General features: G+C 56.8%; 52 protein-coding genes and 5 pseudogenes (2 of these 57 cut by a window edge). 26 read left to right on the top strand and 31 right to left on the bottom strand.

Annotated features, from left to right (window positions below; all coding sequences use genetic code 11):
- Both CCGE531_RS30900 and CCGE531_RS30905 read left to right on the top strand, forming a co-directional pair.
- Window positions 1-351 carry the 3' portion of a helix-turn-helix transcriptional regulator gene (locus tag CCGE531_RS30900; RefSeq protein ID WP_120670785.1) on the top strand. It extends 195 nt beyond the left edge of the window, so only the last 351 of its 546 coding nucleotides appear in the window; the start codon falls outside the window, past its left edge; the stop codon is at window positions 349-351.
- A gap of 266 nt (window positions 352-617) precedes the next feature.
- A complete protein-coding gene (locus tag CCGE531_RS30905; RefSeq protein ID WP_004125950.1) occupies window positions 618-830 on the top strand; it encodes a hypothetical protein in 213 nt (70 codons plus the stop codon).
- A 429-nt stretch (window positions 831-1259) separates the two neighbouring features.
- Here the strand turns inward: CCGE531_RS30905 and CCGE531_RS30915 are convergent, their stop codons facing one another.
- A complete protein-coding gene (locus CCGE531_RS30915) occupies window positions 1260-2186 on the bottom strand; it encodes a LysR family transcriptional regulator (protein WP_004125953.1) in 927 nt (308 codons plus the stop codon).
- Between the two features lie 327 nt (window positions 2187-2513).
- Between CCGE531_RS30915 and CCGE531_RS30920 the strand changes: the two genes are divergently transcribed.
- The 12 genes and pseudogenes from CCGE531_RS30920 to CCGE531_RS30975 all read left to right on the top strand — a co-directional run bounded on the left by CCGE531_RS30920 (window position 2514) and on the right by CCGE531_RS30975 (window position 13819).
- Window positions 2514-3104 (top strand): NodA family N-acyltransferase, encoded by a 591-nt coding sequence (locus CCGE531_RS30920; protein ID WP_004125955.1) that lies wholly within the window; start codon window positions 2514-2516, stop codon window positions 3102-3104.
- Complete coding sequence (nodB, locus tag CCGE531_RS30925) at window positions 3101-3760, top strand: chitooligosaccharide deacetylase NodB (RefSeq protein WP_004125963.1); 660 nt, start codon at window positions 3101-3103, stop codon at window positions 3758-3760. Before CCGE531_RS30920 ends, nodB begins: the two co-directional genes overlap by 4 nt.
- An 11-nt stretch (window positions 3761-3771) precedes the next feature.
- Window positions 3772-5130 (top strand): chitooligosaccharide synthase NodC, encoded by a 1359-nt coding sequence (nodC, locus tag CCGE531_RS30930; RefSeq protein ID WP_120670787.1) that lies wholly within the window; start codon window positions 3772-3774, stop codon window positions 5128-5130.
- A complete protein-coding gene (gene nodS, locus CCGE531_RS30935; RefSeq protein WP_120670789.1) occupies window positions 5048-5764 on the top strand; it encodes a nodulation methyltransferase NodS in 717 nt (238 codons plus the stop codon). Before nodC ends, nodS begins: the two co-directional genes overlap by 83 nt.
- A 35-nt stretch (window positions 5765-5799) precedes the next feature.
- A complete protein-coding gene (gene nodU, locus CCGE531_RS30940) occupies window positions 5800-7527 on the top strand; it encodes a nodulation protein NodU (RefSeq protein WP_120670791.1) in 1728 nt (575 codons plus the stop codon).
- On the top strand, window positions 7515-8429 hold the full coding sequence (nodI, locus tag CCGE531_RS30945; protein ID WP_004125976.1) for a nodulation factor ABC transporter ATP-binding protein NodI: 915 nt from the start codon (window positions 7515-7517) through the stop codon (window positions 8427-8429). The genes nodU and nodI overlap by 13 nt, the downstream gene beginning before the upstream one ends.
- A 3-nt stretch (window positions 8430-8432) precedes the next feature.
- The gene (locus CCGE531_RS30950) at window positions 8433-9218 is read left to right on the top strand and encodes an ABC transporter permease (protein ID WP_004125979.1); all 786 of its coding nucleotides are present in this window, start codon (window positions 8433-8435) and stop codon (window positions 9216-9218) included.
- A gap of 32 nt (window positions 9219-9250) precedes the next feature.
- Window positions 9251-9684: pseudogene (locus CCGE531_RS30955) on the top strand (aldo/keto reductase); the annotation flags it as partial.
- A gap of 118 nt (window positions 9685-9802) precedes the next feature.
- A complete protein-coding gene (locus CCGE531_RS30960) occupies window positions 9803-10552 on the top strand; it encodes a sulfotransferase (protein ID WP_004125985.1) in 750 nt (249 codons plus the stop codon).
- Window positions 10553-10557: 5 nt separating this feature from the next.
- Window positions 10558-11457 (top strand): sulfate adenylyltransferase subunit CysD, encoded by a 900-nt coding sequence (gene cysD / locus CCGE531_RS30965; RefSeq protein ID WP_120670793.1) that lies wholly within the window; start codon window positions 10558-10560, stop codon window positions 11455-11457.
- Window positions 11457-13354 (top strand): annotated as a pseudogene (gene cysC / locus CCGE531_RS30970) (adenylyl-sulfate kinase). Before cysD ends, cysC begins: the two are co-directional and overlap by 1 nt.
- A 144-nt stretch (window positions 13355-13498) precedes the next feature.
- Window positions 13499-13819, top strand: coding sequence for a hypothetical protein (locus tag CCGE531_RS30975; RefSeq protein WP_004125998.1), 321 nt, complete (start codon window positions 13499-13501; stop codon window positions 13817-13819).
- Window positions 13820-13869: 50 nt separating this feature from the next.
- Here CCGE531_RS30975 and CCGE531_RS30980 read toward each other — a convergent pair whose 3' ends face one another.
- Window positions 13870-14124, bottom strand: a complete 255-nt coding sequence (locus tag CCGE531_RS30980) for a DUF982 domain-containing protein (protein ID WP_120670795.1) — start codon at window positions 14122-14124, stop codon at window positions 13870-13872.
- 481 nt (window positions 14125-14605) lie between these two features.
- Between CCGE531_RS30980 and CCGE531_RS30985 the strand changes: the two are divergent.
- Window positions 14606-15892: pseudogene (locus CCGE531_RS30985) on the top strand (IS701 family transposase); the annotation flags it as partial.
- Between the two features lie 246 nt (window positions 15893-16138).
- Here CCGE531_RS30985 and CCGE531_RS30990 read toward each other — a convergent pair.
- Window positions 16139-17476: an ISNCY-like element ISRtr6 family transposase gene (locus CCGE531_RS30990; RefSeq protein ID WP_004126005.1), complete on the bottom strand. Its 1338-nt coding sequence runs from the start codon at window positions 17474-17476 to the stop codon at window positions 16139-16141.
- A gap of 267 nt (window positions 17477-17743) precedes the next feature.
- On the opposite strand from CCGE531_RS30990, the gene CCGE531_RS34575 reads away from it, so the two are divergent.
- A complete protein-coding gene (locus CCGE531_RS34575) occupies window positions 17744-17917 on the top strand; it encodes a hypothetical protein (RefSeq protein ID WP_154660803.1) in 174 nt (57 codons plus the stop codon).
- Window positions 17918-18409: 492 nt separating this feature from the next.
- Here the strand turns inward: CCGE531_RS34575 and CCGE531_RS30995 are convergent.
- The 4 genes and pseudogenes from CCGE531_RS30995 to CCGE531_RS31010 all read right to left on the bottom strand — a co-directional run bounded on the left by CCGE531_RS30995 (window position 18410) and on the right by CCGE531_RS31010 (window position 20477).
- A pseudogene (locus tag CCGE531_RS30995) lies at window positions 18410-18620 on the bottom strand (CsbD family protein).
- Window positions 18621-18870: 250 nt separating this feature from the next.
- The gene (locus tag CCGE531_RS31000; RefSeq protein ID WP_240535518.1) at window positions 18871-19200 is read right to left on the bottom strand and encodes a hypothetical protein; all 330 of its coding nucleotides are present in this window, start codon (window positions 19198-19200) and stop codon (window positions 18871-18873) included.
- Between the two features lie 425 nt (window positions 19201-19625).
- The gene (locus tag CCGE531_RS31005; RefSeq protein ID WP_240535519.1) at window positions 19626-20126 is read right to left on the bottom strand and encodes a hypothetical protein; all 501 of its coding nucleotides are present in this window, start codon (window positions 20124-20126) and stop codon (window positions 19626-19628) included.
- Window positions 20127-20177: 51 nt separating this feature from the next.
- Entirely contained in the window at window positions 20178-20477 is a 300-nt protein-coding gene (locus tag CCGE531_RS31010) for a hypothetical protein (protein WP_037136675.1), read from the bottom strand.
- A 289-nt stretch (window positions 20478-20766) separates the two neighbouring features.
- Here CCGE531_RS31010 and CCGE531_RS35275 point away from each other — a divergent pair, with 289 nt between their 5' ends.
- On the top strand, window positions 20767-20895 hold the full coding sequence (locus CCGE531_RS35275) for a hypothetical protein (RefSeq protein WP_276307846.1): 129 nt from the start codon (window positions 20767-20769) through the stop codon (window positions 20893-20895).
- A 198-nt stretch (window positions 20896-21093) separates the two neighbouring features.
- Here the strand turns inward: CCGE531_RS35275 and CCGE531_RS31015 are convergent, their stop codons facing one another.
- From CCGE531_RS31015 to CCGE531_RS31080, 14 genes are all read right to left on the bottom strand, one after another.
- The gene (locus tag CCGE531_RS31015; RefSeq protein WP_004126018.1) at window positions 21094-21975 is read right to left on the bottom strand and encodes an SIR2 family protein; all 882 of its coding nucleotides are present in this window, start codon (window positions 21973-21975) and stop codon (window positions 21094-21096) included.
- 34 nt (window positions 21976-22009) lie between these two features.
- Window positions 22010-22222, bottom strand: coding sequence for a putative nitrogen fixation protein NifT (gene nifT / locus CCGE531_RS31020; RefSeq protein ID WP_004126022.1), 213 nt, complete (start codon window positions 22220-22222; stop codon window positions 22010-22012).
- Window positions 22219-22542, bottom strand: coding sequence for a nitrogen fixation protein NifZ (locus CCGE531_RS31025; protein WP_004126025.1), 324 nt, complete (start codon window positions 22540-22542; stop codon window positions 22219-22221). Before CCGE531_RS31025 ends, nifT begins: the two co-directional genes overlap by 4 nt.
- Window positions 22543-22635: 93 nt before the next feature.
- Complete coding sequence (locus tag CCGE531_RS31030; RefSeq protein WP_004126027.1) at window positions 22636-22830, bottom strand: 4Fe-4S binding protein; 195 nt, start codon at window positions 22828-22830, stop codon at window positions 22636-22638.
- A gap of 34 nt (window positions 22831-22864) precedes the next feature.
- Window positions 22865-24346, bottom strand: coding sequence for a nitrogenase cofactor biosynthesis protein NifB (gene nifB / locus CCGE531_RS31035; protein ID WP_120670799.1), 1482 nt, complete (start codon window positions 24344-24346; stop codon window positions 22865-22867).
- A gap of 232 nt (window positions 24347-24578) precedes the next feature.
- A complete protein-coding gene (nifA, locus tag CCGE531_RS31040; protein WP_004126033.1) occupies window positions 24579-26327 on the bottom strand; it encodes a nif-specific transcriptional activator NifA in 1749 nt (582 codons plus the stop codon).
- A 176-nt stretch (window positions 26328-26503) separates the two neighbouring features.
- Entirely contained in the window at window positions 26504-26803 is a 300-nt protein-coding gene (locus CCGE531_RS31045; RefSeq protein ID WP_004126035.1) for a ferredoxin family protein, read from the bottom strand.
- A gap of 12 nt (window positions 26804-26815) precedes the next feature.
- Window positions 26816-28120, bottom strand: a complete 1305-nt coding sequence (locus tag CCGE531_RS31050) for an FAD-dependent oxidoreductase (RefSeq protein ID WP_120670801.1) — start codon at window positions 28118-28120, stop codon at window positions 26816-26818.
- Window positions 28121-28132: 12 nt separating this feature from the next.
- Window positions 28133-29245 (bottom strand): electron transfer flavoprotein subunit alpha/FixB family protein, encoded by a 1113-nt coding sequence (locus CCGE531_RS31055; RefSeq protein WP_120670803.1) that lies wholly within the window; start codon window positions 29243-29245, stop codon window positions 28133-28135.
- Window positions 29246-29257: 12 nt separating this feature from the next.
- Window positions 29258-30109 (bottom strand): electron transfer flavoprotein subunit beta/FixA family protein, encoded by an 852-nt coding sequence (locus tag CCGE531_RS31060; protein WP_120670805.1) that lies wholly within the window; start codon window positions 30107-30109, stop codon window positions 29258-29260.
- Between the two features lie 182 nt (window positions 30110-30291).
- A complete protein-coding gene (gene nifW, locus CCGE531_RS31065) occupies window positions 30292-30675 on the bottom strand; it encodes a nitrogenase stabilizing/protective protein NifW (protein ID WP_120670807.1) in 384 nt (127 codons plus the stop codon).
- 194 nt (window positions 30676-30869) lie between these two features.
- Entirely contained in the window at window positions 30870-32096 is a 1227-nt protein-coding gene (gene nifS, locus CCGE531_RS31070) for a cysteine desulfurase NifS (protein ID WP_120670809.1), read from the bottom strand.
- A gap of 47 nt (window positions 32097-32143) precedes the next feature.
- Window positions 32144-32785: an iron-sulfur cluster assembly scaffold protein gene (locus CCGE531_RS31075; protein ID WP_120670811.1), complete on the bottom strand. Its 642-nt coding sequence runs from the start codon at window positions 32783-32785 to the stop codon at window positions 32144-32146.
- A 25-nt stretch (window positions 32786-32810) separates the two neighbouring features.
- Window positions 32811-33131, bottom strand: a complete 321-nt coding sequence (locus CCGE531_RS31080) for an iron-sulfur cluster assembly accessory protein (RefSeq protein WP_004126065.1) — start codon at window positions 33129-33131, stop codon at window positions 32811-32813.
- Between the two features lie 544 nt (window positions 33132-33675).
- Here CCGE531_RS31080 and CCGE531_RS31085 point away from each other — a divergent pair.
- Window positions 33676-34272 carry a nitrogen fixation protein NifQ gene (locus CCGE531_RS31085; RefSeq protein WP_205587003.1) on the top strand — a complete coding sequence of 199 codons (597 nt, stop codon included), beginning with the start codon at window positions 33676-33678 and terminating at the stop codon, window positions 34270-34272.
- Window positions 34273-34317: 45 nt separating this feature from the next.
- Here the strand turns inward: CCGE531_RS31085 and rpoN are convergent, their stop codons facing one another.
- Window positions 34318-35760: an RNA polymerase factor sigma-54 gene (rpoN, locus tag CCGE531_RS31090; RefSeq protein WP_120670815.1), complete on the bottom strand. Its 1443-nt coding sequence runs from the start codon at window positions 35758-35760 to the stop codon at window positions 34318-34320.
- A gap of 79 nt (window positions 35761-35839) precedes the next feature.
- Window positions 35840-36379 (bottom strand): peroxiredoxin, encoded by a 540-nt coding sequence (locus CCGE531_RS31095; protein WP_120670817.1) that lies wholly within the window; start codon window positions 36377-36379, stop codon window positions 35840-35842.
- Window positions 36380-37101: 722 nt separating this feature from the next.
- Here CCGE531_RS31095 and CCGE531_RS31100 point away from each other — a divergent pair.
- Together CCGE531_RS31100 and CCGE531_RS35070 are read left to right on the top strand one after the other, a co-directional pair.
- Window positions 37102-37965 carry an isocitrate lyase/phosphoenolpyruvate mutase family protein gene (locus tag CCGE531_RS31100; RefSeq protein ID WP_245459604.1) on the top strand — a complete coding sequence of 288 codons (864 nt, stop codon included), beginning with the start codon at window positions 37102-37104 and terminating at the stop codon, window positions 37963-37965.
- Between the two features lie 93 nt (window positions 37966-38058).
- Window positions 38059-38188, top strand: a pseudogene (locus CCGE531_RS35070) (SOS response-associated peptidase); the annotation flags it as partial.
- Window positions 38189-38265: 77 nt separating this feature from the next.
- Here the strand turns inward: CCGE531_RS35070 and CCGE531_RS31105 are convergent.
- Window positions 38266-38994: an aspartate kinase gene (locus tag CCGE531_RS31105; RefSeq protein ID WP_120670819.1), complete on the bottom strand. Its 729-nt coding sequence runs from the start codon at window positions 38992-38994 to the stop codon at window positions 38266-38268.
- A 997-nt stretch (window positions 38995-39991) separates the two neighbouring features.
- On the opposite strand from CCGE531_RS31105, the gene CCGE531_RS31110 reads away from it, so the two are divergent.
- The 3 genes from CCGE531_RS31110 to CCGE531_RS31120 all read left to right on the top strand — a co-directional run bounded on the left by CCGE531_RS31110 (window position 39992) and on the right by CCGE531_RS31120 (window position 43492).
- Complete coding sequence (locus tag CCGE531_RS31110; protein WP_120670821.1) at window positions 39992-40558, top strand: nuclear transport factor 2 family protein; 567 nt, start codon at window positions 39992-39994, stop codon at window positions 40556-40558.
- Between the two features lie 120 nt (window positions 40559-40678).
- Window positions 40679-42181, top strand: coding sequence for an SDR family oxidoreductase (locus tag CCGE531_RS31115; RefSeq protein ID WP_120670823.1), 1503 nt, complete (start codon window positions 40679-40681; stop codon window positions 42179-42181).
- Window positions 42182-42427: 246 nt separating this feature from the next.
- Window positions 42428-43492: an LLM class flavin-dependent oxidoreductase gene (locus CCGE531_RS31120; RefSeq protein WP_120670825.1), complete on the top strand. Its 1065-nt coding sequence runs from the start codon at window positions 42428-42430 to the stop codon at window positions 43490-43492.
- A 169-nt stretch (window positions 43493-43661) separates the two neighbouring features.
- Here CCGE531_RS31120 and CCGE531_RS31125 read toward each other — a convergent pair whose 3' ends face one another.
- The 6 genes from CCGE531_RS31125 to CCGE531_RS31155 all read right to left on the bottom strand — a co-directional run bounded on the left by CCGE531_RS31125 (window position 43662) and on the right by CCGE531_RS31155 (window position 49558).
- The gene (locus CCGE531_RS31125) at window positions 43662-44210 is read right to left on the bottom strand and encodes a hypothetical protein (protein ID WP_120671010.1); all 549 of its coding nucleotides are present in this window, start codon (window positions 44208-44210) and stop codon (window positions 43662-43664) included.
- Between the two features lie 333 nt (window positions 44211-44543).
- Window positions 44544-46109 (bottom strand): IS66 family transposase, encoded by a 1566-nt coding sequence (locus CCGE531_RS31130; protein ID WP_004118315.1) that lies wholly within the window; start codon window positions 46107-46109, stop codon window positions 44544-44546.
- Between the two features lie 54 nt (window positions 46110-46163).
- On the bottom strand, window positions 46164-46442 hold the full coding sequence (gene tnpB, locus CCGE531_RS31135; protein ID WP_120670827.1) for an IS66 family insertion sequence element accessory protein TnpB: 279 nt from the start codon (window positions 46440-46442) through the stop codon (window positions 46164-46166).
- Window positions 46396-48486, bottom strand: coding sequence for a recombinase family protein (locus CCGE531_RS31140; protein WP_120663868.1), 2091 nt, complete (start codon window positions 48484-48486; stop codon window positions 46396-46398). Before CCGE531_RS31140 ends, tnpB begins: the two co-directional genes overlap by 47 nt.
- Entirely contained in the window at window positions 48483-49022 is a 540-nt protein-coding gene (locus CCGE531_RS35075; RefSeq protein WP_245459606.1) for a hypothetical protein, read from the bottom strand. Before CCGE531_RS35075 ends, CCGE531_RS31140 begins: the two co-directional genes overlap by 4 nt.
- Before the next feature lie 86 nt (window positions 49023-49108).
- Window positions 49109-49558: a transposase gene (locus tag CCGE531_RS31155; protein ID WP_120671011.1), complete on the bottom strand. Its 450-nt coding sequence runs from the start codon at window positions 49556-49558 to the stop codon at window positions 49109-49111.
- 866 nt (window positions 49559-50424) lie between these two features.
- Between CCGE531_RS31155 and CCGE531_RS31160 the strand changes: the two genes are divergently transcribed.
- The gene (locus CCGE531_RS31160) at window positions 50425-52506 is read left to right on the top strand and encodes a prolyl oligopeptidase family serine peptidase (RefSeq protein WP_120670831.1); all 2082 of its coding nucleotides are present in this window, start codon (window positions 50425-50427) and stop codon (window positions 52504-52506) included.
- Between the two features lie 194 nt (window positions 52507-52700).
- On the opposite strand, the gene CCGE531_RS31165 is transcribed toward CCGE531_RS31160, so the two are convergent.
- Window positions 52701-53666, bottom strand: a complete 966-nt coding sequence (locus CCGE531_RS31165; RefSeq protein ID WP_120670833.1) for a hypothetical protein — start codon at window positions 53664-53666, stop codon at window positions 52701-52703.
- Window positions 53667-54664: 998 nt separating this feature from the next.
- Between CCGE531_RS31165 and CCGE531_RS31175 the strand changes: the two genes are divergently transcribed.
- Together CCGE531_RS31175 and nifH are read left to right on the top strand one after the other, a co-directional pair.
- On the top strand, window positions 54665-55639 hold the full coding sequence (locus tag CCGE531_RS31175; RefSeq protein ID WP_120670837.1) for a LysR family transcriptional regulator: 975 nt from the start codon (window positions 54665-54667) through the stop codon (window positions 55637-55639).
- A 609-nt stretch (window positions 55640-56248) separates the two neighbouring features.
- Window positions 56249-56961 carry the 5' portion of a nitrogenase iron protein gene (gene nifH, locus CCGE531_RS31180; RefSeq protein ID WP_004126102.1) on the top strand. Its footprint extends 181 nt past the window's final position, so only the first 713 of its 894 coding nucleotides appear in the window; its start codon is at window positions 56249-56251; the stop codon falls past the right edge of the window.

Raw genomic sequence — 56961 nt, forward strand, 5'->3', positions numbered from 1 at the left:
CCCCTGCTTGGGCTGAGCGAACAGGTTTACGGCCGCTACGAAAATAAGATCTCCCGCCTGACGGTATGCCGGCTAATTCATCTCTGTGAGGTTCTGGACGCCACTCCGGAGGAAATTATCGCGCCAGCAGCACCCCATCTCTGGGGTGGGACTGAAGCAAAAGCGGTTCTGCTATTGGCCTCAATCGAAAAGTTGCGGACCTTGGACGAAGAGACTCTGCGAGATGTTTTCAGCTTGTTAGGTCGCATAGGCGAGACCTGCGGCCAAAATGATGGCCAGACAGTAGGCGATCCTGAATGCCGCAATGGTGTCGAAATCGCAATTGGTAAGCAAATTGACGGCAGCAAATGACCGAAATGCGTTGCGCTAATTGAAGTAAATCCATCGTGACATTTCCCGGCCACTCCTCGAACATGTATTCTGCTGCTTTGTCCGCACTACCTATGGTAAGATATTGACCGACCCGACGCGTTTCGAGCGTCACTGGTAGCGTCCACCAGTGTAGCGTCATCTTCGTTTCTTCCGAACCGCGATGAACTGGGTTCCGACGGAACACAGGGAAGCGCTTCAGTGCGAGTGCCACTTCCCAGGGATGCCGATCTCAGGGAGAAACCAAAATGATATTCACTCAAGCCGACCTTGATATCGCAAATCGCCATATTGCCGAAAGTGAAGAACAGGTTTCACGGCAGGAGCGAAAGGTGACTGTCCTTCGTATGCAACACTTGGATACGGAATTGGCGGAAAACATTCTGACGGTTTTTTACGAAACGCTGCTGATCCATAACGCCAGTCGCGACATGATTGCTGCTCAGCTGAGACAGAAATGATCGCAATGCCTCTCCAGTGTGGTGAAGCATCCAACGGGCATCGGCATAGTTTTCGACGACGTCGGTCTATCAATTGGCGGTTTTCGCATGGCTGGTAACGGAGTGTGGAATGCCGCACCAGAAGTGTGGCTAAGCCGTACCGGTACTTTTCGATATGCGTGTATTCCACCCCTTTTGCACCACCAAGCACATTACCGCTGACCAGAATGTTTACCTGCTGGCGGTACAAGTTCACACACATTGTTATTTTAAACTGGCGTTCTATCGACGGCATCAAAGACATTCCTGCCAATCTGCCTTGCACCGTTCGCCGACATGCCAGATCCGTTGAAAGCCAGGTGCTTCGATGGCCTCTCTTCCCTATAAACTCTAAGCCGATCTTGCGAGTATCCGCATGAGATGGGCTCCAGCAACATTGCTGGCATCCACTCAATGCTCTGCCGACGGGAGGGCAAGGCGCGATGCTTCCTGTAATAAAATCCCGCGCATCCATAGGCTCGCCGGATCACTGTTTTGAAGCGCAGGCCATTGAACGGCCTCTGTGAATGGGGGAAGCGGCAGTGGAAGGTCCATGATCCGAAGGGGCAAAACTTCTGCGAAATGTTGCGCCAGTCGCAACGGCACGGTCGCTATGCGATTGGTATTGGACAGAACGGGCAGGATCATGCTGAAGCCCTGCACGACGACCTCGATACGTCTCTTAAAACCGTGTTCGAGCAAATACCATTCTTCGATTGATGGTCTTCGTGAATTCCCGAATTTGGCCGCGACGTGCCCCATGGACATGTATCTGTCGAATGTAAGCGGCTGTGATAGCTCTTGGTTCCTGCCACAGCCCACGCATACGAGCCTTTCCTCAAACAGTTTCGCTCGAGGATGTCCAGTTGGCATGAACACGTCCGGGAGAATGATAAAATCGACTTCGCCACGGCGCAAAAGCTCGTCGTAATCATCGGCGAGGGGCAGGAATTCGAAGCTCACGCCTGGGGCTTCCCGCGCAGCACGCTTCACGACCTTTTCCATAAACACGAGTGTGAGGAAATCGGAAAGAATGATCCTGAAACGGCGATCCGACTGAAAGGGATCAAACGGCTCCCAGGAAATGATCGAAAGCTGGATATGGAGTAAGGCTTCACGTACGGCCGAAACCAGGCCCTTCGCACGCGGCGTCAGGACAAGTTCGCGACCATTCATCGTAAACAGTTCATCCTCGAAATAGACACGCAATCGGCCCACAGCAGCGCTCATCGCAGGCTGGCTGAGATTGATGCTGCGTGCCGCGGCCGTCAGGTTACGCTCGGTCATCAATGCGTCGAGCGCGACGAGAAGATTTAAGTCCAGTCCTTTGAAGCGCATCTTTTCCTTCATTCAAGATGTGGATGGTTGCCATCCAAACAATCAATTTTACCGATTCGGCATGATGGTGCATGAGGAAAATGTCGATAACCTGACAAGTATGTCGATTAGCAGACGAGTACATCGGCGTAAGCTTACGAACGACCGACGACGGTCGGAAGTATTCAGAGAGTTGATCATCTCAGACGCGAGCGAAATAGAAAGGTTCTACTATAACGATTGTATGCCGTTGCGACCGCCTGGCGCGTATGACGTGGGTAGACGAGCAGTTGCTGCAATCACACGATGTTTCCCTCAGAACTACAGCAGGAAAAAGGAGGTCTTTGCATGCGCTCAAAGGTGCGGTGGAGACTGTGCTGGGAAAACGAGTTGGAACTCGCCGAGCATATCGAGCTCGCCGACTTCTTTCGGATGACCTATGGGCCAACCGGGCCCTTTAATGCAAAACCATTCGAGGGCAGTCGAAGCTGGGCGGGAGCAAGGCCCGAACTTCGTCTCATCGCCTATGATGCTAATGGTGTCGCGGCTCATCTGGGCTTGCTGCGCCGATTTATTAAAATTGGCGCAATTGATCAGTTGGTGGGTGAGCTCGGACTATATGGCGTACGTCCGGATCTCGAGGGATTGGGGATCGGGCATTCAGTTCACGCCATGCTTCCTGTATTGCGCGAACTCGCCGTTCCATTTGCTTTCGGCACCGTTCGGCCCGCATTGCAAAAGCATATCGAAAGGTTCGGCCGTTACGGTCCGGTAACGATCTTATCGGGGATTCGTGTGTCGTCCACTCTACCGGAGGCGCGCCTCGACAAGCCGCCCACACGCATTGACGACGCGCTTGTCATCGTCCTGCCGATTGGAAGATCCATCTCCGATTGGCCTGCCGGCACGGTAATCGATCGGAACGGGCCAGAGCTATGACGCAACTCGATTGCTTATACGAAATGCCCAATGCGTGCGATGACGCCACCGACCGGCCGAGCATCTATCTGACATTTGACGACGGACCTCATCCCTTCTGTACGCCTGAGATTCTAGACGTGCTGGCGCAACATCAGGCGCCCGCAACCTTCTTCGTTATCGGAACTTACGCAGCCGAGCGGCCGAAACTCATCCAACGAATGATCGCCGAAGGGCACAAGGTCGCCAATCACACGATGACCCATCCGGACCTGTCCAATTGCGGTCCCGGCGAAATAGAACATGAGATATCTGAGGCGAGCAGGGCTATCAAGACTGCATGCCCGCAGGCGTCGGTGCAATATATGCGCGCTCCCTACGGGAGCTGGACCCAAGACGTTCTTTCCGTGTCGGCGAGCGCAGGGCTGGCGGCCGTCCATTGGTCTGTGGACCCGCGAGACTGGTCTCGTCCTGGCGTCGATGCCATTGTCGATGCAGTGCTCGCCTCTATCCGTCCCGGGGCAATCGTTCTGTTGCACGACGGATGCCCTCCAAGCGAGGCGAAGCCGAGCGTAGATAGCAGTCTGCGCCGTCATACCATCATGGCACTCTCTCGCATCATCCCAGTCGTGCGCGACCGCGGATTTTTAATCCGCTCGCTTCCTCAACATCACTGAAAGCGATATTCATGAATCTGCTCGACGCAACCAGCACTGCCGCTATCTCGCTTTATGCGATGCTCTCGACGGCTTATAAAAGCATGCAGGTCGTTTATGCTCGGCCAATCGAGGAGCCATCGACCTCTGCAGAGCCCATCGCTTCGGCGCAATGGCCGAGCGTCGATGTCATCATACCCTCCTTCAATGAGGATCCGGGCACACTCTGGGACTGCCTGGAGTCCATCGCGCAGCAAGAATACGCTGGGGATTTGAATGTCTATGTGGTTGATGACGGTTCCAGCAATCGCGACGCCATCACGCCCGTCCACACGGCGTTTGCACGCGATCCAAGATTCACATTCATTCTGCTCAGGGAGAATGTTGGAAAGCGCAAGGCGCAGATAGCAGCGATACGCCGTTCCTCTGGGGATTTGGTCCTCAACGTCGACTCCGACACCATTCTCGCCCCAGACGTCGTCGTGAAACTTGCACTCAAGATGCAAGATCCGGCAGTTGGCGCGGCTATGGGCCAGCTTGCCGCCAGCAACCGCCACGAGACCTGGTTGACCCGTTTGATCGACATGGAATACTGGCTGGCCTGTAATGAGGAGCGCGCGGCACAGGCTCGTTTCGGTGCTGTCATGTGCTGCTGTGGCCCATGCGCCATGTACCGCCGGACTGCGCTTACCATGCTACTCGACCAGTACGAAACGCAAATGTTCCGGGGAAAGCGAAGCGATTTCGGCGAAGATCGTCATCTTACGATTCTCATGTTGAAGGCCGGATTTCGAACCGAATATGTTCCAACCGCCATCGCGGCAACTGTTGTTCCAAACAAGCTGCGCCCTTATCTGCGTCAACAACTTCGCTGGGCACGCAGCACTTTCCGTGACACGTTGCTTGCAATGAACCTTCTGCCTGGTCTTGACCGTTTTCTCACGTTGGACGTCATTGGTCAGAACCTCGGACCGCTCTTGCTCGCCCTATCGGTGCTAACCGGACTAGCGCAGTTCGCGCTCACCGGGACCGTGCCCTGGTGGACATGCCTGATGATCGCATCGATGACCATGATCCGCTGCAGCGTCGCAGCGGTTCGTGCTCGCCAATTTCGATTTATCGGCTTCTCCCTGCATACCTTCATCAACATCTTTTTCCTGCTGCCCTTGAAGGCCTACGCGCTCTGTACGTTGAGCAATAGCGATTGGCTGTCGCGCGGCTCTGCTGCCAAGGCAACAGGCAAGGGTGGAAAGCTGGACGCCATCCAAGACCCGGTTGCTGCATCAAGCCCGAGAGAATCGCAAGAAAATGAAGCTCCGCTTCGCCGGCACAATCTTGCGAGAGATGCTACCAGATCGATGGCATATGACGGCATTTGCACCGACCAGTAATGATCGCTCTATCAAGGTAGACGGCATGAAAACGCACGACAATTATCAACTTTTAAATCGCGAACTGGCTGCAGATGATCCGTGGCGCCTCGACGGAAATCCGTTCGAACGCAAGCGTCACGCGCAAATGCTCCTGCTGTCGCTTGCCCAGGGGCCCATCGCAAATGCACTCGAAGTCGGGTGTGCGGCCGGCGCCTTCACGGAAAAACTGGCGCCCCATTGCCAGCGCCTCACCGTTATCGATGTCGTGCCAGAAGCGATTGATCGAACACGCCGGCGCATGAACAAGCCGGCACATATCAGCTGGGTTGTCTCAGACGTACAACAGTTTTCCTCTGAAGAGCTTTTCGATCTGATCGTGGTTGCAGAAGTTCTTTATTACCTCGGAGACATTGCCGAGATGCGAATGGCAGTTGGGAACCTGCTTCGCATGCTTGCGCCGGGCGGGCATCTGGTCTTCGGCTCGGCTCGCGATGCGAACTGCCAGCGCTGGGGTCATGTTACCGGCGCTGAGACGGTCATTGCCATTCTCACCGAAATGTTGGTCGAGGTAGAGCGTCTTGAGTTACAGGGGGACTCGGACAACGAAGACTGCTTGCTCGTCCGTTTCCGCAATCCGGTTTCCTCTTCCTAATCAATTGAAGTTTCGAGCTTAGACATGGAGACACTATGCGCATCTGTGGTATAAAGCTGACCCATGACGGGGCGATCGCCCTTATCGAGGACGGACGGCTAGTCTTCTGCATTGAGCAGGAGAAGCAAGACAACAATCGCCGATACCAAACCATCGACAATCTCGACGCAATTGTCACCGCGTTGGCGGAACACGGTCTTAATCCAAGCGACGTCGATCAGTTCGTCATCGACGGATGGGATGGTGAGATCGAGTCGCGTTTCCAGGTCCTCAGCGGCGCGGCTCCCGTCACTCTCACGGGGGCGCCCTACGTTGAACGCCACCCCGACGGTCTTCTCGATTCGCTCGACGGCTCCGGCCTTATTCTCGACGACCGGGTTCTTTCTTATAAGAGCTATCCGCATGTTACCGGCCATGTGGCCTCCGCATACTGCACCAGTCCATTCGCCAAGGCTGGTGAAGCCGCGTTCTGCCTGGTATGGGGTGGCTGCATCTTCCCGCGCCTCTATCACGTCGATGGCCACGGAGCGCGGTTCCTTGAGTCCTTATTCCCGATGATAGGGCAAGCTTACGCTGCCGCGGGCCATTACTTCGGGCCATATAAGCAGCCAAGCCGCGCGGGCTGGGACCTCGGTGTCGCCGGCAAGCTGATGGCCTATATCGCGCTTGGCTCGATTGATGAAGACATCGTCGCGGTGTTCGAAGAGCTCTACGAGGAGCACTTTTCAGGCGATGCCGAGCGAGCCTGTCGCTATCGCGCAAACATCAACGACGCTGAATCTTCCCTTATAGCCGTACATGACTTCTTCGATGCCAGCGTGGTCCGATTGGAGGATAAGGCGCCCGAAAACGTGCTTGCATCATTCCATTCTTTCCTGGAGCTTCTCTTAGTCCGTGAAATGGCGCTTGCCATGCAGCGCCACTCACTGCCAGGGCCGCGTAATTTATGCATAGCCGGCGGCTGTGGTCTCAACATCAAATGGAACAGTGCACTGCGCGAGACGGGCCTGTTCGATGCCGTCTGGGTTCCGCCATTTCCGAACGACAGTGGTTCTGCAATCGGTGCCGCCTGCAGCGCCATGGCGGCGCATGAAGGCTTTGTGCCGCTGGAGTGGTCGGTCTACAGCGGCCCGGCTTTGAAAAACGGCGATGCGCCGCCCGGATGGGAGGCTGCCCCGTGCAGCATATTAGAACTCGCCACGATCCTCGCCAGCAATAAGCCCGTTGTCTTTCTTGCCGGGCGCGCCGAGCTCGGACCCCGGGCGCTCGGAGGCAGAAGCATTCTCGCAGCCGCGACGTCGCCGCAAATGAAAGACTATCTCAACGAAGTCAAATTTCGCGAACACTTCCGGCCGGTGGCGCCAATATGCCTGGAGGACCTCGCGCCGGATATATTCAGTCCCGGAACGCCCGATCCCTACATGCTGTTCGACCACCAGACGCGCCCGGAGTGGAAGGACAAGATTCCCGCTGTCGTCCATCTCGACGGATCTGCACGTTTGCAAACCATTTCCAGGAGCTCTGAACACGCAGTTACCGAACTCCTCATCGAGTATGAAAAACTCACAGGCATTCCGCTGCTTTGCAACACGAGTGCCAACCTCCATGGACGGGGCTTCTTCCCGGATGCTGCCGCAGCCTGCGAATGGGGACGCATCGACCATGTATGGTGCAACGGCGTGCTCTTCACCAAGGAGCGGGTCGCCGAATTGGCGCCAGTTGGCGTCGCAGACAACATGAAGATGAGCACATGTCCACGGTAGCAATCGAACTTGCCGGTGTCACGAAGTCTTACGGCGAAAGGACCGTCGTCGACGGGCTGTCGTTTTCCGTTGGAGCGGGAGAATGCTTTGGCCTGCTCGGGCCGAACGGCGCGGGAAAAAGCACAATCGCGCGAATGGTTCTCGGCATGACTCTTCCTGATTCCGGCAAGATCAGCGTGCTCGGTGTACCCGTGCCGGCGCGCGCCCGCTTGGCACGCAGGCGCATCGGCGTCGTCCCTCAGTTCGACAACCTCGACGCCGAATTCACTGTGCGCGAAAATCTTGTGGTGTTCGGACGCTATTTCGGCATGAGCACACGCGAGGTCGAAAAGGTTATCCCGTCACTGCTCGAGTTCGCGCGCCTTGAGAGCAAGGCGCATGCACGCGTTTCCGAGCTGTCCGGCGGCATGAAGCGGCGCCTGACACTGGCGCGTGCGCTGATCAACGACCCGCAGCTGCTTGTCATGGATGAGCCGACGACGGGCCTTGATCCGCATGCGCGCCACTTGATCTGGGAGCGCCTGCGGGCACTTCTGGCGCGCGGCAAGACAATTATCTTGACCACCCACTTCATGGAAGAAGCTGAGCGTTTGTGCGATCGCCTGTGCGTCATCGAGAAGGGACGCATCATCGCCGAGGGCCGCCCGCATGCGCTTGTCGACGAGCAGATCGGCTGCCAGGTGATCGAAATATACGGCGGCAATCCGCATGAACTGCATTCAGCGATCCGGCCATATGCGCAACGGTTCGAGGTGAGCGGCGAGACGCTCTTTTGTTACGCGTCCGATCCGGAGCCGGTCTTGGCGCAACTGCGCGGGCGAACGGGCCTGCGTCTTTTGCAGCGGCCACCGAATCTGGAGGATGTTTTTTTGCGGCTGACCGGGCGCGAGATGGAGAAATGAATGATGGGTGAAGGTTATGCGACAACGCTGCCGGCTAACGCTTGGAACTGGATTGCGGTTTGGCGCCGCAACTATCTGGCATGGAAGAAGGTTGCGCTTGCGTCGATACTCGGGAATCTCGCCGATCCCATGATCTACCTGTTCGGTCTCGGTTACGGCCTCGGCATAATGGTCGGTCGCGTGGACGGGGCTCCATATATCGCGTTTCTGACGGGCGGCATGGTTGCGGCAAGTTCCATGACATCTGCTACCTTCGAAACGATTTATGCGGCTTTCGCTCGCATGCAATCTCACCGCTGGGAAGCAATCCTATACACACAACTGACGCTCGGCGATGTCATTCTCGGCGAATTGGCATGGGCGGCCACCAAGGCGTTTCTGGCCGGGACGGGAATTTTGATCGTCGCCACTATGCTCGGCTATGCGGCGTGGACGTCGATCCCCTGCGTGCTGCCGGTTATTGCGCTAACAGGGTTTGCATTCGCGAGCGTGGCCATGGTCGTCGTGGCACTCGCACCCAGTTACGACTATTTCATTTTCTACCAGACGCTCGTCCTCACGCCGATGTTGTTCCTCTGCGGCGCGGTCTTTCCGGTCGCGCAACTGCCGGGCGGATTTCAGGAAATGGCGCAGTTGCTGCCGCTCGCACATGCGATCGACCTCATTCGTCCAGCAATGCTCGGCCGGCCGGCGGAAAGCGTCGGCCTGCATGTCGGTGCGCTCTGCCTTTACGCGGCATTGCCGTTCTTCCTTTCGGCAACGCTTCTGCGGCGCCGTCTGATGCCCTGAAGCCGTGACCGCTTACGAAACGGAGTGATGAAATGCAGTATCGCGGACTCGGCCGCAGCGGCCTGAAAGTAAGCGCGTTCGGCTTGGGTACGATGGGCTGGGGAGAGCAGAACACGGAAGCCGAGGCACGCGCGCAACTCGGGGCGGCTCTCGATGTAGGCGTAAACTTTGTCGACACGGCGGAGATGTATCCTGTACCACCGCGCGTCGGGACGACGGTCTCTCGGCGCGCTATATCGACAGTTGGCTGCGCAAAACCGGCCGCAGGCAGGATGTGGTGCTTTCGACCAAAGCGGTCGGTCCCGTCCGGCCAGCCAAAGCAAACCTGCCCTATATCCTGGACGGCCGCGTCAGCTACACGCGCGCAAACCTTTTCGAAGCAGTCGATGCCAGCCTTCAAAGGCTGCAGACGGATCATACCGATCTGTTTCAGCTGCACTGGCCAGACCGCAGTACGAACGTCTTTCAATAGCCTGGCGTAAAGAACCAGCCGGAGAGCCCTTACGCTCGTCGGCGCAACGGCGAAGTTCTTGTGCGGGCGCCATCCCCACCTTTGTGATCAATAACAGTTGGAAACATGCGCAATGATCCATTCCCTACCGTCGCCGGAGCCATTTGTAATCCTTGCGATGCCGCGAACTGGGACGCACTATCTCGAAGCGTTGCTGAACGATCATCCAAATATCTTGAGCAACGGTGAGTTGCTCAACAGCTATGATGAAAATTGGCCCGATAAGGATCGCCTGAGGCACAGCGATCGCGAGCTTCTCGAGCTCGCCTACATGCGCTATCCACCAGCCAAGAAGAAGGTGACGCATGTCGGCTGTAAAATTAACGAGCCTCAATTTTATGAGCGTCCAGGCTTTTTCGACGAATTGGCTCGCTGGCAAGGCCTCAAAGTCATTTTGCTTACTCGCAATACATTGGAATCCCTACGATCGCTGGTGCAGGCAAGGCAAACGGGTCAGTGGCTGAAATTCAGCCCGGACCGTAATGAGCCCCCAAGTGTCTCGCTGTCAGTGAACGAATGCGAAGCCTATTTCAAAGCTGCCGACGATTTCCATGCGCGGGTCAAGGATGCGTTTGATCCGAGCAAACTGCTGATGATCGAATACCAGGATCTTCTTCTTAAACCGAGCGCATGCCTGGCAGCCGTTTTGGCCTTCCTGGGAGCTCCCGCGCATCGGTTTTCCAATCGCGCCACCATTCAACGGCAGGAAACACGCTCGCTCGCTCGCTCGCTGCGGAATTTTGTAGAGCTACGGCGGCACTTTGCAGGCGGCCCCTACGCGAAGTTCTTCGAGCTTGACGACGCATCGGCTCCGCAAGGATAAATGAGATGTCTTTCGACAATCTGCGATACCTCGAATCCGAAGCCATCCATATCATTCGGGAGGTCGCTGCGACCTTTTCCAATCCGGTAGTGCTCTATTCCATCGGAAAGGACTCCTCCGTTTTATTGCATCTCGCAATGAAGGCGTTCTTCCCGGGAAAACCGCCCTTTCCCTTTCTTCATGTGGACACCCGGTGGAAGTTTCGGGAGATGATCGATTTCCGCGACCGCATGATGCGGGAAATGGACCTGAAATTGATTGTCCACGTCAATCAGGATGGCATCGATCAGGGTATCAGCCCGTTTCGAGACGGCTCCAACGTGCACACGCACATGATGAAGACCATGGCGCTGCGCCAGGCGTTGGACAAATTCAGTTTCGATGCTGCGCTCGCAGGCGCACGCCGCGACGAGGAAAAATCGCGAGCCAAAGAGCGGATCTTTTCCATTCGCAACGCACAGCATGCTTGGGATCCGAAACGCCAGCGTCCGGAGATGTGGAGAACCTACAATACGCGTGTCAGCGCAGGCGAAACGATGCGCGTCTTTCCGCTTTCCAACTGGACGGAACTCGACGTCTGGGAATACATCCAAAAGGAAAACATCCCGGTCGTGCCACTCTATTTCGCGGCGCCGCGGCCCGTCGTTCAGCGCGGTGCGGCGATGATCATGGTCGATGACGAGCGCATGCCGCTTGAGCCCGACGAAACGGTCACGCAGCGCATGATCCGTTTCCGTACGCTCGGCTGCTACCCTTTGACGGGCGCGATCGAATCCAGTGCGGAGACGGTGCCGGAAATCCTGCGCGAGATCGTGGAGGCACGCACCTCCGAAAGACAGAGCCGGCTGATCGATTTCGACGAGGCCGGCGCAATGGAGAAGAAGAAGCGGGAAGGGTACTTCTGATGCCATATCCTTTTTCGATATCGCCGCATGACATGGAAGAGCATCTGGTCCAAGAGGACAAAGGACCGGTTCTTCGATTCATTACCTGCGGTTCGGTCGATGACGGCAAATCGACCTTGATCGGGCGACTGCTCTGCGATGCGCAACTGGTCTTCGAAGACCAATTGGCAGACCTTCGCCACGGGGGCATCCGCGGCGGCAATGGCGAGGAAATCGATTTCTCTCTGGTGCTCGACGGCCTTGAGGCGGAGCGCGAACAGGGCATCACCATAGATGTTGCCTATCGCTATTTCTCCACGTCGAAGCGCAAGTTCATCGTTGCCGACACGCCAGGCCACTTCGAATATACGCGCAACATGGCGACGGGCGCATCAACTGCCGACCTTGCCGTCATCCTCGTCGACAGCCGCCAAGGCATACTCCAGCAAACACGCAGGCATTCCTATCTCGCCTCGCTTCTCGGCATTCGCCATGTCGTCCTGGCTGTGAACAAGATCGATCTCATCGATTTCAGCGAGCCGATATTTGATGCCATTGTGGCCGAATACGTGCGCTTCTCGGCGAAGCTGGGTTTTGCCAGCGTAATGGCCATTCCGATGTCCGCCCGCTTCGGAGACAATGTTGTTTCGAAATCGGGGAAATTACCCTGGTATCAAGGCTCCCCGCTTCTTGAATATCTGGAAACGGTGGAACTCGACGCACCTGACAGGCAAGAACCCTTTCGTTTTCCTGTTCAGCTCGTCATGCGGCCGAATGCGGATTTTCGAGCTACGCGGGCCGGATCGCATCCGGAAAAATTGCGGTCGGCGATCCGGTGATCGTTGCAAAATCAGGTCTGCGATCGTCGGTCAGGGCGATCATTGCCCCTGATGGCAACCAGATATCTGCCGCAGAAGGGGAACCGGTAACCTTGGTTCTTGCCGACGAGGTAGATGTCTCGAGGGGCGACATGCTGGTTGACCCCGCCTCAAGACCTTTTGTCTCGGACCAATTTCAGGCGCATCTTATTTGGTTCGATGCCAATCCGATGCTCCCCGGACGAAGCTATCTCTTGCGGACGGAGACGGACAGTGTCAGCGCCACGGTGACTGTGCTCAAGCACCAACTAAATGTCGACAGCTTCGTTCGCGAACCGGCCAAACTGCTTCAGATGAACGAGGTGGGCGTCTGCAACATCATGACGCAACGACCGATCGTCTTTGACGCCTACAAGGAAAATAGGTCAACCGGCAATTTCATCATCGTCGATAGGGTAAGCAGCGCGACCGTCGGCGCCGGCATGATTGATTTCCCGCTTCGTCGTGCCGACAACGTTCATTGGCAGGCGCTCGACGTCGACAAGGCCGCGCGGTCGGCTCTCAAGAACCAAAAGCCTGCTGTCCTTTGGCTCACCGGTCTGTCCGGTTCGGGCAAGTCGACGATCGCCAATGCACTCGAAGCGCTTCTGCATACTTGCGGCAAGCATACCTATCTATTGGACGGAGATAACGTACGCCACGGGCTTAATCGTGACCTTGGCTTTACCGCAGTTGATCGGGTCGAGAACATACGCCGCGTCGCTGAGGTCGCCAAGTTGATGGCGGACGCAGGGCTGATCGTAATTTGCTCCTTCATCTCGCCCTTCCGAGACGAGCGGCGTATGGCGCGCGAGCTCATGGGCGAAGGCGAGTTCATCGAAATCTTTGTTGACACGCCTTTAGACGAATGTGCGCGCCGAGATCCGAAAGGGCTTTATAAGAAGGCCTTTGCCGGAAACATTGCCAATTTCACCGGCGTCTCGTCTCCCTATGAGGCTCCGGAGAATCCGGAACTTCACCTCAAAACCATGGGCCAGGAGCCAGCGAGGTTAGCGCTTCAGATAGAAGAGTTCCTTCGAAGCCGAATGGAGGAGAAATAGCTCACTGGCCCAGTGCAGACAGGAATTTTAGCAACTGAGAGCCTGTCAACAGGGGAGGGCCGAAAATCTCCTGCAGCTGCTTCGCTGAGAAGAGTAGCCGGCCAGGCCAGCGGGTGCTGGCGTTTCACCAGCTTTACGGACCATATGACGGCAGCCTACCGAGAATACACCTTCAAATACTGGATGGACACTCATCGCAGCGAGGAAATCTTCTTCGTCCTGCAGGTCCAGAAGGTTATGCCAAAAACCTTCGTTGCATTTGGCTCCTGCCGGTACGTGGAGGAAGGGGAGAGGCTTCCCCGATCTCACATCATCGCTGATTGCAAGTCGGAAGCTGATGCGCTCGCCTTACGCGATCGGTTCTTCGCCATACGAGTCGATACGGGCAAGACTATCGAAAAGGAGATGTATCGGCGCGTTGATAAGTTCGCAGCGCGCGCAGAGGGGAAGACGCGAAGACGCTGAAGAAAAACCTATCGCTGCCTCCCACATATATTCGGGAGGCAGGCATGACCTCACCGGCCGTACACAAAGACCCCATCCTCTCGGGCCGCCTTAATGATCGCCTCTCGCACTTCTTCGGCAGTTATTCTGCCCTCATGGGCTGCAAGAACCGCTCTCTTGGCGTCTTCATAGGCTTCGCCGGTATTCTCTGCCGGCCATTCGTTGAGCAGGAAATCGGCAGCGCGCTCGGCGCTGTTGATCGCGACCGCTCTGCCGGCCTGTCTCGTTTCCAGCATCAGAGTTTTATCCCACCATTGTCTGGTCATGGCATTATTCCTCCGCAATCAAAACTGGCGATCAGATGCTTGGTTCCAAGGAGGGCGGCGTGATGCTCATCTTCGAAAGATCCTGTATTCGCATTCGGGTACCCCTCGCACATGCAGGGTTCGCTTATCGCCTACGTGTTTCCAGAATCTCTTTTTGTCCGCTACGCGACTATCTGCGAGGCCTTGGCGCCGACGTCAGGCTTTCAAGACTGATCGAGAGGCGGCTTTCATGCGCAACAGTTGATTGGCAGCCGCGTCAAGTTCCGTTCGCAGGGATCCGACATGGCGTCGACATTGTTCATGATCTAGAAGGCGGCAGTCGGTTCCGCAAGAACGACGAGCGCGGAAATTCATCATCCGCCCGCCATGCTCGGTCCGCCGCAAAGCGCCCAGGGCTCCCCGTAGCTAGCACTACTTTGGCAGATTAACCCGCAGTTAACGATGATTGGTCATCTTGAGCCCTTTAGCAGGGGTGTAGAGGATGGCGGAACTGGATGTTGCACTGGCGGATTGGCTGAAGCCGTTCGTTGAAAAGCTTGGTCATAAGAAGCGGCGGCAGATGTGCCCGGTTTATATTTCGGGCCTGATCGGTCCGGGCGATCGCAAGAGCATTGAACCGATGGCCGAACGCCTTGCACCCGAGCACTATGATCGCCTGCATCATTTCATCTCGGACGGCATTTGGGATGCCGGTCCACTTGAGGCGGAATTGGCAGTGCAGGCGGACAAGATTGTCGGGGCTTCAGATGCGTTTCTGGTGATCGACGACACAGGCCTGCCGAAGAAGGGCGACCATTCTGTTGGGGTCGCGCCACAGTATGCGTCGATGCTCGGCAAGCGCGCCAATTGCCAGACGCTGGTGTCGTTGACGCTGGCCCGCGACGAGGTTCCCGTCCCAGTGGGCTTACGGCTGTTCCTGCCCGAGAGTTGGACCAGCGATCAGGATCGGATGGCAAAGGCTGGGGTTCCCGAGCCGATGCGCCTATCTCGCACCAAACCCGAAATCGCGCTCAGAGAAATCGATCGACTGATTGCCGCGGGCGTGCGGTTTGGCACCGTGCTGGCCGACGCCGGCTACGGTCTGTCGGCTGCGTTTCGCCAAGGATTGAGCGCACGCGGCCTGACCTGGGCTGTCGGCATTCCCAAGCATCAGAAGGTTTATCCTCATGATGTTGCACTGATCTTTCCTGTCGCTGGCCATGGAAGGCCCCGCAAGCATTCGATCCCCGACACCCTATCGACAGCAGCCGAAACGATCCTGGAAGGAGCCGTCTGGAAGAAGATCAGTTGGCGACACGGCACGAAAGGTCGCCTGACCGCACGCTTTGCTGCCCTACGCATTCGCATTGCTGACGGCAACCCGCAACGCATCCTCGACAAGGGGCAGCAGCACATGCCGGGCGAGGAAGCATGGCTCGTTGGTGAATGGCGCTCAAACGACGAGCGCAAGTATTATCTCTCCAATCTGCCGGCAGATACGACCTTGAAAGCTCTCGCGGCTGCCATCAAAGCGCGATGGGTTTGCGAGCAGGCCCATCAGCAGATGAAGGAAGAACTCGGTCTCGACCACTTCGAGGGTCGATCATGGCAAGGTCTGCATCGACACGCACTGATGACAATGATCGCTTATGCCTTCCTGCAGCATCAGCGCCTACACAAGGCAAAGCGGGAAAAAAAGGAAGAAACATGGCCCGCCTAAACCGACACTGCCAGCCATCCGCCGCGCGGTCATAAACGCGCTTTTGCCACCAGCAGTTCCAGAGCGATGTCCACACTGTCGAATTCGCTTCCGAACGCCAAACGACGTTCTGCCAAAGTAGTGCTAGTTTCCGTCCACAAACAGGCGTGTTTAAGCGCGTTTACAAGGGTTTGTCCTTGGCGGTGAGAGTGGTTTTGGGGCGACGGACAGGATCATGAACGCTTGTGATTGGGCAGTATACAGTTGGCGGCGCTGAGGCGTACGCCACGAGGCCGGCATTGTAGCGACGGCGCAATTCTAAAAGCTGGTCGGAGTTCAGGTCGGTTTGAGGCGGATGAAGAGGACGAGGTTGTAAGCCACGACGGAGGACCAGACGTAGGTCTTGAAGTGGTCAAGGCCCCGCCAGGTGCAGCGTGCCAGGCCGTAGGCACGCTTGAGGCATGATATTCCGGCTTCGATACCGGCGCGGAAGTTGCGCAACTTGCGATAGACCCAATTGCTTCTGACCATGTCCTCGACCTTGAGGCCAGCTTTCTTGTGGAATGCCATGTCGCGAACGCCCCAGGTCTTGGCTGTGGCCAGGTTGCCGCGACTGGCAAAGCCGCCGTCGGCCGCCGCCTGCCGCGGCGCGTTTCCATAGACGGCGATGTGGCGCTCCAGCATCGGCAGCAGCCGCTCGCTGTCGGGCGGATTACCTGCCTCGATCACCAGATCGAGGATCATGCCGCTTCTGCCGGTGGTCAGGTTGAGCTTGTGGCCGTATTCGGTCTCGCGGCTACCTTTGACGATGATATCGGCATGGGGTTCGAACAGGCTTACCAGCTTCTCGCCCGCCGGCAGCTTCTCGCCCGCCAGTACTCGCCGCTCGCTCTGTTTGATGATGCGTTCGATCAGCGGTCGATAGCGGCAAACCTGGGCCTGCCAGAGTTGGACGAGCGGATTGCTCGCCGCTGCCAGTCGCTCGGTTGCCTGCTTCAGGTATGCCAAGGTCGCGCAGGCGATCGCGATCAGCTCACGGTAGAGCCGGACCCGATTGGGCTGACCGCGTGTGAACTGGATCTCGCGGGCACGCTTCTTGGCCGCGCGGCAATGATCGCGCCATGCCAGGCCGGCGCCGACCAAGGTATCTGCCTTCTTCAGCAGGCGCACCATGACCCGCACGGCATCCCACAGCAGGCTGCTGTCGCTCGGTTCGTGCATGAGTGCCGAGGTCACTGTACTGTCCAGCCGCACGACCGTGCCGTCTTCCAGCTTCGCCTGCCGAGCGCTCGACAGCAGCGCCCGATTGATCACTTCCCAGGTCTCGGGTCGGATCGCGCTGATCGTCTTTTGCAGCACTGACTTTTGCGGGCTCCATGACCACGGCAGGCGCGCAAAGGCCCGAAACGACGCGGAGTCCTCGAGATGGAACGCCAGTTCCTGGTAGCTCAGCTGCCGGTATTGCTTGAGCAATGCGCAACGCAGCACTGCCTCGGCCGGCAGCCCTTGCCGTCCGGTGGCCTTGACGCCGTGCCGACCCAGATCCCGCCCCACCAAGCCAAACAGATCGTGGTGCTCGTCCAGCCACTGCGACATCGACTTCAGTTCGTGGCCGATCTCGTGCGTGGCGAAAAGATCGAATATACTGGCTTGGACGGTGCGTTCCTGGCGCATTGTCGGCTCCGGCGGTTGCAGATTGTGCTTCGGAATCAGTGGCATGAGCCCAAAGTATACCTGAAACCGCCGGGCCTTGCTTGCGCAAAATTCAGATTCACTTAATAATATCAATAACTTGATGTTCGTGGACGGAAACTAGCTAGAGTCGCCAGGCAGAACTTAATAGCCCATTCGAATACCATTCGGCGTGATGGGGCCTGCGAACCGAATCCTGGAAGCGGCGGTTAGGTCGTCGTCTACAAGGACGGCCGGGAAATCGCTGCATTGTCCGCAGGCTTCGGTGAGACCGCGAACAATGTCATCGAGCTTACCGGCATGCTGCACGCTACCCAATGGATCATCGATTATTTCAAGAAGGACGAGCCGGCAACGATCTGGCGTGACGCCATGTACGTCGTGAACGGATGCAATGAATGGCGTAACTCCTGGGAGAGATGATTTTGGAGCGCCTGATCGAGGCGATGGAGACGGATATCGCGTAGCCCGTAAGGGTCGGGCCGAAGGCATTCGGAAGCAGCATGCCGCAATACCTCCATTCCGCCGCGGAAAACTTCGCCCGTCGGCGCGAGGACATCATCAAGACCGGTGGCGCCAGAACCCGCGAGGATGAAGCCGCCCAACGCAGGCAAACCGACAAGTCTTTAAGGTTTGTTGTCATAGACCGCAGAGTGGCAGGTCACCGCCGATCTACAATACGGTCGATTATACAAGGAAATTTGTCGAGGAGTGCCTCCTCAAAGGGCGTATATCATTGATGACATTACCATGTTCTAATTCAACAGTCGGCCGTGCCCACGACCGTAATTGAAACGAGCACTTGATGGAAACTCTGCCCCTATCCCTATTCGGATAGGGGCTTTTTGTGGGTGTGCTTGGGCATTGCTGTACGAAATACCGTTGTCATGCAGTCCGATGGTACAACGCGGCCTGTTACTCCCAGGTCTGTCGATTGTACCAATCGTCGATGTCGCGCCGCGCCCGATCTTTTTCCAAGCCGTAGCGTTGTTCTTGGATCTTGCCTTCGAGCTGATCTCGGCGTCCGTCGATTAGATCCAAGGTCGTCATCCGTGAGCTGTCCCCACTGCTCTTTCACCTTGCCCTTGATCTGCTTCCAATTTCCTTCAACTCTATTCCCATCCATGATGTTCTCATCGTAAGGGTTGTCCCTGCAGCGGTAATGTAGATCGGCTATCTTTGTTCGCCAAATAGTTGGAGGGGCCGCCGCGCGAAGCTGGGCAAAGCGAGCGCGCGGAAGCTGGGGTTAGGCCTCCGCTTTTTTTCAAGCATGCAGAAGTGGAATCAAGCCCTGAACGATAGATTCTGCCAATGCTTCCTATCGCTTCGCTATCTGGAAATTTCATAATCAAGGGCTTCTTGCCCCAATCGTCCGACTACGGATCAATGGCAAAGTATTTTACCAAGAAGGGGTTCGCTAAAAGTGGCCATGCACCAGCAAGTCTGGCGAGGTGGCGTTCGTCATGAATGCCTTGCTTATAAAGAGTGACAACGATTGGTGCCAGTCGCTGGGCTTCATTTACATCTTTCATTAGGTTCAATCTTGAGAAAATCTGCTCGAAAGCAAGCTGACAAATCTCTAGGTCACGCAGACCAAAGATTGCCTCATGGTTTCGAATATATTGGGAAAACGTCGAACCATCCTCATCATGCCGCTCCGCCGGGCTGGATACCGGTGACCCCATCTCGGGAGAATCCGAAACCATCCGCTGCTCTCCGATCGTGCATGAGTATACAACGCACGTTTACACTCCAGGCAACATTCTCGCAACCTGAGGCATCATTTCTTTGAGCATCTTCTCGGCGCCGCCACTTTACTGCTGAGCGGGCGTTGTCGCGGGCGGCGTTGTGGTGGTCGGCTGTGTCGTTGTCGTCTGGGCTGGGGCGTTGGGATTTGTCGTGCTGGTGTGGGGCCAGAAAGCCCAGGCGAGAGCTGCGACTACAATAATCCCGAGAATGACAACCCATGGCATCCAAGGTTGGCGACGTACCGGTGTCGTTCTGAGATCTGGGGCACGCTTGTTGATGTCGTTGCTCATCTGAGTACTCCTCTGGGACGTAACCTTTAGCTGCAGCAAAGGTTCCTGACCACGAGGCGTTGCGGTGAAGTTGCGCTAATATTGCGCGCAGTTCATTGGGTTGGTTGATGTCCGTGATCGGATTCATCTCGCAAGTATTTGGCATCGTATAAGAATGGAAGAAGCCGAGCCGTTCCGGGCACAATCTTGGACTCGTCGGCGTCGACCTCGAGGCGAGCTGTCCATCTAATCATGTGGTTGTTGTCGGTCGGGTCCAACGTCGGAAACTTGAGGCGACGGCTTTGATCAGTTGTGACCACATCAATGGTATAGCTATCGTCTTCAAGGTATCGATCTGAGATGATCTCCACATGGAACCGGCCACCTTCCGTCCTGGCATCGCCCTCGTAGCCACATCGCTGGATGCAACCTGGCAAATCACCCCTGACTGTGAATGAGATCAATGTGCCGTCCACCAGGTTGGTTATCCCGTTAAAAGACGGTGGATTTCCTTTGCTCATGGTTATCGCGAGCGTCAGATCGTTGTCGCTGGCCGCAAAGGCAGAAGGGACCATGATGAGCGACAGTGCGGCAACGACGACGGCGTGATGCATAGCAATCCCCCAATTACCGCAATGATTATCGGGAATGATCTAAGAGTCGAGTCAACTATGCGTGCGAGCGTGGCGCCCTGTGAACGGCTCAAATTCATCATCGCCGTGCAGATATTCCAGCTCATGGTCAATGTGGTCGATCGCCCAACAGAGCGCCTCGATCTCGCTTCTCAGGTGCTCGGCCAAGTCCCCGGTGATACTGGCGATATCGGCCGCCGGCAGGGACGCCCTGCTGTTGATAATCTTGATCTCGTCAGCTTCAAGACCGGCAAGGTGGTGCTTCGCCCGCTCGATCTGGAACAACAGCTTGCCGCGGTGATCCAGTAGGTATTCTCTCGTCTCGTCGATCATTTGGGCGTCTCCGAGGGATGTGGCTGTAGCCTTATATGCTTCGAGACCGTGTTCGGTAATCCAAAAATATTCGATATTGTCGATACAATCTCTGGGGACGAAACCGCGGGCCTCCAGACGGCTAACGATATCGTCGCCGCACCCATAAAAGCCCACGCAAGGCGGGCCCGGAAAGGTGGAATGATGGAGGTGATTTAGGAGATGCCGGCCGTGTGACGCGCTGACATCATCTTTGATGCGACAAGGCTAAAATGCCTGATAGGATTTGAGCTTAATCGTGGAGGGGACCATGAAATCAGCGGCAAACGACAAAGAAAATCTGCCGCCCGTCGAGCAGGAGTGGGCCAGCGCCATGCTAGTCATTGCATGGCCGTTTGGGGTTTTTGCCATTGCGCTTTGCTGTAAGTTCTTCGTGTAGCGATTAAGCCCCCGCCTGACCTAACGCTCGGGCCTGGCCAAGACGGTTGTCGGGATGTTGATTTTGGGGATTCTAGCCGTCGTCCCAACAATGATGGTGCAGTCTCTCGTGCCCATAAATCACGCTCTTCGTCACTCGCTCTCAGTTTGAGCAAGCGATCGGTGCCGCTGCGAAGCGCTCCCTGGCTCACGCTTGCGGCTATGCCGGATTGACAAGAGCAGCCGCAACTTCACCAATCGGCAGGTCAATCAGGGTGATGCCGCATTCCGTGCAGAAGCGGCGTTCGTTCTTGGTCATGGTTTTGGCATCAATCACAGCGAAGTGTGGGCCGTTGGAGCGCTTCATGATCTGGCGGGCAAAGATGCGCAACATCTGATCGTCGAAGCGGCAGCCCAGAAAGAAAAAGCCGCGGTTGGTGCGCCGTGCTTTGACGGCTTCGGGGATCGGCGTCTGGATATCGATCTCTGTCAGAACTTCGACATAGTCCGCATCTGACACGAGAAAATTAGCAGCGGGCCGAACGCTTCCATGAGGCGTATACAACACCGTTTTTGCTGCCGGACCGGGCCTGAGTTCCTTTCCGGACAAATCGTAGGTTCTCGTCCATATATCGCGGTTCTCATTTGCCCGCGTAACGCCTTGTATCTCGACCACGTCTGTTCGGCCATTCGCCACGAGAGCCGCGCGCATCGTCCCGTCGTACCAGCTGTCGATGATGAGCGAGAGTGGCAGCGTTGCAAGCCAGGCATGGAGGCCGGTCAGCGGCGCGGATGAGGCGAATATCTCCGCCATCCAGGCTTGAAGCGTCCGACGATGCCTGCGCTGCTCGATAAACTGTGCGACCGACCACATGTTGCTGCGTATCTTGGAAGGTGCTGTCGCCCGTGTGTTAAGAGCTGCTGCAACGCCTTCTGGACCATCAGGTACAGGCGGTGCCGCCGAACTTTGCCGGAGAAGCCCGGGACCGAGATATGGGATTATTGCGTCTGCGGCGAGCGCTTCCTTCAGCAAATAAAGTTGCTTTTCGGCGTAATCGCCCCGGCAGACCAAAAGATGATCGGATTTAGGAAGCACGGGCATGCCGCTGTCGCTTTTTGTCGTTCGTTAGCAGCGTTTAGTCCTCCTCAGATATCTTCTTTGCCTCGACCGTAATGGGCAGGCGCGTGTCCTTTGGCAGATCGGGCAGGGCTAGCCTCCATCCATTCCTAAGCAGCACGCAGCCGCCCCATAGATTTTCATTTTCCATAGCAATGATCGGCTCTTCGAGATCCTTCTTGGAAACATATGCCGATAAGCCGGTTCCGGTTCTGCGGATCATCACTTTCACGGGGCTATTCCTTCCCTGGCGCTGGTAGTCGTTTCGGCAATGCTTGCTGCGGCTTTGTCGAGGCTCGTCAGTTCACGCGCGCGCATGCCGACGATGGTGCCGCGATCCACCCATTCGACCGCATAGATATAGAACTGCTGGAGAAAGGTGCCGATGTCGCGCACATAACCCTCATCGCCCTTTCGCACCAGGTTTTCGCCAACGTCTTTGCCGGGATAGGTGCCGTCATTCTTTATGTGGCGCGTGGCACGAACCCGCTCGCCTGGTAGAAATTGCGGTGAACAGCCGATTTCCACTTCTTGTTCGCGTCCTATGCCCACGGTGGTGCCTCACTTTCTTGAGACTGCTCGGCTTAACCGCGGAGGTCAAACCTTTGGACGAGATATTGCCTTCGGCGGCCAGCGAACAGGCGATCAGGCTGGAACGCAGGTCTTCGGTACCGGACATACCGATGCGCATTGCTGCGTCTCGAAAGCTCCCTCGCATTCTGTGCACTTCTTCGGATCGATCACGTAGTTCTCGCCCTTCAGTTCTATCGCACCTGATGGACATTCGAACTCGCAGGCTCCGCACTGGGTGCATTGGGATGCGATGATCTTGAAGGCCATTTTCAACTCCTGAGGAGGTTAAACTAAAAAAAATTCACGCCGTCCCTGTCAGCAGGTCGACTCCAAACTCGGTGGCATAAACCATGCTGATGGCGGTTTCGATGTACTCATAGGTATAAGAGTCCACTGCTCGAATGCCCGCGTCCGCCAACCGCTTTTTAGGGCAATCTCCGATCTTTGCGCAGAGCACGATGTCGATCCCCTCGAGCGCAACTATCACACCGTCGAGTGTAGCGTCGTCACCCCAACCGCCGCGGCAATATTGCTCGACCTTGCGATGCCCCACGAAGGCGATTCCTCTCGGAGAGGCTTCATAAATCTGGAACTCTTTCGCATGGCCGAAATGTTCGTTTATGCGGCCGCCGCCCTTGGTCGCCACCGCGACGTGAAGCGACCCGTCGGGGCCGGCTGCTTTGACCATTTCGATCGCCTCGCTCTTGGCTGCTGCGTGATTGCCTCTCTCCCGCGCCACTACTTCCCGGTATGCCTCGCGATTGCGCTCGTCGTACGAGACTGCATCGGGAATGTGGTCGAGCGTGAATTCTTTGCCACGATCCTCGCCGAGCAGACCGACGGCATCGGCCCGGCATTGCCGACAATGACGCATCAGCTTGGCGCCTTTTTCGAGACGACCTTGAAGCGCCTTCAATTCGATTGCCCGCGGAGCGCGCTGTCCGGTCAGGCCATAGTAAGTGCCGTGCGCTGGGTCCGAAATCAGGGGCATCACATTATGCAAGAACGCGCCGCGCTCTTTCACCCATCTGTTCACCTCGATCAGGTGCTCGTCATTGACCCCGGGTATCATGACCGAATTGACCTTGACGAGGATGCCCCGCGCCGCCAGCATTTCCAAACCCAACATCTGTCGCTTGTGCAGGATTTCGGCGGCTTCGATGCCGGTGTAGCGCCGGTGATTGTAAAAGACCCAGGGATATATCTTTGCGCCGATTTGCGGGTCGACCATGTTGATTGTGATGGTCACGTGATCGACATTCATGCGTGCAAGCTCATCGACATGATCTGGCAATGCTAGCCCGTTGGTGGAGATACACAGCTTGACGTCGGGAATTTCCGCGGCAACTTTTTCGAAGGTCGCCTTGGTTCTCCTCCAGTCGTAACAGGCATCGCCCGGACCGGCGATTCCGACGACCGAAAGCTGCGGCACTTCGTTGGCGACCGAAATAACTTTGCGCAGCGCCTGCTCTGGCGTCAGCTTTTCCGAGACGACACCGGGCCGGCTTTCGTTTGCGCAGTCATATTTCCGATTGCAGTAGTTGCACTGGATATTGCAAGCCGGTGCGACGGCGACGTGCATGCGCGCGAAATAGTGGTGTGCTTCTTCCGAGTAGCAGGGATGATCCTTTATCTTCTCCCATGTCGCTGGATCCATGTCATCCGGTTTTGCGGTTGAGCCGCAGGATGAGGATTTGCAGCTGTCGGACTTCGCATTGGTCAGCCTATTGTCGGACGTTTTGGCGCTGGCCGAGCTATCAAGCGAAATCATCGATGCGGTCATCTAGCAATTCCGTTGCTGGTGAAGATTGCAGTTCAAACTGCAAGACCTATGCCAGGGCCCGGGATTGTCTTATGTCCGGCGTTTTAGTGTTTCGCGTTGGATTGCATACACTTGCTCCCGCACGATTTCGTTCGTTCATGACAATCGGCACATGGATCTCGTCGCGAATGCGACGCGCCTCTGTCACGTAGAGTGCCGAGAGCGCATTTCCGACCTGACGAACGACATAGGCTTAGAACTTTTTCATCTCGATATTGTGCCGGCGCAGAGCATAGCCGACCTGACGGGGCGTGAGGCCGAGCATACGAGCCGCTTTGGCCTGAACCCATCCGACTTTCTCCATTGCCTCGATCAGCCGGTCCCGCTCTGTGAGGCGCGGTGATAGGGCTGGGCAAGCCGGACCATTGGGGTCGCAGGCCTTGAAGGGCGCTACCTCGGGATGCGAGACGCTGCCTGGTTGGGTAGAGAGCGGCGATACTGCCGGCGTTGTTCCACCCCGAGTGAGCTCATCGATAGGCTTACCCTCGCGGCCGCCGCCGTCGCCTTTCCAAAGACGAGCCGAAAGACATTGGTTGTTCTGGCACGCAAAATCCGAGGGAACGATCGTCTTCGAGCGCGCCAACGTCGCCGTCCTACGCACGCAATTTTCCAGCTCGCGGACGTTCCCAGGAAAATAGCATTGCGAAATCAGGTCTAGCGCCTGCGCCGTGAAGGCGTGCTCGCGATTGTTCTCCCGGTTGAAACGGTCGAGAAAGACTTTTGAAAGGCGCGAAATGTCTCCGGGCCGCTCTCTGAGTGGTGGCAAGACGATCGGCACGACATTGATGCGATAGTAAAGGTCGGCTCTGAACTCGCCATTTGCAACAGCCGCCTCGAGGTCCTTGTTGGTTGCGCATACGAGTCTGATGTCGACTTTGAGGGTCTTGGTTCCGCCAACCCGCTCCAGCTCGCCTTCCTGCAGCACGCGCAAAAGCTTGGCTTGAAAGGCAGGCGAAATTTCGCCAATTTCATCAAGGAGCAGCGTTCCGCCATTTGCCAATTCGAAACGCCCCGCGCGCTGCGATACAGCACCGGTGAAAGCGCCCTTTTCATGTCCGAAGAGTTCCGATTCCAGGACACCTTCAGGCAGTGCGGCGCAGTTCAATTTGACAAAAGACTTCTTGCGGCGAGGGGAAAGCTCATGAATGGCCTGTGCGAAAAATTCCTTGCCAGTGCCGCTTTCACCCCGCAGAAGCACTGTGGTATTCGTCATAGCCACCGCAGAGACGATTTCCAACACCCGCCTGACTGCAGGGCTTTCTCCGACGATCCAGTCGACTTTGGCTCTTGAGTTTTGGCTCGGATCATTCCGTCCCCCTTCGGCGGATTTCCGGTGCAGCTGGATGATTTGCGGACCGGACGTGCTCAGGGCTCGGTGGAACGCGATCGTCTGGCCGATAAGATCGGCGACCATGGTAAGGAAGCGAATATCCTCGTTGTGACGCAGTTCAGTGGCGCTGTCCCTGAAGCGGTCGATCCATAACGTCCCGACCAGTTTGTGCGCAGCCCTCAAAGGAACCCCGATAAATGTGATGGGGATCGTGTCGCTGCTCAAAGACGGCTGAGGGTCAGCCCGAAAAAGTTCGGATTTACTGGTCTCCCTTATCACCAGCGGCTGTCCGGTCGTCACGATCTGATCCATTGCAGCCGGTGGGATGGTGTGGCGTGCGCCGGATTGACGAGAATCGGCGACGCCGGCCGACGCGGTAATTTCCGGCTCCCCTTCGCTCGCCCATATAACGATTGCCCCATGACGCATTCGCAAAAACGTGGGGAGGATATTGGCGACCTTGACAAGCGTGATCTCCAGCGGGGCAGCGGCCGTTAGGAGCTTCGATATTTCGTAGATCCCGCTGCAGGAGATTCCGACTTCAGGCGTTTTGCTGGATACCCCGGGCAAAGGTCCAACTTCATCGACGCAATCGCGTAGAATGCGGGTCATTTTCAACACCCCTAGCTGTGTAGAATGCCCCCATTCCAACCACTGTTTGTGCTTATTTGTATAAGCGGAAACTCTAATGGTAGTTTCTGAAATTGCAAGCTGGTTCCTGTCAAAATTGATGCAGCGCCTGGCTGTGACGACATAATGTGTTTTTCAAAAGTTTAACAATAAATTGTTCACCCGAACTTGAAGAGAACACCAAAGCCGCCTCGTGGATAGTTCCACGTGATGTCCCCACTTGCCTCACACAGCACCCTGCATGTGCCGCACTCCATGCAGCCGTCGGCGGCAATCTCCACTTGGCCTTTGTCATTCAGTTCATAGCATTTTGCCGGGCAGATGCGTGTTAGCGCCAAAAGGTTTGCACTCGGATGCTCGTGCGGCCGCACCTTAATGTGCGGGCGTCCCTGATCAACCAGATAGCGATTCTGGAAAAGCTTGTCCTCAACACGCAACTTCGTCACTGCAACGGTCATCCTATTTCTCCTTCAACGCCAAGCCAATGCCAGACGCACCGCGTCGCTGACCAGCCCCCAGCGCGAACGCGCCTTTATGAAAGCGGCCGTTGTCGCCCTTTCATTTTCGATCTTCGGCGTACCATCGACACGCATGAAATTTTTCGAAGCTTCAGACATCAACTTCGGGTATGTCATGAAGAAATTGCGGGAATTGGTATGAAGTAGGGCCGGCATGTCTTTGTATTTCCTAAGATCTTTAATGACAAAGGAATCGTCCAGCATCGTCTTGTATAGTGCGAGGTTTCTTTTGGTCATTCGACCTCCGCGGCTCTTGACCTCGAAAATAGCCTCCCCGGCGATGCGACCTGACGTCATGGCGAGATTGGAACCCTCGCGGTGAACGGCATTGTTGAGCTGTGCTGCGTCGCCGACAACGACCCAGCCATCGCCGAAGAGCGCGGGAATTGCCTTATACCCACCTTCGGGAATGAGATGAGCTGCATATTCCTTGACTTCCGAATCCGCGATCAGATGTTTGATCGACGAATGGTTCTTGAACGCTTCGAGCAATTCGTAAGGGCTTTCGCACGTTGCGGCGAAGTCGGAGACGAGGCAACCGATGCCAAGAGAGATCGACTCCTTATTGGTATAAAGAAAGGCGAGCCCGGCCATGCCGCGGGAGATGGTGCCGGCCGCCTCGATCACACAGCCCTCGTTGCCATGAAGACCGAAGCGCTGATCGATTACGTCTTCTGGCAGAAAATGTATTTCCTTGACAGCGAGAGCCACGCTCTCCGATGTCGACGTCTGACGCAAGCCGGCCCGTGCGCCGAGCAACCCATTGGCGCCTTCCGCAAGAACGACCGTGTCCGCAAGTATGACATCGCCGGTACGGTCAGTGCGCACGCCGATCACCTTGCCGCCTTCCTGGGCAAGTTCCGTCGCCGTCGTCTCGCAAAGGACTATCGCTCCCGCCTCGCGCACCTTACGGGAAAACCAACGGTCGAACTGGGCGCGAATGATTGTGTAGCGCTCAGGCGTCGACCCGTTGAAATCATCCGATCGGTATTGGATCCCAACGTGGGATGTGTCATCCATCATCCAGAAGCGCTGCTCGACGAGATGCCGCTCAAGAGGCGCATCATCTCGAAAATTCGGGATGATTTCCTCCAGCATGTTCGCGTACATGATTGCGCCCTGGACGTTCTTTGAGCCCGGATACTCACCACGCTCCAATTGCAGGACTTTCAAGCCACGGCTCGCCATGGTGTAAGCAGCCGCATTGCCGGCCATGCCGGCGCCAATCACGATGGCGTCAAACTTTTCCCCACTCATAACCCGTGTCCCCTAGTTCGCAAGCTTATCGCGACTGTGCGGCGACAGCCGTTGGGTGAAAACATCAGTGAGGGCCGGCAAGAAGCGGATCGCATCCGTCACGACGCCAACGTGGGCGAAGTCGAAAATCGGCGCGTTCGGATCGGTGTTGATCGCCACAATGAGATCAGCGCCCCCGACGCCAACCCGGTGCTGAATGGCGCCGGAAATCCCGGCCGCTATATAGAGCTTCGGCCGGATAGTCTTGCCGGTTTGCCCGATCTGCCGATCAGCCGGCATCCAGCCTTTCTGGACCAGCGGCCGTGAACAGCCGTATTCGGCTCCAATTACCCGCGCAAGATTCTTCACCAGCTTCAGGTTCTCCGATGTTCCAAGACCAAGGCCGCCGCCCACCACCACATCGGCATAGGCGAGATTGGAATTTGTCGATTGCACGTCGGAAAGGAACCCGAGGACTTTGGTGACGATCTCCTCCTCGAGCATCGGGACCCCATGCTGAATGACGCAGCCGACCGGCTTGTTCATGCGCTGCGGCATCGCCATGACCCTCGGTCGCACTGTCGCCATCTGCGGTCGGCAGTTGAGGGTGTAGATTGTGCATAGTAGAGAGCCGCCGAAAGTCGGCCGCGTTGCGGCAAGCGAACCGTCCGCATCCACATCGAGTTCGGTGCAGTCCGCGGTGAGCCCCGTCAACAAGGTCGTCGCCACGGAACCGGCAAGGTCGCGACCAAGCGTCGTCGCACCCAAAAGCAGGATTTCCGGTTGGTAAGTGGCAACCAGATTTGTCAGAGCTTTGGTGAAGGGCTCGTTCCTATAGTCTTCGAGCAGGGGGTCCTCCACCAGATACGCAACGTCGGCGCCATAGGCAAACGCCTCTGCAATGGCATGCTGCGTGGCGTCCCCTGGAGGTCCGAGCACGACACCTGCGAGTTTGACGCCAAGCTTGTCCGCCAGCTTGCGGCCTTCTCCTAGCAGTTCGAAGGAAACGGGATGGACATTTTCGCGCTCCACTTCGATGAAGACCCAAACATGCCGGTAGTCCTTGAATTGCTCGGGCAGCTCTTTCTTCAAACCCGCGCGGCCGACGGCAGGGGGCGGTGTTTCCTGATTTGCGGTCAACGTCATGGCTCCTTGCCGTTATGCGCTGGCGTCGAAGGCGAGTTCGTGTTCGAGCGCCGGCTGACGGGCGAAGATTTCGACAATCAACTCATCAGCAAGATCGCCGAGCGCTTTATCGGTGGTGGTGATTTGCTCCGCCTTTTCCGTCCTTGCTGTCGGGGCAAAGACGCGTTTGACGACCGTCGGCGAACCACGCAGTCCACACTTGCTGAGGTCCTCGATGCCGGCGTCGGCCGCGCTCCATTTTACGATCTGACTGCGCGCGGCGCGTAGCGCGTCATCAAGCGAGCCGCGGCGGATTTCGTTCGTGCCTTCCAGCATAGTAATGAGGCAGGGAAGCTTGCCATGCAGCATTTGGATACCCCCTTCCGAACGGCGGTCGACCTTAATTTCGCGTGCATCAAGATCGAGGGAGGAAATCTTCGAAACGTAAGTGAGTTGCAGGAGGTCAAGACGCTTGGCAATGCCGGGCCCGACTTGGGCAGTGTCGCCGTCGATCGTCTGCTTGCCCGTGAACACGATGTCGGGGGCGCCGAAGGTCTCGCCGATTTTTGCGATCGCCTGCGAAAGAGCAAAGGAAGTCGCCAGGGTATCGGATCCGGCAAAATAGCGGTCGGTCAACAATACCGCCCGATCCGCACCATAAGTGAGCGCCTTGCGCAACGAATCCTCTGCCATGGGCGGCCCCATCGTGAGCGCGGTAACCTCGCCGCCATGCACGTCACGCAACCGCAGTGCTTCTTCAAGGGCGAATAGATCGTAAGGATTTATGATGGTCGGCACACCCTGGCGCATGATCGTGTTCGTTACAGGATGGACGCGAATCTGTGCGGAGTCCGGCACCTGCTTGATACAGACTACGACGTGCATGTGGTCTCCTAGCTGCTGTTCAATGGCGGGTTTGGCGCTTCGTGTCCTCTAAAGCACTATCTGTGCCAAGATTTTTGAATGTCGCATCCCTTTGAAATTTCACAGATTTCTGCTGGGGGTGCCGACACTGGACTCGCCATTGTAGGCTTCGCGACATCGTTCAAGCCGGAACCATGTCGCATTCACTCCCTGCCGAAACCCTTCAAGATGGAATCGAACGGCACGAAGGTGTGACCCGGTTGGGCAGGCTTGGCCGGATTGTGATCCTTGAGCACCTTAAAGACCCGGTGCGCAAGTGGCGAGGACGCCGCAAAGTCTTCGTAGGCGCGTTCAAGGATGGTGCGTGCTCTGGCAGCAATCACCTGTTCCGGTAGATCGGAGAAATCCTCTTCGGCGAGGTATTGCCCCATCCGCTTCATGATGTGAAGCCGCGAGACGTCAAGCACCTTCGGATCATAGGCGACGTCAAGCAGCGCGAAAAAATCCTCCGCGGCCGACAGATTTTTCAACCGCGCGAGGATCTCCGCCGTATCGCTGGTTGGGCTGGCGTTGCATAAAGTGTTCATAACATTCTCCCGATTCGAACGATGCTCTGTGGTGCTCCGGTGCGATGATCCGCGGTCGCGAAAAGCCCGCCGGAAAAGTCCTCGCTCTTGCGGCTGCAAGTGGCTTGGCAAGTCCGAGCTCTTCTGCCTCGCAAGAGCGACGATCATCGCCTAGTTCGGTCACGCCAAATCGAGTCCTCAGAACGTGAACCGCTTCATGAGGGGTCTCCGTCCGTCTCCGTAGGCTTCATGAAAGCCAAAGGTCTCCGCCGCTTTGCCGGCGTCGGCCTAAACGAAGAACCATCTCGCAAACTGCCGACGATTCCGGGTAAGACATCGAGCACGCGATCGATATCCTCCTCGGAATTATCACGCGACAGGGAGAAGCGAATGACCCCGTGCCTCGATATTTCGGGAATGTTCATCGCCCTCAGGACATGGCTCGGCTGCGGCGACTGAGAAGTGCAAGCCGAGCCGGAAGAACAGGCGATGCCATAGCGGTCGAGGAGAAGCAGTAAGCCATCACCGTCGACTTGGTCGAAGGCGATGTTGGAGGTGTTCGGCAACCGCTTTTGCTTATCGCCGGTGACAAACGCATCTGGGATGCGCTGCACAAGCCCTTTTTCCAGGCGATCTCGCAGGGATCTTACTCGTCCGTTCTCTTCTTTCATGAAGGTCAAGGCAAGCTCAGCGGCCTTGCCGAGCCCGACGATGCCGGCGGTATTTTCCGTGCCGGCGCGCCGGTCGCGCTCCTGATGTCCCCCCTTGATCATCGGATCGAAGCGCACTCCGCGCTTTACCCAAAGCGCACCAATCCCTTTGGGTCCATGCAGCTTGTGGCCTGAGAGCGACAGCATGTCGATCGCACTCGATTTCAGGTCCATCGGCAGCTTGCCAACAGCCTGCACAGCGTCTGTATGGAAAAAAGCGCCAACTTCCTTGGCCAACTTAGCGAGGTCGGCGACAGGAAAAATCGTACCCGTTTCATTGTTCGCCCACATGATCGAGACGAGTGCAACATGTGGGGTGAGGGCAGCCCGGTATGTGCGCAGGTCGAGGCGACCATGCCGATCGACTGGAATCCTGTGCACCTTTATGCCACGCGTCTTCTCAAGATACGCACACAGCGTCAGCACGGCCGGATGCTCGACTGCGGACGTCACGATCTGTGTGCGATCGCGCATGATCTCAAGCGCCGAAAGGATTGCTGCATTGTCGCTTTCCGTCCCGCCGGATGTAAAGACGATCTCATGCTCGAACTCCGCACCGATCAAAGCTTGCAATCGTTTGCGCGCGGTCATTATCGCCGCACTTGCCGAGGCGCCAAAACTGTGACTGGACGAAGGATTGGCAAATTGATCCGTAAAGAACGGCAACATCGCTTGTACGACTTCCGGATCGACCCGCGTCGTTGCATTGTTGTCGAGATAGACAGACCTCATGGAAGCGATCCTCAGTTGGCGGAATGACGTCGGGTAGTCTCCATCGTTCAGCCCTCGGGCGAGAACAACCGCCGCAGCGTCGGATTGGTCGAATTGGCTGCGGCGACGTCATCTGGCAATTTCAGGCTCCGGTGGACGTTTTTCAGGCGAGCTCCAAGCATCCTTGATCCGCCGCGACATGCCGCCGAAAATTCCCGTCGGTTACAAAGATATTTCTTTGACCTCGAGTACGCTGCCTTCCGTTGTGACTGCCGACAAACTCGTCTCTGACCTAATGAGGCCTTCAACGAACAGCGCCGCAGGGACCGCAACAATCGCTTCTTCGACAGCGTTGAAGCATGTGACCGGATCGCCCGACTTTGCGCCACACATGAGGCAAACGGTGACGGCGAGGTGGACGGCGGCCGGGCGACAGCATGCGTTAAGTCGCAATTGATGTTTCGAAGGGCTTCATGGGCGGTCTTGCCCACAATAAATTCGATTAACTCGGACGAGCAGGCGATCGCGAAACGGGTTCGGAGCGACTGCAGTGTTGCGGCACTGATCGCTTCCGTCGGCCGATCGAATCCCATCATTAATTCAACCGCATCCCCAGATGCGACCTTGTTTTCAGATTTGGCTGTTTGCAGAATGCGGGCGCCCTTGTGATCGCAAAATGATGTCTTGAGCTTGCCGCGATACTTCCGCATGACTTTTCACACCAACCCCGGATGGTCAGGCAAAGGACTTGCCACAAGCGCACATCTCTGCCGCGTTGGGGTTGTCGAAGACAAATCCTGAGGACTCCAGCCGTGTAACGAAGTCCACCGTCATGCCGTTGACGTGTGGTTGAGAGCCTACGTCCACGAACAGTGTAATCCCGCCTGTTTCGATGATCGCATCGCCCTCGCGTGGGCCGCTCTCCGGTCCCATCAGGTATTTGAGCCCGGCGCAGCCGCCGGTCTCGACCGCGATGCGCAGGCCTTCGGCCGGCTCGTCCGCTCGGCTGAGCGCAATCTTCATGGCGGCAACGGCGTTCTCTGTGAGCGTGATCATAAATATGGTTCTCATTGGTCGTCGGGAAATTTGCAAATGACCTTGCATGTGCCGTGCCAAAGAGAAAAGCATTGAGCAGGCGTCGGATCTTCCGCTGGCAATATGCATGCGCATGCCCGACAATGCCCGACATCACTGAACGTCCAACATCAAAAAGGAGCAGTCACCCATGATTTGGGGACGCCCGCCAAAGACATCACTGCGCCATTTTCACGCCGTTGCCGTCATCGTAGCTGGGAAAAGGTTTGTAGCAGGCGCACCGGGAAAGGCCCTGGGTACCAACAACGATTGTCTGGTTTGTCGATTAGCCGACATTTTGCGTTGGCCAATCTGTATTTGCACGCTCATCACGTTGTTGAGAAACTCCCGGAGAGTTGTGCCGACGCTGTTTATCGCCAGGCTGGCATAATTTTTGAAGCTTTCTCGTCATGGCCGCTATAGCTGCAGGCGACCTTGATCAATGAAACGAAGGAGCAAAAGCGCCGTGTCAGATCAGCATCAATTCCAGATCTTAAAGGGAAAGAGCATCAGTCCCAGGATACTAATGTCTGATCGGTGGCGACATTCACAGTCATCCAATGCCAGGCTATGGCTGCGAATGGGCTTGGAGATAGACTTTGACGACTATGTACTTACCTGTGTCTTTTCGCGAGCGCTTCAGGAGATTGAAGCTGGCCAGGCGTCGGCGACCGAGGCGACCGGGCTTTCTCGCGCCGAGCTGCGGGACATCCTGACACGAAGTTTTCATGCCAAGCTTCTCGACGCCTTTTTTCCGGAAGAGGCGAGCGATCCAGAGCTCGGCACGGAGGAAGAGCTCCTGCGTGACTTGCTACTTTCGCATGCCCGTCCAAACGATCCATTCAGCGCCCGGTTTGCTAAAATCATTGCCCGCCGTGCCCTGCGCGACGACCATCTATGGCAGGACCTTGGTCTATTTGACCGAGCCGAGCTTGGTCGGTTGTTTGCCATGCATTTTCCGACGCTAGCGGCAGGCAATACCAACAATATGAGGTGGAAGAAGTACCTTTACCGCAAGCTCTGCGAGGCTGAAGGTTTCTCGCTCTGCGCCGCTCCCAGCTGTCAGGAATGCAGTGATTTTAACGCGTGCTTCGGCCCCGAAACGGATGAAGCCCGTCGTTAAGTCGCTTTCGCGAGCAGTGCAAGATCGTCAGCGCTTGGTCGGCGCCTATACAAATCCCGCACGGATCTCTCGACGACGTTGAACGGAAGAGGGGATATTCATTGCTTCCCGGTATTTTGCGACGGTGCGGCGCGCAATATCGATCCCGCTTTCCCGAAGTTGGGCGACCATATTGTCGTCGGAGAGCACACTGTCCTCCGTTTCCGCGGCGATCATTGCCCTGATGCGATGGCGGATCGCTTCGGCCGAGTGTGCCTCGCCGCCTTCCGAGGATGCAATCGCGACCGTGAAAAAATACTTCAGTTCGAACACGCCGCGAGGGGTGAGCATGTATTTGTTCGAAGTCACACGGCTCACCGTCGACTCATGCATCTCGATCGCGTCGGCGACAGTCTTAAGATTGAGAGGCCGAAGATAGGCAGTGCCGCGTTCCAGAAAGACATCCTGCTGGCGGACGATTTCAGTTGCTACCTTAAGGATCGTCTTGGCCCGCTGATCGAGGCTGCGAACCAACCAGTTCGCGTTCTGGAAGCATTCGTTGAGGAATGCCTGATCACCGGTATCATGCGCGGTCAGACGAGAGACTTCGGCAAAATAGGTTTGGTTGATGAGCACCTTGGGCAACATCTCGGGATTGAGTTCGATCTGCCACCCGCCTGCGGTCGAGGGCAGAACTCGAACGTCCGGTATGATGGCCTCCGGCCGTCCCGATTGGAACCGGTTTCCGGGCCTCGGATCGAGTGTCCGGATCTCATGCAACATGTCGAGAAGGTCGTCGTCGTCGACACCGCAGCGCCGCTTCAATGCGCGAAAGTCACGTTGTGCAACCAACTCAAGATTTGCGACCAGCGCTTCCATAGCAGGGTCGAACCGATCTTGCTGCCGTAACTGTATCTCGAGGCATTCCCTAAGAGTTCGTGCAAAGATTCCAGGTGGATCGAAATGCTGCAAGGTCGCGAGGACTCGCTCGACGTCAGCCTCGTGGACACCCAGCCTTGCCGCCAGCTCTGATAGGTGCACCTGAAGATATCCAGTGCTTTCCAGATGATTGGCAAGCGCACCGGCAATCAGCCGATCTCGTGAGCTGAATGCTGTGAGGGCGATCTGCCGGGCGACATCGTCGTGCAATGTTTCGGTAGAAGCAGCAAACTCCTCGAAGCCCGGGGGGTGCTCTGACGAAGCGCTGGCGGAACTTCGAATTGATTTCCATTCTCCAAGTGGCTCGGGAGCCTCGAGCCGTGTCGGCGCATCAACCTTGCCATCCTGTGTGGCAGTATCGGGCCTGTTCTCCGAGGTCGAAACGACATCGTCAGAAGTGATGCCGGCGCTTGAAGCCAGTTCCAGAAACGGGTTCTTCTCCAATTCCTGCTCGATGAACTGATGCAGTTCGCCATGCGCCAGTTGCAGCAAGCGAATAGATTGGATGAGCTGAGGCGTAATAACCAGCGATTGCTTTTGGCGCTGGAGAAGGCTTGCTAAATACTGCATCCTAAGAGCGAAACTCCTATCGATCTTGGTACTTAGTCGCGCTAATTTTTCATTTTATGAGGCTTTAGTCCTCCGGTGCTTATGCTGCGGCCGTGGCCTTCAGCGTTTCCAGGACGTTTTGCGGCGATGAAATGCCATAGGGATCGGTTTGACAGTTGTCCGAAAAGCCTTCTTCCTCAAACCACTGCTCTACCACGCCGTTATCGACCACCGCCGCGTAGCGCCAGGAGCGCATTCCGAAGCCGAGATTGTGCTTGGCGACGAGCATGCCTATCTTGCGAGTAAATTCTCCCGACCCGTCGGGGATGAGCTTGACGTTGTGAAGTCCAACGGACTTGCCCCAGGCGTTCATGACGAATGCATCGTTTACGGAGAGACAATAAATCTCATCGATGCCCTTCTTTTGAAACTCCCCATAAAGCCTTTCGAAATCCGGTAGCTGTTGGTTGGTGCAGGTGGGGGTGAAGGCGCCTGGCAGCGAAAACAAGATGACGCGCTTGCCGCGGAAATAGTCGTCCGATGTCTTGTCTTTCCACCGATAAGGGTTCGGCCCTGGTAGGGCCTCATCGCGAACACGCGTCCGGAATGTGACGAAGGGAACCTTCTTTTTGATGTTCATCTAACTGGTCCTCATACAGACAATTGACCCGATGTTTGGCGATTGCCGCTGCATATCCGATCTCGGTCGATATATTGGTCAAGCAAGCGCCATGCCATTTGGCTTTAATGCAGAAAATCATTGTACTGCCGAAGGACACTTGGTTTGAGTAGGAGCGCCTCGAACAAGGGCGCTGACCCAACCTTCTCACCTCGAATGACCTCCGCCGCGGTGACATCGGTTGGTCGCTTGTTATCGGGAAGCCTCGGATATTCGCAAAAGACGGAACCGTTCCGGATAGTCGTGTCAGATCCTTGAACGAGTACCGCCGGCGGGCTTTGACCTGGCCGCCGTGCTCGCGCTTTTAGGCACGCGATTTGCCGAGACCGTTCTTCTCATAGCACCGACTGATGTGCCGCCGTTGCTGCTCTCGATCATATCCAGATTGGGACATGCGCCACCCTCCATCTCTTCGGCAAGGCGCCGGCGTGTCCGGTCGCAGTGAGATTAAAATTTCTCCCGTGTCATCGCTACTGAATGATTAGGTTTTGCCTCGCGTGTCCATTCGCCAACCTTTTGATGTTCGAAACGGGACAAGAATGTCGGGAGACCGACGATTGGCAAGGACTGGCCGCCGGCCTGGGCAAGTCGTGCAGCGCGGCCGCCCGCGCTCATCCGGCATGCAACTTGCGTCGATGATTTTAGCCGCGCTTGGCACTTTCCGATTTCCGATGGAGCATGACATGGATCAAAAGGTTTTCGTTCCAAAGAGCATCGGGGCGATTGAGGATCCGACGAAATCGCTCCGCGATCTGATTTCCTCCCCGGACCTGACGCACCTGATGGGAGCGCATGACGGGCTTTCCGCGGCGGTCGCCATGCAGGCGGGCTTCAAGGCCATTTGGGCGTCTGGCCCGTGCATTTCGAAGAGCCTCGGCTATCGCGACGTCAAGGAGGCAAGTTGGACACATTTGATAGAGGTGATGGAACGAATGGCGGATGCCAGCGGCCTGCCGATCCTCGCCGATGGCGATTCCGGCTTCGGGAACATGAATGGCCCGCGGTTAATGGCAGCAAAGCTCTTGCAGCATGGTGCCTCTGGTGTGTGCATCGATGATAAGAGCTTCCCGAAAATGAATTCCTCTGTCGGCAATCGTCCTCCGCTGGACGATATCGAAAAGTTTTCCAGCCGCCTAAAGGCGATTAAGGATGCGACGGGAAATGACCTCGTGCTTGTCGCTCGCACCGAAGCCTTGATCGCCGGTTACGGTCTCGAGGCGGCCCTATTGCGCGCAGACGCCTACGCGAACGCCGGCGCCGATGCAATCCTGATCCACTCGGGGGAAGCGAAAGCGCATGACGTTCTCACCTTTGCGAAGGAATGGAAACGGCTTCCTATCATGATTGCGCCTTCGAATTACTATCGCACAGTCATTTCAGCGCATCATGAGGCTGGCATCTCGAATGTCATCTGGGTCAACCATGCGATGCGTGCAGCGATTGCAGGTATGCGGGCCGCGTACAACTGGATCATCGCCGAAGCAAGCGCCGGGCAGATTGGGCAGGAGGTCGCGAAGCTCGACGACGGACCCGCTGCGTTATGGTGAACCGTCTTCGGCGAAAGTCGGTATCTTCCGCGCGCGTGATTAGCATTGGTACGCTGAAGCGGTCAGCCTCGCTGCGGTGTCTGCGGAGCCTATCCTGACGACCTAATGAGACAGTTTCCCGCCGTACTGATGACAATGTGGCCGATCGGCAAGGATGTGGGCTCGCCAAGAACGCCCCGATATCATCGAGCCTATCAAGGATGCGGAGCCGCCGTCACTGTGATTGATGACGAGATTTTGAAAGAACGTGCCGCAGGAAGGTACCATGATCATCCGTTTGAAGATCGGCATTGTCGTTAACTAAGGCGAACATGATGGGATCCTTTCATTTGTGGTGATGTAGGTCGCTTTCACATGCTTTCCCTCGGTCCAATCACGCAGCCGGTTTGGATGGGTGCCGTTGATAACGACCCCCGCAGCACCCCGCAATGACATGAAATGGGCTGCACAAGAATCGACTGACGCCTGACCAAGCTCGGCAAGATCGTGGGCATCTATTTCCTCGATGAACGCCTCCGGATCGTGAGTTGCCGCATTGCGATAGACGCCGTCTACATCGGTCAGAATTGCCAGTAGCGGAGCATTGGTTACCCACGCAATCCACGCCGCCACAGCGTTAGACGTTATGTCCAAACTCCATTCGACCGAATCCGTTGTGAAGAGCATGCGCGAGGCAAGCAGAACTGGAATTTTGCCAACCTTTGCCAGGCTCCGACATTCGCTCAACGTTGCAGACGGAACAAGTTTCGAAGAAAAGGCACGATTCGCCAGCAAATATCCTGTCTCGTCTTGGACACGAGCGCACGCGTGGTGGGTCATCACCGATGGGGGACGATATAGGTCGTCAACACGCTCCATCGCCTTGTCGTTTAAGTCTCCGCCAGGAACTACCAAAATTCGATGTCCACGCTCGACCAAGCGCTCGAGTTCGGCGACAGCCGTCCTAAAAACCGACAGATCATGCATGAGACTTCCGTGGAACTTGACAACTATTGAAAAGCCGCATGGGGGAAGACTTTGGGTGAACATGTCTTAACCTCGCCCTGCCACTGTGAAGGCCCCATGTAGGTTTTGAGGGCTTCTCGATGTCAGATGGAGAACTGAGACCTTCTGAAAAGCCGCAGTGTACAACTGCATCCGTTCAACGCCATTTGGGAGAGCAAGCTCGATTACGTTGAACCTAATGTCGAGAAGTTTCGTCGCGTTTGAAAAGTCGCTCTTCCTCCATTTCTCCGCAATTCTTCACCGAACGATGTTGGAGACGTCTCGAACGTGCTACGGCTCTTTGTCCGGGATGCTCAAGCTGACGGGCCCGTTCATTTAGCTTTGGGCCTAGATGATCCAGTGTTCCACGCAGCGACCAACGAGAGAAATATGTCTCGGCGGCTCTCACTGCGTTTGCAACAACCTCAAAAACCATGCCAACTTTGCAGAGCGAGCCCGCGAAAAGTTTTCTCAATGTTTCTTCCCGACTTAGGGCTGAATAGCGAACACCTCAGAGGCGGCGTCGTAAAGATTCAAACGCACACACTGTCCAATTTGTCAGATAACCGACACGAGCTTTGTTAGGTCAATCTCTCGCCGTTCCACGCTAAGCATTTGAAATTAAACGGGGAGACACCCCGTCCGGCGACACCGGTCGCGTTGGCGTGAGATTTGAATGGCGTGGGTGCTGTAATGGCGATGCTGACCTGTAAACCATTAATCGATCCGGTCGGCAGGAGGGAAGGCGGACCGTATTAAATCGTCCAGTCGGATTTAGTCAAAGAAGAGAACAATGGAAGCCAGAAGAACGAACGGTCTGACGGGCCATATCCCCGATAACTTTCAACCGCGGATGAGCGAACTTACGCACGTCGAACCAAACGACGGTTTGACAGATGGGAAGCATATTGGCGGGCCGCCCCGTGCCAGGTGCAAAGTGCAGCAGCTCCTCGATGGTCCCCGGCTACGAGCATCCTGGCGTCGTTGCCACGTCACTTAATACACGAGTGCCTCTCCCCATCTTGGAATTAGCGACAAAGCGATGTGTCAGGAACAAATTACCGAATTACTTGATCGCAAGGCGATCCGTGATTGTCTTTACCGATACTGTCGCGGGATAGATCGGGCAGACGAGGCGGCGCTACGCAGTGCGTACTGGCCGGATGCGCATGACAATCACGGCGCTTATTCCGGCTCGGCAGAGGGATTCATAGAGCTCGCGCGCGGTGTCTTCAAGACCGAACCTCGCAACATCCATCAGATTACGAACGTTCTGATCGAGTTCATCGACCCGGCAAAGGCTGCCGTCGAGAGTTACTTCACTGCGCTGCAACGCGGAGCGGACGGGGCAAGGACAATACGTCAGGTTCTCTTGTGCGGCCGCTATTGCGATCTGTTTCAGAAAAGGGAAGGTGAGTGGCGCATCGCCGAGCGGACTGTCGTCTACGATTGGTTCGAGGAACAGCCCGCGCCAGTGACCTCCGAGACGGAGCGTTTCGGTCTCCGGCAGCCGATCGGGGCATCATATCCAATCGATCCGGTCTATGCGCTCTTGAACCGTCGTTTTCTTCAGAAACGTGAAGACCACATGGCGAAAAAGCCTCGGTGATGAGCGGTTTCAGATCTTCGTCGGCGGCGAAATGGAAATCACGCGACGTCTCTGTCTACTGCCATGTCGGGATGGTTGTCCGGAAAAAAAAGGTCCGGGAAACGGTCAGGAGAATTCCTCATGAGAAAGCAACGCGTCGTCATCATTACAGGCGCTGCAGGCGGGATCGGCCGCGCACTCGTCGACGCTCATCTCAATGTCGGGGACATTGTTGTTGCCGCGGACCTCCCGGACAGCGGTGTGCTTGAACTGGCTCGCGGTTTCGGCTCTGCGGATCTCGGACTTGAATTCGATGTCTCACGGGAAGAGGACATCCTTGCCCTTTATGAGCGGATCGACGCGCAGTTCGACCACATCGACGTTCTTGTCAATAACGCGGCGATGGGGCCCAGCATGGCCGCGACCACGCAGACCCCCATCGACGACTTCCGACGCGTATTGGCGGTAAATCTGATCGGGCCCTTCCTCATGGCTCGCGAAGCCGCACGGCGGATGCAGCCAGGTGCTGCGATTATCAACGTCGCCTCGATGGCGGGGATAATTGGCAATCCAAAACGCAACGCCTACGCTGCTTCGAAAGCGGGCCTTATCTCGATTACGAAGTCGCTCGCCTGCGAGTTGGCTTCACTTGGCATCCGCGTGATGGCAGTGGCGCCGGGCTATGTGCGAACGCCGATGGTCGCGCAATTGGAACACGCTGGCCAGACGAACTTAGAGGCGGTGCGCAGCCGTGTGCCGATGGGGCGCATGGCGCGTCCGGACGAAATTGCACGAGCCGTGCGGTTTCTCGCCAGCCCGGATGCGCATTGTATCAACGGCACGGTGCTGACAATTGATGGCGGGTGGATGTCCTTCAACCAGCCTGGCGACGCGCACCCGCGAGTAAGCGAAATACCACAAGCCGAACTTTCCCGTCCGCCACAATCAACCAATAAGCGGATTGTCCTCGTCACGGGCGGCGCGACCAGCATAGGCGCGGCCGTTGCTCGCCGCTTTGCAGCAAATGGCGATACCGTCGTACTCGCCGACATAAACGGCGCCGCGGCGGCGAAGTTCGCAAAATCCCTCGGCGGCGAGCACATTGGAAAATCCGTGGACATTGCAAGCGAAATGCAGGTGGTAGCACTGTTCGACGATTTGCGGGAGCGGTTCGGGGGGCTTGATGTTCTCGTCAACAGTGCCGCTTGGCCCGACAGTTGCAAGTCGGGAGTTGAGCAAACGCCTGCCGAGATCGCGCGCGTAATTGATGTCAACCTCACCGGTGCCTTCACCTGCGCGCGTGAGGCTATCAAAATGATGCGGCCCGACGGGGTAATCCTGAATATCGGATCCATCAACCGCTCCCTGACGATTGCCCAGCGCCATGCATATGGCGCATCAAAAGCGGGCTTGGAAATGCTGACCCGCTGCATGGCGGCCGAACTCGGGCCGGTTGGCATTCGGACTGCGACGATTGCTCTTGGCTTCATTCACACACCTGATAGCGCACAGAACGCGATCAGCCGCCGCAACCCAGCCCTTGGCGGGGGGCAGTTCGAAGGCATGGCAAACGCCGCGTTCTTCCTAGCTTCGCCAGATGCTTCATACATCAACGGTTCGACCCTTTACGTCGGCGGCGGCTGACTTCGGCCAATGTTGTATTCTCCCACGATCGGAAACATTCACGGGAAATCGAAAACGACACTGTGTGCCAAACTGCATGCGGAGCGTCATCGAATTTGACAGTTTTAAGGAGCACTTGCGGCCGGGGAACGGCAAGCGATTTTGTTTGAAAGCCCCGAATACCGAAAAAAGCGGATTGGATCCGAGGCCACGGATACGTGCCCGCTGACCATTCGCGAATGGACCCAACGTGAATGAGGAAACGTTATGGAATTTGCGACCTTCATCCTTGCCTCCCAGCGGGGCTATCATCAATCGGCCGACAGAATCATCCGCAACTCAATCGAACAGGCAGTCCTTTCGGAGCAAGCTGGCTTCAACACCGCATGGTTTGCCGAACACCACTTCAACAACTATAGCCTCGTTCCATCGCCCTTGATGATGGTGGCCCATTGCGCCGGCCGGACGAACTCCATCCGCCTCGGGACTGGTGTTTGCGTATTGCCGCTTTATCAACCGCAGCGTCTGCTTTCCGAGATAGGTTTCGCCGATATCGTTTCGAGCGGCCGCCTGGAGCTCGGCGTCGGCTCTGGATATCAGCAGTTTGAGTTTGACCGCTTTGGTGTCGATATCGATGAGGCGCCCGCTGTTTGTTCGGAATATCTGGACGTCCTTCTCAAGGGCCTCACGCAAAACATTTTTGAGCACAACGGCCAATATTTAAAGGTACCACCGACGGCGATTTCGGTGCGGACTATCCAGAAGCCGGCCCCCCCAATCTGGATCGCTACGGCGTCCGGATACAACATGGGCCGGGCCTATCGGGAAGGACACAATCTTTTCGTCACGGCATTCCACGATGGCTTGGGCGCTTTAAGCAAGCTTCGCGAGAGCATCGAGAACGCGGCACTCGCAAAAGGCAAGGATGCCGCGGATGCCAAGATTTCGCTGTTGCGTTGTTGTTATGCCAGCGACAACGAAACGGAGATCAACAGCTATCTCGACAACGCCCGTTTCCAGCGCCGGCTATCGGAAGCGCTTCATCAGCGCCGCCAACAAACCGAGGATGGCTATCTTCTGCAGGAAACCCCGACCAAGCAGGACCTGTCGTTTCAGACGATGCGCGACAATCTACCAATCGGCAGTGTGAATCGGGTGATCGATCGCCTGCTCGAAGAGATCAGTGTGCTGAAGCCGTCCCAGATCGCAATTCACTGCCAATTGGGCGATTTCGATCATCAGGCGATGCTGCGGCAAATCGAACTCTGGGGAGACGAGATCATCCCGGCTGTCAACAAGTCGCTCGGTCATGCGCCCGCCATGACCGGATAACTCCCTTCCGAGATCAGAGAGCAATTTTTGATGATGAGCCGTCTGGATATGACTGAAGTCGGTCTCGGTTCACGGCGAACGGCCCTCGCTGACGATCCGGATCTCTGGCCAGAAGAGACGGCGATTTAGACTTTGGCGAACTCGCCACAATCAACTGCCGTAGTGACCATCATAACTCAGCCAGATTGAGTGTCTCGAAGTGAAATGGGCCGCGTACCCCAGCGGAAAAACGCTCGGCGGCGTTCAGAGCCAACTCTAACCTTTCGCGAGGCGGTGAGCTTGATGATGCAAAGAGCGCGCCCAGTGCTATTTGCTGACCACATCCACAGGCGTCAAAGCCATCGACCGGCTCAACAACCTGGTAATCATCGTCAATTCTGAAAAGCCTTCCGGCATAGCCGACGAGGAAGGTGCCGCCGCGCTCGACTTCGTCCTGCCGCCGTGCGTAGCCGCCATCCTTCAGGCACTGGCGAAGCGCGTCGACGAAATCCGTCACCATGAAGGCATAGACATCCGTTTCAGGATCTCTTTTGGGCGGCTTGAGGGAATGTGCCAATAGCTGGCCCATTCTGAACGAAGAGGTAAACCCGAAGAGAAAGTCCCGGTTGCGGAAAACTTTGCGATCGGCTCGGAGGGTAAGCGAATAGCCGGCCACACCAGCGCTATCGCCCCCGATGTGAACAGATCCGTTGCTGATCAAACCGACAATGCATGTCATCCGCCGCCGCTCCTCCTGTGGGCTGATTAGTAGAACCCAATGTCGCCACTGGCTGCCGACCATGCTTTGTCGACTTTGCTGCCCCAAGCTCTGCTAGCAAACAGCTTGCCAAACAGCGCCTCGGCCCCTGTCAATTGTCTGTCAGCTTCCCGACGGTAGTGCCGCTTTCTGGCCGATTGGCGCGATTACCAGGTCTGTGATGAACCGGCACGCGCTCGCCTGAAACCTCAATAAGTCTTTGCGTTGTAGTTTGATCGTAAACGCTCATTTCCCTGCACGTTGACGCCCGCGATTCCGGCGCGGTGTTCGACTTGGGAACGGTTTCTGCGTTGATCAGGCCGCTGCGGCCTTTGGAAAGTTGAATGGCAGCAGGTCAGAGATGTCGGCGTCGTCGGCGCGCTGCGGCAATTCGGTGAGGACGTGGCGCAAGTAGGCCAGTGGCTCGACGCCGCAAGCCCGGCATGTCAGCATGAGGCTGTAGACCACGGCGCTGGCCTTTGCTCCATCGACGGTGTCGCTGAACAGCCAGCTTTTTCTGCCAGTTGCAAAAATCCTGATGTCACGCTCCAGAAGGTTGTTGTCGATCGGCATCCTGCCATCATTTGTGTAACGCGTCAGATATTCCCATTGGTTCAGCGTGTAGGAGATGGCATCGCCAAGCTTGCTGTCCGGCAAGACCTTCGGGGCGATTTCATCGAGCCATTTTTTCAGGGCATTCAGGATGGGAACGCTATGTTCCTGGCGAAAGCGGCGAATGCAATGATCTCGCGTTTCGCCGTCATCCGGTATTTCGTCGCGCGCTTGCTTTTCAATCCGGTAGAGTTGTTCGAAGAACTTGAGGGCCTGCTCCGGTGGGCCGCCGGGTTTGTTTCTCGTCTTGAGAGCATTGACAAACCGCCGTCTTGAATGGGCCATACATCCAATGTGGGTGGCCCCCTCCAGCGTGCGCCAGGCGGAATAACCATCGCTCATCAATATGCCGCGGTAATCGCCGAGAAAGGCCTGCGGATAGATCTGTCCGCGGCCCGGCTGATAATCGAGAAGCACGATCGGCTCGGCACTGTCCTCACCGCTGCGATAAGCCCACATGAAGGATGTGTCGGTGGCCGCTCTGTCCTTTTCCTTCAGGACCTGAACAGTCGTCTCGTCGCCATGGATGAGAGACTGTGATCGAAGCCGCAGCTTCAGCGCGTCATAGATGCGGACGAGATGCTTCTCGCTCGAGCCGATCACCCAGTGCCCCAGAGCACCGCGGCTGACAGGAACGCCGGCGCGCTCGAAGGCCTGTGCCAGACGATAGAGTGGCGTGCCATCGACATATTTGTGCACCAACGCGAAGGCTAGCGTCGAGGCCGTGGCAATGCTGCCCGGCAAGGGTTGCGCGGGCATCGGCGCAATGATGACCGGCGTGTTGATGCCGGTGCGGTCGCAATTCCGGCAGGCATATTTGAACCGCACATTCTGAAGGACCTTTGCCTTCACCTCGATATGAAGCTGCTCGCTAACGGCCTCACCCATGCGATGCATTTGGTGATGGCAGCAGGGGCAAGCCTTCTGATCGTCGGGCAGGTCATATTCGACGCGTTCGCGCGGCAGGTTTTCCGGTAACGGTCGGCGGCCGCGCTTCTTGCCTTCCTGCTTTTCTGCCGGCGGCAAGCCGGTGTCCGGAAGATCGACGACATCGCCTTCTTCGCTGTCATCCTCACCGGCGACCTGTTCGGCTTCATTGAAGAGGCGATCAATGTGCTTTTCGCTCTTCGGCGCAAAACGATGTGAGCGAGCAAGCGCCAGCTCTTCCTCGAGTTTGACGACGCGCTCGGCAAGTTGACGGTTTTCCGCCTGCAGCGCGGCAATGCGCGCCATCAGCTCCTCAACAGTCGGTTCGCCAGTTCGATTCATCAGATTCTTGAATCGAAAGCATGCCGCCGCGTCAACCGCTCAATTCGATATCCTTCAGCCAGCGACTTGATATTGCCGCACCGGATGGCGAACCATCGCGTCAATGTCGATGCCGTCGAGAATCCAGTGGAGCTGCTCGGTCGAAAGCGTCACCACCGCAGTCTCCCGGCGTGGCCATCGGAACCTGTCTTCCGTCAAGCGCTTCAGGACCATCACAAAACCGGACCGATCGAAGAACAACAACTTCATCCGGTCGCGCCAACGCGTTTCATAATGCATCCCTCTGTTAAAGTCCGGGCAATCGGACAACCTTATCATATTGATAATCTTCATAAATCTTGGGCCGTCGCCCGACCACACCCTGCACCCCTATCAGAACAGCCTCTGAGGTTAGCGCTTCAATCGGAACCATCCACTGTGAGCCTGGCAAGATTTGCGTTGCGGGCAAGATGCCCTTCTTTACAAGGCTTTTCGCCGATCCGATGCAGATACCGAGCCTTTCGGCAGCTTTCATCAGGCTAATCACGGGACTGCCCGCTTTTGTGGGATCATATTCTGGAATGCCCAACCGCTCGCGCATGTCACGAACACGCACCGCCGTCCAACCCTCACCATCACCGGTCTTGCAAAGCATCCGATTGAGGGACACTGCGAGCTCCCGATCTGGCCAATGTCCGCCCAGCTTTCGTAGTGCCTCTACGGCGGGCGGGGCCATATCGCTCGGATATCGGCCAGTCTTGACACGCGCCACGCGTACCTCAGTATGGCGGCCACCGGTCCAATGGATCAGCAGCACAGCCTGGTTGGTCGTATCGTCGAGATCGCAGATGATCTCCTGGACCAGAATATGGATGAGCCGCTGCTTTGTCCGCGTATCGGTTGACGGTGCATTCCAGGCTGTCGGTAAGTCATGGGCAAGCTGTAGAAGCCGGCCACGATCAATTGCTGGACGTGCTGTCGACAGCGCGGACAATTCTTCGATCTTGCGCTCAAGCATGCTCACACGTTCCAGTGCATCGTTCCAACGAGCTTCCAGTTCGCGGGCGACATGACGTTTGGCCGGATCGACCAGCTCGTATCTGCGTCCGGCCAGTGACGCCTCATAGCGTGCGCCTTCAAGGTCCCGCTCAATTGCCGCTATAACATCTCTTGCGGACCGCTCAACCTGATCCGAGGCGAAGATCGCCGCTTCGACAGCGCGATCCGAAACCGCTTCCAGAATCTGAGTGGCCACGGCACGATCGACCCTCACGCCGCCAATTCCGATGCAAAGCCCGAGACCCACACGAGCGTCGTCGCCGCGGCACTGATAGCGATGCGCGTTGCCCTTTGCGCCGCCGTAGAAGACACGCATCATTCGGCCGCAGCGGCCGCATCGTATCAGTCCCGTCAACAGCGCACGACCGCCACGCGCCGATTTGCGATCACAATTCCTCTTCATGTGTGCGTTCTCGGTCAGAAGCTTCTGGTTCTCTTCATACTCCCGCCATGTGATGTAACCTTGATGATTGTCGCGCAGCAATACACTCCATTCATCCCTGGGCTTGCGCAGCCCGTTGGCCTTGCGAGCGCGACCATCGATGATCAACGTTCGTTGTGCTCGCCTTCCGAAGACATAGGCGCCCGCGTAGAGTGGATTGTGGAGGATCTGCATGACGCTATGATAAGCTGGCGCCTTCCAGACGAGCTTGCGCACTTCCACGTTGCGCAAGACGACGGGCATTTTGATATCGGCCGACCGCAGCCACAAAAAGACTTGTCGCCCACTTCCCAGTTCCCGGAATTTGTCAAAGACAAGCCTGATCGCCTCCGCCACATGTTCGTCCGGATCGATCTCGATCTTGCCCGCCTCACTCCAGCAGAAGCCCGGAGGCAACATGAACCGGAACTCCCCGCGTCCCGCCTTGGAATCGCGCGCGGCAATGCCGCGCTGACGGATCAAACTCAGTTCATACTCCGACATCGTGCCTTTCAGCCCAAGCAGCAGACGATCATTGACAAGCCTTGGATCAAAGGCGCCATCTGGATCGATGACCAGCGTACCAGTGAGCGCGCACAGATCGATCAGATGATGCCAGTCCCGCCCATTGCGCGCCAGACGCGATGCCTCGATGCAATAGACCGCACCTACGTTACCCGAGCAGACCAGCGCGACAAGCCGCTCAAACCCAGGTCGCTCCACGCTGCCTGAGCCTGAGCGTCCAAGGTCATCATCGATCACAGTTACCGATGCAAACCCGGTCGTTGCGGCGGCACCAGCCAGATCATATTGCCGGCGCTGGCTTTCGAGATTGCCCGTCACTTGCGCCATGGTTGACTGGCGGACATAGACAATCGCGGCGCGGCCCAGATGGTCAGACGTGATCTTCGTGTTCATCTACGCCTCCCGTCTTCGCCGTTTTGCTCGCTCCCAAAGCCTCCAACAGAAGATCCGCCAGCGTTTCCACCAGTCCTTTGACGTTCTTGACCACCGGAATCTGGCGATTTTGACGCTCCAACTCCAGAACGAGTTGGTCGCGATTTTGATGTCGCCTGTTTCGCATTACCCTTCTCCTTCTTCCTCGAAGGACGAGAGCTTGCGCCTCCTGCCTGAGTCGCGCCGAACGACGCCAACGCGGCCGCCAATTCATTCAGGCCATCAATGCTGATCTCGGGTGATCCAAGCCTCATGCCGCTGCAATAACTCTCGTCGAACATCCAGTTCGGCAGCTCACGGGAGAGGTGATCGGGACGCTCGTCCGTATAGATGCACATCAGGGTCTTCCCGCGGCGATAACGCGAGACCTGCACCCTGCAGCCGAACAGCGGATGCCACGGATATGCGATCGTCGAATATCGAAAACCGTATGTAGAATGTCGGTCGTTGGCGGCGGCGATTGCAAAACGCAAAGATCGCAGGCGCGAACGGGTCAAGCTCCATCACCTCCTGCACCAGGACCGCAAGGCTGTTGATGCCGGCGCGAAAGTCGATCGGTTCGCGATGCAGATAGACGTTGAGATCAGCGCCCAGTCTGAACATGGCCGAGAGCTCCGATGATTGCCGTCAATGCATCCACATCACCGCATTCCAGCGTCAGCTTCACGCCATTCGGCAAAGCCGCGCTCACCTTGGCTGGGAGTGGCGACGACCTCGACAGCCGCTCCTCACCAGGCAAAGCAGGCCAGCCCACCGAACTGCTCTGCATCGGCAAACTGTGCTGCGCAGCGCTGACTTGAACCGGAATGAACGCCGACAGCGCAGGTGGCGGCAAAGCAACGGCGTCCTTGGCCGTCTTTATCCATTTCCGAAGAAGGTTGGCATTGATCCCATGTTCAAGCGCAAGCCGCGATACCGACACGCCGGGCTCCAGGCAGGCAGCAACCAGCCGCTCTTTCGACGCCGGATCGTATCGACGGCGGCCGTTGCGCAAAATCCGCCTCACCGCCAGTTTCTGTTCATCGCTCTCAATCACGTGGTGTCCACCTCCGTTAAGTGGACACTTCATGCCAAAACACGCTCAATGCAAAAAGGTGCGGCGAAATTCGCGCTTACGTTTGATCGAGGGGACGATGTCGGGTTTGTTCCGTCCGCGACACCGACGTGTTCGCCAACTGACGCATCCATGCCTGAACCGTTGGGATAGCGGGTCATTTCACGCTCTATGCGCAGCTGGCACGGCTTTTGAAGTTCCCTTTGCCAGGAGGTGATAGGAACGACGACCTGTGCCGAGATCGATCCGACAGAATGACGAGAAAGGCATCATGCCAAGTCTGGCGCAGATCCGCATTCAGCCCGAAGGACCGTTGCCCGCTTGGCATCGGAACGCTCGATTGCTGGAGTGGCGGCGATTCTCATAATAACTCGGCTCGACCAATAGTCGCCAATGAACCCCCGCTGGTTTCAATGAACCTGTGCTTACCGGACTTTCGCATTCGTCGGATAAAAGTCGGTGGGTGCGGCGGTGATCAGCCCTTCTGCGCCAAATGGAGGACCGCCTTTTCTTTGCCGCGCCAGCTACGGTTTTTCCTGCGGAGCTGAGTGGAGGCCGAAGTACTGTGCGAGCTTTCCGCGAGCCTAGACCGAACCGTCTGACGATTGCTCCGTTTGCGGAGATCATCGCCAGCGGCCACGGAGCAGTAACGATTTCTGGCAGGGCCAAATCCATTTGTTCGGCTAAAACGGCCACGTGTTTCTCACCTTCGGAGGCTCGGCAACACAAAACCAGGCAAGGACAATACCATCCGTTCTCGGGACAGATCGTACGGCCATCGTGCCCGCCATCACAGACTTACCTCCCCGCACAACGGAGTCTTCCCGATTAGGAGTTTTTCGCACATGAGTGTTATCGATGCTCGGCCGACACTGAATGCCCCCGATGACGACCCTTATCTCTGGCTCGAAGACATCGATGGCGAGAAAGCTTTGATTTGGGTCACTGAGCAATCGGCGCGAACGCTTTCGCGTTTTGGCGGGCCGCCGTTCGAAGGAGACCGCGACACGCTCGCGGGCATTTTCGACTGCCCTGACAAGATTGCGGGGATCACGCGCCGGGACCGATACCTTTATAATTTCTGGCGCGATGCCGAAAACCCGAGAGGCGTGTGGCGCAGAACAACACTCGCCGCCTACATGGCGGCGGAGCCGGAGTGGGAGATCGTTCTCGACGTGGATGCCCTTGCCAAGGCCGAGGGAAAGGACTGGATATGGGACAGTGCCTCGATCGAACCGGGCAGATGCGAAAGCGCCGTCCTTCACCTGTCGCTGGGTGGCAGCGATGCGGTCGTGCATCGCGAGTACGATCTAACCACGCGAAGCCTCGTTACCGACGGCTTCAATCTCCCGGAGGCCAAAGGCGATGTTGCCTGGCTCGATCACGACACTCTTTTGCTTTCCATCGCTCTCGGCGATGGCATGGCCACGCGCTCCGGCTATGCGCGCACAGTGCGGTTGTGGACGCGTGACTCCGATCCGCTCGCCGCACCGGTTATCTTCGCGGCGGGTCCCGATTCCATCCTCGTGTTCGGCTTTCTGGATCGTACCGCCGCAAGCGAACGCGTTTGGTTCATCGAGCGGGGCTTTTTCAATACGGTCGGCTGGATCGGCGACAGGAGCGGTCCGAAGACCAAGATCGATCTTCCTCGAGATGCTAGCTGGAACGTCTTCGGTGATTGGCTGGCTGTGAAGTTGCGTAACGCATGGACGGTCGGAGGGACGACCCATGCAGCTGACGCACTGATCGGCATCTCCCTGTCCTCGTTCATCGCCGGCGCGCGTAACTTTGCTACGCTGTTTGAACCGGACGAAAGGTGCGCCCTGCAGTCCTTCTTCTGGAACGATGGAAAGCTCGTGGTATCCCTCCTCGACAATCTCGTCCCTCGCTTCGATATGTTCACGCCTGGACGACAGGATTGGACGCACCGAACGTTGGACACCATGCCCGCTGCGACGACTGTTCGAGCCTGGCCCTTAGATGCGGAAGTTCACGAGAGCAATGGGGAAGTCCTTGTCTCGGCTGAAGATCCAGTGACGCCGCCGCAGCTTCTCTTGTTCAATCTTAACGGGGCGCCGCGGCTCGGCGCCCCCGTCGTCCTGAAACGCGATCCAGACAAATTCGATGCATCCGGATTGCTGGTCACGCGTCACGAGGCGGGTTCGACTGATGGTGAAATAATCCCCTATACACAGGTCGGGCCGGAAAACGGAAACGGAAATGCGCCGGTTCACCTCACCGCCTGTGGCGACTACGGCAAATCGGTTCTGCCCCATTACAACTCCGCGATAGGCAAGCTGTGGCTCGAACCCGGCGGCACGAGCGTGGTGGCCAACATCCGCGGCGGCAGCGAGTTCGGTACGCGCTGGCACGAGGCTGGAAAAAGGGCGGGAAGGCGTCTTGCCCATGACGATTTCGCCGCCGTGGCCGCCGACCTGGTGCGCCGGGGTGTCACGCGTCCCGGACGGATCGCTGCCGAGGGCGGTTCAAATGGCGGTCTCCTGATCGCCAACATGCTAACTCGATATCCGGAGCGTTTCGGCGCACTCTTTTGCACAGTACCCGTTCTCGATCTGCGTCGTTACACCAAGCTCCTCGCCGGCGCGAGCCGGATTGACGAAAAGGGTGATCCCGACAAGCCGGAGGATTGGGCCTTTCTCAGTCAAATGTCTGCCTATCACACGGCCGAAGCCGGGCAATTCTACCCGCCCATCCTGCTCGCAACCCGAAGAGGGGACGACCGCGTCCATCCGGGGCACGCACGTAAGATGGCTGCAAAGCTGCAGGCACTCGGCTGCCCCGCTTACTTCTACGAAGCTGAGGTCGGTGGTCATGGCGCCGGCGCGGACAATCGCGAGCAGGCGGCGTTCCTAGCCCTAGGTTACGGTTTCCTTCGCGATGCGATCGGCTTTTCGGAACGTCTGTGACTGGTTGAGGAAAGCAGCAGATCGACTTGAAGCGGCGAGGCACTCCCTCCATCATAAACGGTATCATCGACCCTTAGGTCGCCGCGCGGCAACTGCATGGCAGAAGAGGGCCTGCCAAGAAGGCAGTCGGAGTGCATTCCAACAGGCGAAATCCGTCTGTCAGAACTTGGATCCGCGCCGGAACGGTTGCTCGTCTAGCGAAGAACCGGCTCTCCATGGAAACGGCGTTTTGATGGTTTTGAGACGCCAAAACCGACCTCCATCATCAGTCGAGGCCTCTGCTTCGCCAGGGTACCCATATGAAAGCCGAAAGGATCCTCGACGAAACCTGAACCCGCTTTGCCGGTCAAAGTGATGGCATTTTCTGCGCCATAGAAATCAAGCACCTCGTGCGCCGGATGGCCAACGAGCAGAGTCAATTGATGCCTCAAGCGCCGACGGTTGTGGCTGCCGCGCACGTAGACATGCGGACCGGAATTGCCATCGACGTCGGAGAGGTAAAAGAAAAACTTCAGCATCCGCCAATCATCAAGATCGAAGTGAAACTTGAAGGAAGCGCGGCTCAGATCCGCATCCGAAGCATTTTTCGTCGGAAAGCTCCACCACGTCCGCGTGGTGATCAATCTCGCGTTGCCGCCGAGATAATGCCTTGCCACGTCGAGAAGCAGCGGATCTTGCTGCACGGCAACGACGGCATCACATCGTAACGCCCGTTCGTAATGGTGGCCACTTAGTATCGTCCTGCCAAACCACCCCTCGGCTTCGACATGGTCGCTGGCCAAGAAGTCGAACCTTCGGTCGAAATTGCCGAAGCAAGGCGTTTCATGTCCAAAACGGGCAATTTCCTCGCAGATTGCGGTGGGAAGCGTCAAGCCGGCAAAAAGGCCCGTACTTCTCAATTCGGCTGCGATCGTCTCTGCCTTGAGGTCACCAAACATCGAGGGTTTGCGACTTTCCAGCCGCGGCGCTTGTCTTGCGGTCAGCCAATGTGCCTTGCGGAACGGCATCGTGCGTGCCAGCAGGAACATTGGTAGCCAAGCCGGGTTCTCCCGCATATCAGTGAGATAGGTTGGAATTCGAGACACCATCCGACGAAATACCCCGCCGTTGCGCGCGATCTGTTCGAGGTCCTTCGGGTTGGAGTTTGCGGAGCTGAGCATTCGATGGCCTTTCATGGATGATGGAAGTTCCTCCTGCGGGCAAGAACCTGCACTCGATACGGATAGTCTCGACAAAACGTGTTCCTGTTGATGCTATGAAATCCAGTAACGGATCAACGGAATGTGCAAAGGCGGTGTGCTGTCGCACGCCGCCTTTGCTGGCCTTGTCCAGGGGAGGATTCGTTCAAGGGAATGTGTTCGTTGCTCCTCTTATCGAAACCAGATTTGACATTAGGCGCGGTCGGACCTAGCCCAATGAGCGGAAATCGGGAGCACCGGCTTTGATTGCATGACTGAACATCACTTTCCCTAAAGTTTGTTTTCGAACGATCAAAGTCGGGGCATAGGAACCGATTCTTGACTTCGTTTGCAAATCTATTGTTTAGATAACGCTTATTTACGATATGGATAAATCAAGACAGCTCCGCAATTTCAGGGACTGAGACCCGTTCATGATGCCGATCTACACCGGCATTTCGGTACGGCAGTTTCCTGTTGAAGACTCCCCACCGGATGTCAGATCGCCAAAGGCGTTAAGGCATGGGGATTGAGCGGATCTTAAAACGCGCGCTGATAGCCGATCTCCTTCGCGTGGATCCCGTACGGCGGCGTGTTCGGCAACGGCGGGTGCTTGCCACGTTCGCTCTGATATTCGAACCAAGCGATTGCTCTTGCCGCGATGACGTGAGTGGAGGCCTTTATGCCGAGCTCCTTGAGTGGCCCGAAATTTTGTCCGATACCATGCAACGATGCGTGGAAGGTTCCACGTCTTGTCGTCTCACGACCGCCCCCAAGGGGGTTGCCCGGTTAAGAGATTGCCAAGCCGCGCAACGAGAGTAGACCGCAAACATCCCCAAAACCGTTTTATGCGACCGTTCGGGCGAGCCAATGCAACTGTGCACTCGATTTACTTGATTTCGGTCAACTTATATTCTTTCAATAGGCACGATGATCGATGGCGTGTATGGCACACCTCCACGCCGTGGATGAAGGAAAACATGCGCTTTAAAGGTCTTGATCTAAATCTCCTTGTCGTGCTCGACGCCCTCATGACCGAGCGCAACCTCACAGCAGCGGCACGAAGCATCAATCTGAGCCAGCCCGCGATGAGCGCGGCCGTCGCGCGGCTGCGAAGCTATTTCCGCGACGATCTCTTTACGATGGTTGGCCGTGAACTTGTCCCAACGCCACGTGCCGAAAGGCTCGCCGTGGCCGTCCGAGAGGCTTTGCTGTATATCCAGCTCTCCGTTATTGCCTGGGAACCGTTCGATCCGGCTCATTCGGATCGCTGCTTCAAGATCATCCTATCCGACTACGTCACACTCGTGTTTCTTGAAAAGGTCGTCGAGCGTATGGCGCAGGAAGCTCCTGCCATCAGCTTCGAGTTTCTACCTGTTTCAGACGACTTCGATGAGCTCCTCCAGCGCGGCGACGTCGACTTCCTCATTATGCCGGAAGTGTTCATGTCGAAGCATCCTCATGCTGCACTGTTCGACGATATATTCGTGTGCGTAGGGTGCAGTACGAACAAGCAGCTATCAGAGCCGTTCACCTTCGAGCACTACATGTCGATGGGCCATGTTGCGGTCAAGTTTGGAAATAGTCGCAAGTCCGCCATTGACGAGTGGTATTTGCGCGAGCGGGGTTTCAAGCGACGTATCGAGGTCGTGGTGCAATCCTTTAGCATGATACCGCCCATGCTGGCGGGTACCGACCGCATTGGGACGATGCCTTTGCGGCTGGCGCAGCACTGTGCGAAAACGACGCCCCTGCGCATCATGGAGCTTCCGCTTCCGATCGCCACATTGACCGAGGCCGTCCAATGGCCCGCGCTCCACAATAGCGATGCGGCAAGCCTTTGGATGCGGGAGACATTAATTCGGGAGGCTGCCCGGATGGTTTCGTCGCCGGCCGCGGAACGTCAAGATGCTCCGACGATGAAGCCCACTCGTCCGAAAGTTTACGCCGGATAAACGGCCGGCTCGCTTGATGCGGCTGTGATGTATTCAAACTTTTCCAAGCCATTGGGCATGCGAGCTTGTCCGCGACCGGTCACCGGGAATATTGCGCAGCTTACCTGGATCCCTGCGCTTACCGCTGAGTCTAAAAACGCATAAATTGCCAAGGCTGTCCTATCCGTTTCGTGTGGGTCGCGCCGCATGGATATGCCGCTTTCGATCCTGGGGCATGATGCGGCCGAACAACCAGTTGGGGTCTCAACTGGTTTGGCATTGTTTTGAGGCAAACCCGGGTGCTTCGCCAGTGGCACGATTTGATGTGGGATTGTCTCCAATTTTAAAAATTCTTTGGTCCCGCTGTGGTCTTGGCCAACCTGCGGCACCCTCCGATCGCCAGGCTTTATCAGTTTACTGCGACACCTTGCGTCCGATTTGTCGGGCCCGCGACAAAGGCTTGTCCAGTTGGAGCGCATGTCTGGCGCAGCTAAATAGCTGAAAAACAATCAAGAGAGTTTCCCTTCAAGTCGGCCGCCAACTTGGCACGCGTTTTGAAACGCTTCTTGGCGGGCGGCGCGAGCTGCCGACCGTACTCCGCGATGGATGGAACGAAAGAAGGAAGGCAACATGTCAGATTTGCGTCAAATCGCATTCTACGGCAAAGGGGGCATCGGCAAGTCCACCACCTCACAAAATACGCTCGCAGCCCTTGTCGATCTCGGCCAGAAGATCCTGATCGTCGGCTGCGATCCCAAAGCCGACTCCACCCGCTTGATCTTGAACTCGAAGGCGCAGGACACCGTGCTGCATCTAGCGGCACAGGAAGGTTCGGTGGAAGACCTCGAACTCGAGGACGTGCTCAAAATCGGCTATAAGGGCATCAAGTGCGTAGAGTCCGGCGGCCCAGAGCCGGGTGTTGGTTGCGCCGGCCGCGGCGTCATCACCTCCATCAACTTCCTTGAGGAAAACGGCGCCTACGACAATGTCGACTATGTCTCCTATGACGTGCTCGGCGACGTCGTTTGCGGCGGCTTCGCCATGCCGATCCGCGAGAACAAGGCCCAGGAAATCTACATCGTCATGTCCGGCGAGATGATGGCGCTTTACGCGGCAAACAACATCGCCAAGGGCATCCTGAAATATGCCCATGCAGGCGGCGTGCGGCTCGGGGGTCTGATCTGCAACGAGCGCCAGACGGACCGCGAGATCGACCTCGCCGAGGCCCTGGCCTCCAGGCTCAATTCCAAGCTCATCCATTTCGTGCCGCGTGACAACATCGTCCAGCACGCCGAGCTCAGGAAGATGACGGTCATCCAGTATGCGCCGGATTCCAAACAGGC

The organism is Rhizobium sp. CCGE531 (assembly GCF_003627795.1).
GTDB lineage: Bacteria > Pseudomonadota > Alphaproteobacteria > Rhizobiales > Rhizobiaceae > Rhizobium.

Bases quoted from the DNA above. Each gene is read 5' to 3' on its own strand.
- CCGE531_RS30905 (WP_004125950.1), top strand. From the start codon at position 618: ATGATATTCACTCAAGCCGACCTTGATATCGCAAATCGCCATATTGCC.
- CCGE531_RS30915 (WP_004125953.1), bottom strand. From the start codon at position 2,186: ATGCGCTTCAAAGGACTGGACTTAAATCTTCTCGTCGCGCTCGACGCA.
- CCGE531_RS30920 (WP_004125955.1), top strand. From the start codon at position 2,514: ATGCGCTCAAAGGTGCGGTGGAGACTGTGCTGGGAAAACGAGTTGGAA.
- nodB (WP_004125963.1), top strand. From the start codon at position 3,101: ATGACGCAACTCGATTGCTTATACGAAATGCCCAATGCGTGCGATGAC.
- nodC (WP_120670787.1), top strand. From the start codon at position 3,772: ATGAATCTGCTCGACGCAACCAGCACTGCCGCTATCTCGCTTTATGCG.
- nodS (WP_120670789.1), top strand. From the start codon at position 5,048: ATGAAGCTCCGCTTCGCCGGCACAATCTTGCGAGAGATGCTACCAGAT.
- nodU (WP_120670791.1), top strand. From the start codon at position 5,800: ATGCGCATCTGTGGTATAAAGCTGACCCATGACGGGGCGATCGCCCTT.
- nodI (WP_004125976.1), top strand. From the start codon at position 7,515: ATGTCCACGGTAGCAATCGAACTTGCCGGTGTCACGAAGTCTTACGGC.
- CCGE531_RS30950 (WP_004125979.1), top strand. From the start codon at position 8,433: ATGGGTGAAGGTTATGCGACAACGCTGCCGGCTAACGCTTGGAACTGG.
- CCGE531_RS30960 (WP_004125985.1), top strand. From the start codon at position 9,803: ATGATCCATTCCCTACCGTCGCCGGAGCCATTTGTAATCCTTGCGATG.
- cysD (WP_120670793.1), top strand. From the start codon at position 10,558: ATGTCTTTCGACAATCTGCGATACCTCGAATCCGAAGCCATCCATATC.
- CCGE531_RS30975 (WP_004125998.1), top strand. From the start codon at position 13,499: ATGACGGCAGCCTACCGAGAATACACCTTCAAATACTGGATGGACACT.
- CCGE531_RS30980 (WP_120670795.1), bottom strand. From the start codon at position 14,124: ATGACCAGACAATGGTGGGATAAAACTCTGATGCTGGAAACGAGACAG.
- CCGE531_RS30990 (WP_004126005.1), bottom strand. From the start codon at position 17,476: ATGCGCCAGGAACGCACCGTCCAAGCCAGTATATTCGATCTTTTCGCC.
- CCGE531_RS31000 (WP_240535518.1), bottom strand. From the start codon at position 19,200: ATGGTTTCGGATTCTCCCGAGATGGGGTCACCGGTATCCAGCCCGGCG.
- CCGE531_RS31005 (WP_240535519.1), bottom strand. From the start codon at position 20,126: ATGCATCACGCCGTCGTCGTTGCCGCACTGTCGCTCATCATGGTCCCT.
- CCGE531_RS31010 (WP_037136675.1), bottom strand. From the start codon at position 20,477: ATGATCGACGAGACGAGAGAATACCTACTGGATCACCGCGGCAAGCTG.
- CCGE531_RS35275 (WP_276307846.1), top strand. From the start codon at position 20,767: ATGAAATCAGCGGCAAACGACAAAGAAAATCTGCCGCCCGTCGAGCAG.
- CCGE531_RS31015 (WP_004126018.1), bottom strand. From the start codon at position 21,975: ATGCCCGTGCTTCCTAAATCCGATCATCTTTTGGTCTGCCGGGGCGAT.
- CCGE531_RS31030 (WP_004126027.1), bottom strand. From the start codon at position 22,830: ATGGCCTTCAAGATCATCGCATCCCAATGCACCCAGTGCGGAGCCTGC.
- nifB (WP_120670799.1), bottom strand. From the start codon at position 24,346: ATGACCGCATCGATGATTTCGCTTGATAGCTCGGCCAGCGCCAAAACG.
- nifA (WP_004126033.1), bottom strand. From the start codon at position 26,327: ATGACCCGCATTCTACGCGATTGCGTCGATGAAGTTGGACCTTTGCCC.
- CCGE531_RS31045 (WP_004126035.1), bottom strand. From the start codon at position 26,803: ATGACCGTTGCAGTGACGAAGTTGCGTGTTGAGGACAAGCTTTTCCAG.
- CCGE531_RS31050 (WP_120670801.1), bottom strand. From the start codon at position 28,120: ATGAGTGGGGAAAAGTTTGACGCCATCGTGATTGGCGCCGGCATGGCC.
- CCGE531_RS31055 (WP_120670803.1), bottom strand. From the start codon at position 29,245: ATGACGTTGACCGCAAATCAGGAAACACCGCCCCCTGCCGTCGGCCGC.
- CCGE531_RS31060 (WP_120670805.1), bottom strand. From the start codon at position 30,109: ATGCACGTCGTAGTCTGTATCAAGCAGGTGCCGGACTCCGCACAGATT.
- nifW (WP_120670807.1), bottom strand. From the start codon at position 30,675: ATGAACACTTTATGCAACGCCAGCCCAACCAGCGATACGGCGGAGATC.
- nifS (WP_120670809.1), bottom strand. From the start codon at position 32,096: ATGAGGTCTGTCTATCTCGACAACAATGCAACGACGCGGGTCGATCCG.
- CCGE531_RS31075 (WP_120670811.1), bottom strand. From the start codon at position 32,785: ATGCGGAAGTATCGCGGCAAGCTCAAGACATCATTTTGCGATCACAAG.
- CCGE531_RS31080 (WP_004126065.1), bottom strand. From the start codon at position 33,131: ATGATCACGCTCACAGAGAACGCCGTTGCCGCCATGAAGATTGCGCTC.
- CCGE531_RS31085 (WP_205587003.1), top strand. From the start codon at position 33,676: ATGTCTGATCGGTGGCGACATTCACAGTCATCCAATGCCAGGCTATGG.
- rpoN (WP_120670815.1), bottom strand. From the start codon at position 35,760: ATGCAGTATTTAGCAAGCCTTCTCCAGCGCCAAAAGCAATCGCTGGTT.
- CCGE531_RS31095 (WP_120670817.1), bottom strand. From the start codon at position 36,379: ATGAACATCAAAAAGAAGGTTCCCTTCGTCACATTCCGGACGCGTGTT.
- CCGE531_RS31100 (WP_245459604.1), top strand. From the start codon at position 37,102: ATGGATCAAAAGGTTTTCGTTCCAAAGAGCATCGGGGCGATTGAGGAT.
- CCGE531_RS31105 (WP_120670819.1), bottom strand. From the start codon at position 38,994: ATGTTCACCCAAAGTCTTCCCCCATGCGGCTTTTCAATAGTTGTCAAG.
- CCGE531_RS31110 (WP_120670821.1), top strand. From the start codon at position 39,992: ATGTGTCAGGAACAAATTACCGAATTACTTGATCGCAAGGCGATCCGT.
- CCGE531_RS31115 (WP_120670823.1), top strand. From the start codon at position 40,679: ATGAGAAAGCAACGCGTCGTCATCATTACAGGCGCTGCAGGCGGGATC.
- CCGE531_RS31120 (WP_120670825.1), top strand. From the start codon at position 42,428: ATGGAATTTGCGACCTTCATCCTTGCCTCCCAGCGGGGCTATCATCAA.
- CCGE531_RS31125 (WP_120671010.1), bottom strand. From the start codon at position 44,210: ATGACATGCATTGTCGGTTTGATCAGCAACGGATCTGTTCACATCGGG.
- CCGE531_RS31130 (WP_004118315.1), bottom strand. From the start codon at position 46,109: ATGAATCGAACTGGCGAACCGACTGTTGAGGAGCTGATGGCGCGCATT.
- tnpB (WP_120670827.1), bottom strand. From the start codon at position 46,442: ATGAAGATTATCAATATGATAAGGTTGTCCGATTGCCCGGACTTTAAC.
- CCGE531_RS31140 (WP_120663868.1), bottom strand. From the start codon at position 48,486: ATGAACACGAAGATCACGTCTGACCATCTGGGCCGCGCCGCGATTGTC.
- CCGE531_RS31160 (WP_120670831.1), top strand. From the start codon at position 50,425: ATGAGTGTTATCGATGCTCGGCCGACACTGAATGCCCCCGATGACGAC.
- CCGE531_RS31165 (WP_120670833.1), bottom strand. From the start codon at position 53,666: ATGCTCAGCTCCGCAAACTCCAACCCGAAGGACCTCGAACAGATCGCG.
- CCGE531_RS31175 (WP_120670837.1), top strand. From the start codon at position 54,665: ATGCGCTTTAAAGGTCTTGATCTAAATCTCCTTGTCGTGCTCGACGCC.